We start from the raw sequence: 55,123 nt of genomic DNA, 5'->3' as shown, positions 1-55,123 counted from the left end.
TTGGCGGGTACCAGGGTCGGCACCATGTCGAGCGGCATGCACTGCTTGAGCCGTGCGGTCTGCAGCTTCAGGCCGGCCAGGTCGCGCAGGCGCCCGAAGACCCACGGGTAGACGTCGTCGGCATAGGTGCCCCAGGTCAGCCAGCACGCCGAGAGGAACAGCTCGCCCGGCGTCGCGTCCGGGTCCAGGCCGGACGAGCACAGCGCGAGGTCGAACCCGCGGTGCTTGGCCTCGTCCCAGATGCCCTCGCCGTGGATGCCCATCTCCCGGCCCCACACGACGATCTCCTCGCGCACCTGGTCCAGGTGCGGTGACAGGGTCAGCGTGAACGGGACGTCGAAGGACGGCAGCGTGTACGGCTCGACGACCTTCGGGGTGCTGGAGAACTGCCTGAGCCGCTGCGGCATGGTCTTGGCGTACGAGCCGAGGATCCCCAGCTGGGGCTTCGGGGCCTTGTTCATGTACCGCGACGACCGCAGGTGCCACTCGTGGCCGCCCGCCTGCCAGTCCTGCAGGCCCTTCACGTAGCCCAGGACGGCCGCGCGCCCGATGGGGTCGATGGCGTGCTCGTCGAGCAGGATCGGCAGCTCGGTGAGCGCGGTGTGCTCGAACTGGTGCAGCCGCGAGGTCAGCAGGTCGTTGACGGCCTCGGCGGCCTGCTGCGTGGGCAGGTCGAGGAACTTCTCGAACACCAGCACGCCGTTGGAGAGCTCGCCCTCGTCGAGCACCTCGCGTTCGTAGGAGAACAGGTCGTTGCGCAGGTGCACGGCGTCGCTGAACGTGTCCCTGAGGACCCCGATGGGCCGCGAGAGGGCGATGCGCGCGGGCACCTCGAGGCCGACGGCGTGCTCGACGAGGTTCGCGGACCACGGCGCGCCACCGACCTTGCGGCGCATCTCGATGTACTCGATCGGGTTGGACAGCCTGTGGGCGCTGATGTTGTGCAGCTCCCACATCGACTCGTCGAGCAGGTGCTGGGTGTTGGCGGCGAACCGTTCGCGCCAGTCGAGCGAGTGGGTGGGCACGGTGCGGCGCCAGAGGTCGGCGAGGCCCTTCTCCACCGGGTTCTCCGGCGTGGCCGTGATGGCACCGCTGACCGGCATGAACAGCGGCAACCGGTCGAGGTAGGCCTGTGCGCCTCCGATGTCCGGGTTCCGCTTGTAGAGCTCGACGAAGTGGTCGTCGAAGTAGAAGACCCACACGTACCAGTCGGTGATGAGGTCGAGCGCCTCACCGTCGCAGTCGGGGTGGGTGTACGCGCAGAGCAACGCGTAGTCGTGCGACTCCAGGTCCTCTTCGGTCCAGACGACGGTGCCGTGCTGCGGCACGTCGACCATGTCCATCTCGCGTGCCCAGGCGCGCGTGTGGACGCGGGCGCGTTCGAGGTTCGGGTTCAGCCTGGCCGGATGGGGCGTGTAGAACTCCGGCAGCTGGAACGGCTGCATGTGCGTTGGACCTCCGCGCGTTGGGCTGACGCGATGCACGCAACCAGCCCGCCGCACGGGAACGCCAGATGGTGAAACCGTGATCCACACGTGCGTGGATCACTGTCGCCCGTTCAGCCCAACCCGGCCCGCCCGGCGCACACTCAGCGCACCAGCGACTGGGCGCTGAGCTTCACCGCGAACGGGAATTGCAGCTCGATGATTTCTTCTCCCTCGGAACGGGCCTGCTCGACGTACACGCCGTTTTCGAGATGCAGGCACCGCAGCCACGGACTGTCGTAGTCGATCATCCAGTAGTTCTCGCAGCCGACTTCCTGGAACTTCGCCCGCTTGAGTTCGAGGTCCACGTGCCGCGTGCGGGGCGACAGAACCTCGACCGCCAGCACCGGCGGCCCGATGAGCGCCTGTTTCGAGAACTGCTCGCGCCGGCCCACCACCAGGTCGGGGATGAAGACCGTGTCGTCGGCGAGCACGACGTCGACCGGAGCCGGCAGGACCTCGAGCTCCGGTGGGCAGACAGCGGTCAGCGCCACCAGCAGGCGGGCGACCACCCGCTGGTGCACGGGGCGGGGTGAGGGGCTCATGACGAGCACCCCGTCGACGAGTTCGAAACGGTGCCCGTCATCAGGCATCGCCTCCAGGTCCGCCCACGTCAGTGGTCTGCCGTGGGGAAACGTAGGGACACCACCCATGGTGCGTTCCACCCCCGTGTCGTGGCCACTGCCCGCCGGACGGATCCCGGCGATGCCATTAGACAAGACTGGTCCGATTCTCACGACTCGCAAGCCCCTTTTGGCCGACCCCGCACCACTGCACGCACACGTCCTCGTCACCACCGTCCCGCAGGGTGAGCGGCTGTTGGTCCTGCCGTGGAAGGCACCACCCGGACGGAGCAGCGTGATGGTTTCAATCGAACAAGTGGCTAATTTCTGATCAATTTTCGGGCGATTTTTGATAACGCGCGCCGCCCTGCCAATTGCCCGCGAATGCGACCCTAACGGAATCTTACGGGCGAGCCAAGCACTCCGTTGGAGCAATACCTCACGAGTACCTCACACCGCGTTGATCAAAACACGCCGTTCGCATTCCCTTGAATCCGTGTGATCGCGGTGGGGACGACGTGGGGACGGCCTTCACGACCCTCGGTGGCGACACCACCGAGGGGAGCAGGGGATGCGCAGGACCGGGGACAAAGTGGCGCAGTGGATGGCCTTCGCCGTGCTGGCGGCAGCCGTGATCACGCTGGTGGCACTGGGGCTTTCGCTCTAGCGAGGGTCTGTTCCGCGAACGCGACGGCCCGCGGCTGGGGCGTGTTCCTGGCCGCGGCCACCGCCTCCCGCGCGTACCGCACGGCGGTGTCCCGGTCGCCCAGCGCCAGGTGCACGGCGGAGAGCTGCCCGAGCACGCGGTCCACGCTCCACCAGCTGCGTTCCCGCACGATCACCAGGCACCGGCGCAGGTGGCCGAGCGCCTCGACCGGCCTTCCGCCCAGCTGGGCGTCGAGTGACAGGGCCACGAGCAGCGCGGCCTGTCCGATGTGGTCGCGAACGTCCTCCATGGACGCCAGCACCGCGTGGTCGTCGGAGAGGTTGGTGTACGTCCGGCACAGTCGTGCCGCCTCACGCGCCAGTTCGCGCGCGACGGTGTGGTGGCCCATCTCGTAGCGCCAGTAGGCGTAGTCGGCCAGGGCGAGCGCTTCACCGCGCCGGTCGGCCGACTCGCGGTAGGCGATCAGCGAGCGTTCCGCGTAGGCCAGGCACTCCTCGTCGGCGAACGCGTCGAAGTGCACGTGAGCGATGTTGTGCAGCGTCATGGCCGCGGCCCGGACGTCGCCGTGCTCCTCCATCAACGCGACAGCCTCGCCCATGTACGCCAGGGCTTCCTCGGTCCGGCCGAGCTGGGCGTGGTTGATGCCGATGTTGTGCAGCGCGGCCGCCACCCCGGTCGGCGCGCCCGCCTGCCGCATCAGCACGACACCGCGTTCGAAGTGGTCCAGCGACCTGTCGTACTCGTGCCGTTCGCGCGCGATCATGCCGAGCAGCCCCATCACGGACGCCTCACCGCGCAGGTCGCCGATCTGCCGCATCAGGTCGAGCGCCTCGCGCAGGTCCCTCTCCGCCTTCGGGTCGCCGTCCTCCATGTACGCCGAACCCAGGCCCCGCAACGCTTCCGCGCGTGCCTTCAGGTCGCCGAGGTGGCGTGCGGCACCGAGGGCGACGTTCAGCACCTCGACCCGCTCCCTGCCGGACCCGCGCAACAACAGGAAGTGGGCGAACTGGTGCGGCAGCTGCCACGCGTGGTGGTAGAACCCCTCGTACGCCGCCAGGTAGACGGCGGCCCTGAGGTTCAGCCGCTCGGCCTCCTGCCACGCCAGTGCCTCGAACGGGGTGGGGAACCGCGGCGGATCGACCAGCTCGTGGGTGACGGCGGAGTCGAGCTCCGGGCGGCCGGGGGCGATCCTCCGCGCGGAGTCCTCCGCTCCGCGCAGGTAGTGGTCGAGGATTCGCGCGATCGCCTCGTTCCTCTCCCCCGGCTCGACCGACGCCTTGGCGTGGTCGGCCAGCAGGTCGTGGAGGCGGTAGCGGCCGTTCTCCTTCTGCTGCACCAGGTGTGCGTCCAGGAGCTCGTCGAGCAGCCGTTCGGCCTCTGCGCGGGTGGTGCCGATGACCGCCGCGGCCAGGTACGCGTCGAAGTCCTCGCCGGTGTGCAGGCCCAGCCGCCGGAACAGGCGCTGCTGGTCCGGCGTGAGTTGCTGGTAGGACAGGGCGAACGCGCCCGCGACGCTGCGCTCACCCGCGGTCAGCTCCGTCAGGCGCTGCTCGGTGAGGCGGCGGACGAGGTCCTTCGCGGACCACGCCGGGCGGGTGCGCCAGCGGGCACCGACGATGCGGACGGCCAGCGGCAGGTAGCCGCAGAGGCGGACGATCTCGCGCGCGGAACCGGTGTCCTGGCCGACCTTCGCGCGTCCGGCGATGCTCGCCAGCAGGTTCAGCGAGTCCTCTTCGGACAGCACGTCGAGGGAGATGGTGTGGGCGGCGTCCAGGTCGACCAGGCGGCGCCTGCTGGTGACCAGCACGAGGCCCGAGCCCGGCAGCAGCGGGCGGACCTGGGCGGCGCTGCCCGCGTTGTCGAGCACCACGAGTGCCTTGCGGTGCGCCAACTCCGCTCGCCACCGGGCGGCGCGGGCGTCCAGGCCGTCCGGGATGTCCTGCGCGGGCACGCCGAGCGCCGTCAGCAGCTCCAGCAGCGCGTCCGACGGCGTGCGCGGCGCGACGCCCGCGGTGTAGGAGTGCAGGTCGACGAACAGTTGTGCGTCCGGAAAGCGGGAAGCCAGGCGGTGTGCGGCGCGGACGGCGATGGTGGTCTTGCCGATGCCCGCCATGCCGTCGATCGCGGTGATCGCGACGCACCCGGACGGCACGGCGGCGAGGATCTCGTCCAGGTCGGAGGCACGGCCCGCGAAGTCGGCGATGTCGCCGGGCAGGTCGTTGCGCACGCGCGGCCGGTTGTCCGCCGTGAGCACCTGCTGGTGCGCCTTCTGCAGGTCCTTGCCGGGGTCGAGGCCCAGTTCCCCGGCGAGCCTGCCGCGGATGTCGTCGTAGGCCCGCAACGCCTCGGTCTGCCTGTCGCAGCGGTGCAGCGCCACGATCAGCTGCGCCCACATCCGTTCCCTGGTCGGGTGCTGACGGGTGAGCGACCGCAGTTCGGGCACCAGTCGCTCGTGCCCGCCGCGGGCGAGGTCGGCGTCGATCCGGGCTTCCAGCGTCGCCAGGTACTTCTCGGTCAGCGCGGGCACGTGGTCGCGCTCGAGCGCGTCGCTGCCGATGTCCGCGAACGGGCGGCCGCGCCAGAGCGCGAGCGCCTCCCGGGGTTCCAGGCGGTCGAACCGGTGGAGGTCGACCTCGTCGGGCGGCACGTCCAGCAGGTAGCCGCCGGGCTTGGTGCGCACGAGACCCGGCAGCACTTCGCGCAGGCGGCCGACCGCGGTCTGCAGGGCGTTGCGCGAGCCGCCGGCCAGCTCGACGAGTTCGTCGACACCGACCACCTGCCCCGGCCGCAGCAGCAGGGCGGCCAGCACCACGCGCCGCTTGCCGGGCGGGATGTGGACCTGGCGCCCGTCGAGCACCACCTCCAGCGGCCCGAGCAGGCCGAACGACCTCACCGCCACTGACCCCAGTGCACGACCTCGTCGAACGGGCGGCGCTTGCGCGTGCGCGGCGAAGCGCCCTCGGAGATGGCCTCGTCGGCGGAGTGCCCGATCGCGATCATGCCGATCGGCACGTACATGTCCGGCACGCCGAACGCCGCGCGCAGCTCAGGCCACTTGTCCTCGTCCATCCCGAAGAACACCGCGCCGAGGCCCTCGTCCACGGCGGTCTGCAGGATCAGCAGCGCGGCCATGCCGGTGTCGATGTCCCAGTAGGGCACCGGCCAGTGGTCCTCGCTGCGGTCGGTCCAGCCCTTGTCCTCCTGCGCGTACCGGTCCAGGTAGACGTCCTTGGCCGAGAACGGGATCACGACGACCGGCGCCGTCTTCGCGTCTTCCCCGCCCCACCACTCGAACATCTCGGTGAGCCGCCGCAGCGGCTCGCCCTGCAACACGAGAAAGCCCTGGCCCTGCGAGAACCCGGCCGACGGACCGCGCACGGCGTTGCGCATGATCCGCTGGATGCTCTCGTCGCTGACCGGCTCGTCGGTGAACTTGCGCACCATCCGCCGGCGGCGGACCACTTCCTGGAACTCCATCGCGACCCCCAGACAGTCGAGCCTCGACCGTATCAGCGGCCGGACTCGCCCACTCAGAGCCGGCGGAGCCCTGCCAGCACGCGTTCGAGCAGCATCCCGTCCGGCCTGTCGCCGCCGTAGGACGACGCTGTGCGGTGCACGTCGATCAGGCCGTGCCCGGCCATGTCGCCGAGCAGCACCTTCGTGACGCCCAGCGGCAGCCCGCGCAGGGAGGCGATCTCCGCCACCGAACGCGGCTGCATGCACAGGGCCAGCACGTCCTGGTGTTCCGGGCGCACGGCGGTGGACGAGAACTCGTTGACCGAGACCAGGGTCTCGATCTCCAGGTGCACGTCGGACGTGGTGCGACCGCCGGTCCACGCGTAGGCGCGCACGATCGACGACGACGAGTCGATGCCCGTCTCGACCGACGGCAGCGGTGGCACCGGCTCGAACGCCAGCGTCGCGTACGGGTCCGGCTCGCGGACGGGTTCGGCGGCGCGCTCGGGCTTCTTCTTCTTGTTCCGCTTGCGGATCCGCTCGCTGTCGAAGCTGAAACCGCTGATCAGATCGCCGAAGTTGACCTGTTCGTCGGGCTCTCTCATGCGAGCTCGGCCCGCAGTTCGGGCGTGAGCAGCTGGCCCACCTGCCGCACGACGACGGTCATCTCGTAGGCGATCTGCGCGACGTCGGCCGCGGACGTCGCCAGCACCGCGAGGACGGAGCCGTCGCTGATCGAGGACAGCAGCATCACGCCTCTGTCCATCTGCACGACCGTGCGGACCACCGCCTCGCCGGCGAAGCACTTCGACGCGGACTCGGCGAGGGAGACCACGCCGGCCACGATCGCCGCGAACTGCGGTGCGACGTGCGCCGGCAGCTTCGAGGACGAGATCAACACCAGGCCGTCCGCGGAGATCACCACGGCGTGCTCGATGCCGGGGGTGCGTTCGGCGAAGTTGGTGACCAGCCAGCCGAACTGGTCCACCTGCGTGCTCATCGACTCTCCTGGTTCTCGGGAAGGCCGCGTTGCACACCCCGCTGGAAGGCGTCGAGGAAGCCCCGGGCCGATTCCGGCGTCTGGCGTGCGGGCGCGGGGGGAGGCGGCGGTGCGGCGGCCTGCGTCGTCTGCTGGAACCACGACGCTCGCTGCCGTTCGATCGTCTCCCCTCGGAAAGACTCCCAGGACTCTTGCCGTCGTGGTGCCAGTTCGGCCGGAACCAACACGATCGCGCGAGTCCCGGAACCTTGCTTCGCATCCAGACGTACCACGATCTGGTGGCGTGCGGCGAGCCTTCCGACGACGAAAAGTCCCATTTCGCGGAAGACCTGCACGTCCACGCCCTCGCCCGCGGCCTCCAGCCGCCGGTTCACCCCCTCGAGCGCCTCGGGGTCGATGCCGATGCCGTGGTCGGCCACGTCGATCTGCACGATGCCGCCCGCCTCGATCGACGCGCTGATCGAGACCTGGGTGTGCGGCGGCGAGAACGCCGTGGCGTTGTCGAGGAGCTCGGCGAGCAGGCGGACCAGGTCGCTCGCCACGTAACCGACGACCTCGGCGTTGGGTGCGGTGTGCACCATCACCCGCTGGTACTGCTCGATCTCCGCGGCCGCGGCGCGCAGCACGTCGGTGAGCGGGATCGGCTTGTGGAACCGCCGCGCCACGTCGCCACCGGAGAGCACCATCAGGTTCTCGTTGTTGCGGCGCATGCGGGTGGCGAGGTGGTCGAGCTTGAAGAGGTTCGCGAGCTGGTCCGGGTCCTCCTCGTACTTCTCCAGCTCCTCCATCAGCTTGAGCTGGCGTTCGACGAGGCTTTGGCTGCGCCGCGAGAGGTTCACGAAGATGTTGCGCATGTTGGCGCGCATGCTGGCCTGCTCGATGACCGACTTCACGGCCTGCTGGTGCACCGCGTCGAACGCGCGCGCCACCTGGCCGAACTCCTCGGTCGTGTGCACCGGCACGGCCTCGATCTCGGTGCTGCCGCGTCCGGTCGCGACCATCTCGGGGAGCTTGTCCCAGGCCACGTCGAGCGCGGAGCGGCGCAGTGCGTTGAGCGAGCGCAGCAGGTAGCGGCCGACGACGAAACCGATGGTGGCGGCCAGGATCAGGCTGGCGAACAGGATCGCGGACGCCGCGCCGGCGGCGTCGCTGGACTCGTCGCGCAGGCGGTCGGCGGTGGCGCGCAGGTCGTCCTGCAACCCCGTCACCACGCTGCCCATCGACGCCACGACGGCGCCCGTCGCCCTGCTCCAGTCCGCGGCCGCGATCGGCAACGGCGGTTTGGGCCTGTTCGCGTTGGTGCCGGTGCTGGGCGCGTCCGAGGTCGGGTGCAGCACCGCCGTGGCCAGCATCGTGCGCTGAGCCTCGATGTCCGGGCCGCTGAAGTTCTTGCCGTAGACCTTCATCTGGTCGGGCGTCGCGAGGGCCGCGAACTCGTCCGCGATGTAGCCGAGCTTGACGTTCGACTCGACCAGCGCGCGGACCTCGGCGTTGGTGAGCTGGCCGCGGGTGAGCCCGGACAGCACGACGGCCTGCTGGTAGAGCACCTGGTCGCGGACGTGCACCACGTGGTGCAGACCCATCGCGGTGCGCAGCAGGGCGGCGTCGCCGAACTCGCTGGCCATCACCTCGTCGACGTCGAGCAGCGAGTCGGTGAGCTCGGTGTAGATCTTGATCACCGCGGGGATGTCGTTGCTGCTGCGGTCGCGCAACACCGTCAGGTCGCCGATGCGGTTCTGGACGTCGCTGAGGCGGGCGGTCACGACCTCGCTGAGCGAGGTCTTGCCGATCTGGTCGCGCAGTACCGCGCGGGCGTCGTCGGTGCGCTTGCTCTGCTCGGAGAGGATCTCCGGGCCGGCGCCCTCAGCGACGATGTGCCGTTCCGCCTGCACGCCCTCGATCACGGGGATCAGGGCGGCGCGGACCTTCACCAGTCGCTGGAGCGCCGCGTAGGTCTCGGCGCGGTCGATCTGCGAGTTGATCTGCAACACGCCGGAGCCCACCGCGATGGCGACCGGAACGATCAACACCGCGGCGAGCTTGACCGGCAGGCGCCAGTTGCGCCAGTTCACGAGCGCGTTGAACATCAGACGAAGAGCTTGGCCGCGTTCAGGAAGAGCCGGTACAGGCCGTAGGCGAGCGGCAGGCCCACCCACAGCCAGGCACCGACCAGCAGCACCGTGCTCGATCGGTTCTCTCGGGGTGAGCTCACTTCTTCACCACGCCTTCCGCTTCGTCCTTGTCCGCCGACTCGGCGGCTTCGGCGGCCTCGGCCTCGTTCCACTTGGCGACCGCGGCCTCGTCGTCCTGGGACGAGGGCTTGCCGGTCTCCCCGGCCGCGGGTTCGTGGAACTTCGGGTTGACCGGGCGGATCAACTCGTTCGCGACGAAACCGACGACCAGCAGCGAGATCATGATGTAGAACGACGTCGCGTACAAGTCCGGGCCGACGTGCCCGGCCTTCTTGCCCGCGTCCGCGATGGCGTTGACGATCAGCGGCCCGAGGACGCCGGCCACCGACCACGCGGTGAGCAGGCGGCCGTGGATCGCGCCGACCTGGTAGGTGCCGAACAGGTCGCGCAGGTACGCCGGGACGGTCGCGAAGCCCGCGCCGTAGAACGACAGGATCACCATCGCCGCGATCACGAACAGCGGGGTGCTGGTCGAGCCGACGGTCAGCAGCACCAGGTAGAGCAGCGCGCCGACACCGAGGTAGAGGCGGTAGATGTTCTTGCGGCCCACGATGTCCGAAGTGGACGACCAGATGAACCGTCCCGCCATGTTCGCGGCGGACAGCAGTGCCACGAAACCGGTGGCCGCGGTGGCGGCGACGGGCGTCGAGGACTCCTTGAAGAAGTCGACCAGCATCGGCGCGGCCTTCTCCAGGATGCCGATGCCCGCGGTGACGTTGAAGCACAGCACGACCCACAGCAGCCAGAACTGCGGCGTCTTGATCGCGTTGTTCGCGGAGACGTTGAAGCCGACGTTGGCCTTGGGCCTGTCCTTGAGCAACGCCTCCTTCTCCGCCGTGAACTCCTTGGAGGGCAGGCGGATCAGCAGGACGCCGACGCTCATGAAGACCGCGTAGGCGATGCCGTGCACGAGGAAGGCCTTGCCGATGCCCGACGTGGTGGCGCCGAACGCCGTCAGCATCGAGGTCGACCACGGTGACGCGATGAGCGCGCCGCCGCCGAAGCCCATGATCGCGATGCCGGTCGCCATGCCCGGCCGGTCGGGGAACCACTTGATCAGCGTCGAGACCGGCGAGATGTAGCCGATGCCGAGGCCGATGCCGCCGACGAGGCCGTAGCCGAGGACGACGACCCAGTATTGACCGGCCCACACGCCGACCGCCGAGATCAGCAGGCCGGAGCAGAAGGCGATCAGGGACATCAGCATGGCCCAGCGCGGGCCCCTGCGCTCGACCGTCGTCCCGAGCACGGCGGCGGAGAGCCCGAGCATCACGATGCCGAGCTGGAACGGCAGAGCGGACTGCGTTCCGGTGATGCCGAGAGATTTCTCCAGCGGCGTCTTGAAGACGCTCCAGGCGTAGGCCTGGCCAATGGAGAGATGAATCGCCAGAGCTGCGGGCGGAACGAGCCAGCGGTTCCATCCGGGAGGCGCGACTTGGCGTTCGCGCGCTAAGAACCCCACTTTATCCCCAACCGTCACCAATAACGCGGACCGGCCGATCCTAGGCCAGGTGCACACGTGCGACAACGGTCTTGACCAAGGCTTCAGGTGTTGCACCTGGTGCAACTCCGGACCGTCCACGTGATACAGACGTTGGTGCGAACCATTTGAGACGAATGGGAGTCCGGCTTTCAGTCCGGTTTCGGTCCGGTCGGCGTTCGGCATTGGTCCGGTTTCGTCCGTTTCCGGGGCCTCCGTCACGTTGACTGCACACGTGAGAGCGCTACAGTGGGCGCCGCACACGAGGGGCAGGGGTACATGACCAAGGCGATGCGGTCGCCTGGCGAAGCGCAGCACGAGTACCGGGAAAGCCGGGGTTTCGCGTCGTTCGACGACCCGGACACTTTGTCGTACGTCGATTCCGACGGCACCCCGAAGTTCGAGCTGATTCGGCAGACCGAAGAATTCCGCACTCTCCGTCGCCGGCTCACGACGTTCATCTTCCCGATGACCGCTCTTTTCCTCGCGTCCTACCTGACCTTCGTACTGCTGTCCGCGTACGCGAAAGACTTCGTCAGCACCAAGGTGATCGGCGTGATCAACCTCGGGATCCTGCTGGGCCTCGGACAGTTTGTGACTTCGATCATCATCACGCTCGGTTATGCCCGCTACGCAAAGCGACGGCTGGACCCGCAGCGGAAATTGCTCGCCGAGAAGACGGGCGTCGAGGAGTAAGTCATGCCCACCACCGGCAACCCGGTGCTGAACCTCAGCGTCTTCGCGGTGTTCGTCCTGATCACCCTCTACATCGTCTACCGCGTGAGCAGCCGCAACGTGACGGCGTCGGACTACTACGCCGCCGGCAGCTCGTTCACCGGCGCGCAGAACGGCGTGGCGCTGTCCGGCGACTTCCTGTCCGCCGCGTCGTTCCTCGGCATCTCCGGCGGCATCGCGGCGCACGGCTACGACGGGTTCCTCTACTCCGTCGGCTGGGTCGTCGCGTGGCTGGTCGGCCTGCTGCTGATCGCGGAGGGCCTGCGCAACACCGGCCGCTTCACCGTCGGCGACGTGCTGGCGTTCCGGATGAAGCAGCGCCCGGTCCGCGCGGCGGCGGCGAACGCGACGCTGGTGATCTCGTTCTTCTACATGATCGCGCAGATGGCGGGCGCCGGCGGGCTGATCGCGTTGCTGCTCAACGTGACCTCGAAGTGGGGCCAGGCGATCCTGATCGCGCTGGTCGGCATGGTCATGGTGCTCTACGTGCTGGTCGGCGGCATGAAGGGCACGACCTGGGTGCAGATCATCAAGGCCGTCCTGCTGCTGCTCTGCGTGACGCTGATGAGCGTCTTCCTGCTGGGCAAGTTCGGGTTCAGCCTGTCGGCGATCATGCAGCAGGCCACCGAGAACAACAAGCTCGGCGAGGCGGTGCTGGATCCGGGCGCGAAGTACGGCTTCAGCGCGATGTCCAAACTGGACTTCGTCTCGCTGGCGCTGTCGCTGGTGCTCGGCATCGCGTCGCTGCCGCACGTGCTGATGCGCTTCTACACCGTGCCGAACGCCTCCGAGGCGCGTCGTTCGGTCGTGTGGGCGACCTGGACGATGGTCATCTTCTACCTGTGCACGCTGGTGATCGGCTTCGGCGCGATGGCCCTGGTCGGCACCGACAAGATCGCCGCGGCACCGGGCGGCGAGAACTCCGCCGCGCCGCTGCTCGCGTTCGAGATCGGCGGCGCGGTGCTGCTCGGCGTCGTGTCCGCCGTCGCCTTCGCCACGATCCTCGCGGTCGTCGCCGGCCTGACGCTCGCGGCCTCCGCCTCGTTCGCGCACGACGTCTACGCGAACGTGATCAAGCGCGGCAACGCCGAACCCCGCAGGGAGATCCGGGTCGCGCGGCTGACGGCCGTGGTGGTCGGCATCCTGTCGATCATCGGAGGCATCGCGGCGAACGGGCAGAACGTCGCGTTCCTCGTGTCGCTGGCGCTGGCCCTGGCCGCCTCGGCGAACCTGTCGACGATCCTCTACACGATCTTCTGGCGGCGCTTCAACACCACCGGCACGCTGTGGAGCATCTACGGCGGGCTCGGATCGTGCCTGGTGCTGATCCTGTTCTCGCCGGTGATGTCGGGCGCGAAGACGTCGATCTTCCCGGACCTGGACTTCGCGTGGTTCCCGCTCGGCAACCCCGGCCTGGTGTCGATCCCGTTCTCGTTCCTGTGCGGGTTCCTCGCCACGATCTTCTCCCCGCGCGAACCGGAGATGGCCGCGAAGGCGGCGGAGATGGAAGTCCGGGCGATCTCGGGCATCGGCGCCCGCACCTAACCCGCGGGGATGATCCCCGACTCGTGGGCGATGATCGCGGCCTGCACGCGGTTGCGGACCCCGAGCTGCCGGAAGATCGTGCTGACGTAGACCTTCACGGTGCCCTCGACGACGTGGATGCGGGCGGCGATCTCGGCGTTGGACAGGCCGGCGCCGACCAGGCCGAGCACCTCGCGCTCGCGTGCCGTCAGGACCTCGATCCGTTGCGTCGCAAGCGGTCGCGGGTGTGCGCGGGAGAGCTGGTCCACGACCCGCTTCGCCACCATGGGTGACAGGAACGCGCCGCCGTTCGCGACGGCGCGGACCCCGGAGATGATCTCCTGCGGGTCGCCGGTCTTCAGCACGAACCCGGCCGCGCCCTCCCCCAGCGCCCGGCTGATGTACGCGTCGTCGGCGAACGTGGTCAGCACCAGCGTCCTGGTGCCGGGATGGCACTCGCGGATCACCTTGGCCGCGTCGAGGCCGTCGAACACGGGCATGCGGATGTCGAGCACGGCCACGTCGGGCCGGTGCCGGGCCACGAGGTCGATCGCCGCGCTCCCGTTCTCCGCCTCGGCGACCACCTCTACGTCCCCGGCGGTGGCGAGGACGGCCTTCACGCCGAACCTGACCACCGGTTCGTCGTCCGCCAGCACGACCCTGATCAACCGCTCCTCCTGGCGAGCCACTGCTTGGACACGAGCCGATCATCCCGGAAGCACAGCTGGTGCAGGTCGTGGCGGTCGCCGTCGAACGGGTTGGGGTGCGTGCTGTAGTAGCGGCACTCGGTGCCCGGCGGGGCGGTGACGCCGAGCGGGTTGTCGACGCGGGTGCGCAGCGGCAGGTCGAGGGCGTCCTCGTGTTGCCCGGGTTGTGCCCGTTCGAACTGCTGCGGTGTGAGAACGGACGTCACGGCGTCGAACACCATGTAGCCGGGCACTCCGATGGCGATCCCCGCGCACACGACCGTGGTGATCAGGACCGTGCGTCTGGCGCTCTTGCGAAGCTCCTCCTCCGTGCGTTCGCGGCGCACGTGCGTGGGCGTCGTGCGGGCGCGTGGGCGTTCCGGGAGCTTCGCCCTGACCTCGAACCCTCCGTCGTCGGAGGGCGCGGCCTCGAACCAGCCGCCGACGAGCGCGACGCGTTCGGCGAGGCCCACCAGCCCCTTGCCGCTGCCGACCGCCTGGGTCCTCGGCACCGGGCCGTTGGTGATGCGCAGTTCGAGGTTCGCGGACAGGCTCACGGTGACCTTCGCGCCGGGAGCGTGCTTGATCACGTTCGTCAGCGCCTCGGCCGTCACCCGGTGGACGGTCCGCGCGATGATGCCGTCGATCGCGGTCCTGCGGCCGTTGACGAGCTCGACGTCGAGTCCGCTCCTGGCAACGACCTCCTCGATCGTCGCGACGGGTTCGTCCTCGTCGGCGCGCAGCACCTGCATGACGTCGGCGAGCCGTTCCGCCGCGGCCGTGACGCTGGCACGGGCGGTTTTGGCCGCCTCGCGCTGTTCGGCGGTGAGCGACGGTTCCAGCTCCAGCGCGCCGGTCAGCAACGCGGCCCGCGCCAGCTCATGACCGACGAGGTCGTGCATCTCGCCCGCGAGCCGGGCGCGTTCGGCGTTGCGGGCGTTCTCGACGCTCCGCTCCAGCAACGAGGCGTGCTCCCAGCCGACCTCGCGCAGCTCCGCGTACCGGCGCCGGAACCGGCCGAAGGCCCAGGGCACGACACCGAGCACGCCGACGCCGGAGGTGACCGCGAGCGCGGTGTCGGAGCCACCGCGCTCGGTGAGAGCCACGACGACACCGGCGACCTCGGCGATCGTCAGCGCGATGGCGGTGGGCCGCGGATCCTCCGCGTTGCGTCCGGCGAGGAAGCTGACCAGTGCCAGTGCGGGAGCGAGCGCCATCACCCTGACGTCGAAGTCGACGGTGACGAGGTAGCAGACGAGCCAGGTCCCCAGTGCGGTTCCCAGCGCGACGGCGGGCCGGTCGCGCACGACGGCGAAAGCCGCGCCGAACAGGACCAGGTAGAGCAGAACCTCCCACACGGCGACCATCATCGCAGTCGCTGCAGCACCACGGTCGGAGCGTCCGCCACCTCAGCTCGCTGCCGCCTCCTGTCCAGCAGCACCGCGATCCCCCACGACACCAACGCTCCGAGCGCCAGCCCGGCCAGGACGTCGTGTACATAGTGGACACCCACGACCACCCGCGACGACGCCGCCGCGACCGCGCACACGGCCGCCACCCAGCCCCAGGTCCGGTGCAGCGCCCAGATCGCCATCGCGGACGCCCCGGCGATCACCGAGTGGTTGCTGGGGAACGACCAGTCGCCCGGCTCCGGGCACTCCGCGATCGACGGCGCCGTGCGGCAGGGCCGTTCCTCCCGCACGACCAGCTTGACGACCTCGCTGATCGCGTACGCCACCACCACACCGGCACCGGCGAGGAAAGCCCGCAGCCTGTGCTGGAACCACAACAACAAGAACATCAACGCGAACACACCGAGCACCGCGTCGGTGCCCACAGTCAGCCAAGTCACCCAGCCGAACCTACGAAGGCACCGGCACCGGCGCCCCTGCCCTTCGGAACCGGGTGCCCTTTACTTTCGACAAGGCCGGCCGTCCTGCGGCGACGGCCAGAGCGTGGAGAATGCGCGAGGTGTTGATCCAGCGAGCGGCCATCGCGCTCGTCCAGGTCCTCGGCCTGGCCGTGTGGTTCTCGATGTCCGCCGTCGTTCCCTCCCTGCGCGCCGAGTGGGGCATCAGCGCGGGTGCGGCGGTGTGGCTGACCGCGTCGGTGCAGCTCGGCTTCGTGACCGGCGCGGTGGGGGCCACGGTGCTGAACCTCGCCGACCGCGTCCGCCCGCACGTGCTGCTCGCCTGCTCCGCCGCCCTGGGCGCGGTGTTCACGCTGGTGCTCGGGTTGTCCGTGGACGGGCTGGGGGCCGCGATCCCGCTGCGGTTCCTGACCGGGGTGGCGCTCGCCGGTGTCTACCCGGTGGGCATGAAGCTGATGGCGTCCTGGTCGGAGCCCCGCAACCGCGGACGGGCGCTGGGCGTGCTGATCGGGGCGCTGACGCTGGGCTCGGCGCTCCCCCACGTGTTCGGGCGGCTGCCGTGGCGCGAGGTGCTCTTCGCGGCCGCCGCCCTCGCCCTGCTGGGCGCCCTGGTGGCGCTGCTGGTCGTGCGGCCGGGGCCGTTCCTGACCGCCACGACCGCGCAGCTCAACCCCCGGTACGCCGTGCAGATGTTCCGGGAGCGCGGGCCGCGGCTCGTGAACCTCGGCTACTTCGGGCACATGTGGGAGCTGTACGCGCTGTGGACGTGGCTGCCGACGTTCCTGCTGAGCTCGGGCGAACCCGTTGGTGTCACGGTGTTCCTGACGATGGGGGTGGCGGGGTTCGCCGGCTGCCTGGTGGGCGGCTGGGCGGCGGACAGGTTCGGGCGCGCGCCCGCCGCCGTGGGGGCGTTGACGGTGAGCGGGCTCTGCTGCCTGCTCTCGCCGCTCGCGTGGGGGACGTCGCTGCTCATCGCGTTCTGCGCGGTGTGGGGCGCCTCGGTGATCGCCGACTCCGGGGTGTTCTCGGCGTCGCTGAGCGAGGTCGCCGACCCGCGCTACGTCGGGACGGCGCTCACCGCGCTGACCGCCGTCGGGTTCGGGCTGACGGTGGTGAGCATCCAGCTCGTCCCGCTGCTCGCCGACGTCGTGACCTGGCGCTACGCGTTCCTGCTGCTCGTGCCCGGCCCGGTGGTCGGTGCGCTCGCCATGCTCAGGACCAGGTCGTAGTAGCCGTCGGGGTTGTCGGCGCCGGACCGGCCGTCGATCAGCTCGCGCACGACGTCGCAGTGCCCGGCGTGCTGCGCGGTCTCCGCCGTGACGCGGACGAGCAGGTGCCCGAACGTGGTCTGCCGCTCGTGCTCCGGCCACCAGGCCACCGAGGCCGGCGCGTCCAGCGGCAGGCTCGCGATCGACTCGTCGGTGTGCTTCCAGGCCTGGCGGTACAGGTCGACGAGGTACTCGCGGGACTCGGAAGGCTTGGCCCACATGTCGCCGTTCTCCCAGACCGATCCGTCCTCGTTCCACGGCAGGGTGACCGGCGCCGGACGGCCGGCGCTGTCGCCGAGGTAGCCGAACTCGATGCCGACCAGGTGCTTCACGAGGCCGAGCAGGTTGGTGCCGCTGGGCACGAGCGGGCGCCGGACGTCGTACTCGCCGAGTCCGTCCAAAGAGGACAGCACCGAGTCGCGCGAGTCCTGGAGGTAGCGCTGGAGGTCGTGGGCGATCATGCCGCCGACTCTAACGCCGTTGGGCGGCAACGTCCTTCGGTTTCGCCACGACCTCCTGCGGCGGCCGCAGCACGTCCGGCGCGGTTCCCCACTGGCTGTACACGGCGGTGAACCGCTCGGTCTGCTCGTCGACGGTCGGCGCGCTGCGCTCGACCCGGACCGGCCTGTTCTCGTCGTCCACCTCGACGACGAGCCGCACGTCGCCGTCCGTGAAGCCGCCCGAGTGCGGCACCCCTCCCGCGGCGAACACGTACCGGTCGCCGTCGTGCTCGACGAGCCGGACGGTCTTGCGGTCGATCTCGCTGAACGCGCCGCTGGGTGAGTACTCGCGCTGGGCCAGGGACAGCTCCACGGAGAGCGTGCCCACCCACAACGCGTCGTTGAGCTCCATGCTGGAGAACTCCTTGCCGGGCGGCAGGGTGAGATCGCTGTGGCTGAGGTACTCGTCGTCGTGCACTCTCATCGAGCGGTAGTCGGTGGTGCCGTACCTGTTCTCGACGTGCGCGGTCACGTCCCACTGCGGTGTGCCACCCATCCAGCTGAAGTGCAGCACACCGGCATAGGCCTCTGTGCGCGGATGCTTGCCGTCGACCTCGGTCCTGACGTCGAGCCGCACCGACTTCTGCTTCCGCATCACCTCCCGCCAGCCGTCGATCAGCGCCACGGGGTCGGCGGGCGCCGCCGAGCACGCGGTCAGCACGAGGAGCAGGGACAGGACGAGACGCATGCCTGGAGTCTGGCGCAACAGGGTGATCTCGACGCGTGGAACGAAGAGGTCCGGAACCGCTGACGTTTGCTAGTCCCGTTCGCCGGAAACCACGAGGGCATGACCGAGCACCAGCAGTTCACCACGCCCGAGGGCGGCGGCGAGCCCGTCGACGAGGAACCGGACGCGGTCGCGACCGAGGCGGGCGGCGGCGAGTTCGTCACCTCGCCCGAGGAGACGGCCATGCACATCGAGGAGACCGAGGAAGGCGGCGGCCGCGTCGACCGTCCGGGTGACGGTTACCTGGACGAATAGGCACGTTCGGCTGACTCACGGAGGGTGACGCCAGGTCAGCGCCGGATCGCTCGAACGCCGCTCAAGTTTCGCTTGAGCGGCCGTTCGTCTAGGACACAAGCTGACCTCAAGTGGTCCTAGAGTCCTTCATGTCGGGACAAACGAGCGAAGGACAGAAGCGATGACCACCACCGAGATCCTCACCGGCGAGCGCGCGGACCTCCTCGAGACCCTGCGGCAGCACCGCTGGTTCCTGACGTTCACCGCGCAGGGCCTGAGCGACGAGCAGGCGGCGTCGAGCCCGACCGCGAGCGCGCTGAGCATCGGCGGTCTGATCAAGCACGTCGCGTCGGTCGAGGAGAACTGGGTCAAGTTCATCGAGCACGGCACCTCGGCGATGGAGTCCGACCCCGAGTCGCAGGACTACGAGAACCACGAGGCGAACTTCCGGATGGAGCCGGGCGAGACGCTGGAGAGCATCATCGCCCGCTACAACGAGGTCGCGGCCCACACCGACAAGCTGGTCGAGACGGTCGACATGGACCTCTCGCACCCGCTGCCGGCCGCCCCGTGGTTCCCGGAGGGCAAGACGTGGTCGGCGCGGCGGGTGTTCGTGCACATCGTCGCGGAGACCTCGCAGCACGCGGGCCACGCGGACATCATCCGCGAGACGATCGACGGTCAGAAGACCATGGGCTGATCAGGCCTCGGGCGGCGAGAAGGCCGAGAGGAACTGGTCCCGGAAGTCGCTCATCCGCGACACCGGGGCCGACCCTCCCGGCTTGATCCCGTCGTCCCACTTCCAGGCCTCGACCTCCGCCATCACGGCCGGGTCCTTGGCGACGACGGTGATCGGCACGTCCCGCGACGCCCCCTCGCCGGTCACCATCTGCGCCGGCTGGTGGTCGCCGAGGAACACCATCACCAGGTTCTCGTCGCCGTACCGCTCCAGGTAGGAGACCACGGACTCCAGCGAGTACGAGATGGAGTGCGCGTAGTCGGCGCGCACGGCCGCCGGGTCGCGGCCGAAGATCGACTCCGGCGGGTCGTTCGAGGCGGGCATCGTCGAGTAGACCGAGCCGTCGCCGAGGTCCTCCCAGTCCACGGAGTCCGGGGTCGGCGACCACGGCGCGTGCGAGGACACCATCGGGATCGCCGCCATCACCGGGCCGTGGGCCTTCGCGCGCTCGTTGCGCTGGAACGACTCCAGCGTGAACTGGTCGGGCGTGGTCGCGTACCCGAACCGCGGGCCCTCGTAGCCGAGGTCCTGGGCGGCGTAGATCTTGTCGTAGTGGAAGAAGTCGCCTTCCGGCCACGCCTGCGTGATGCCGGGGACGACACCGACCGACCGCCACGACGACTCGCGGAACGCGCGCGGCAGCGTCAGCCGGTCGGAGGCCACGAGGTTGCGGTACCGCTGCTGGTTGTCGATCCACAGCCCGGACAGCAGCGTCGCCTGCGCCATCCAGCTGCCACCGCCGGCGGTGGGCGAGGTCAGGTACGCCGAGCGGGCCGAGTACCCGGCCTTCTTCAGCCGGTCGTCGCCCTGCGCCAGCTTCGCGGCGACGTCCGGCATGTCCAGCGCGGACTTGCCGTAGCTCTCCACGAACGTGAAGACGACGTCCTTGCCCTGCAACGAGGACAGCAGCCCGGGGCGACCGCGGAACGCGTCGACCGACGCCTCCGCCGCGAACACCTCCCGGTCGTTCAGCCCGGCCTGGACGCGCCGCGCGTGGTCGACCAGCGACGTCGCGGCGGCGTCGGAGTAGACCGGAACTCCTGGCACGGCAAGGGAAACGCACACCACGACCGCCGCGGCCACCGCCCGGATCGCGACGGGACGCCGTCCGGCGGCGACAGAACCGAGGCGCTGCACGGAGATCGCCGCGACGAACACGATCCCGGCGACCAGCGCGACCGCGAGGCCCACGGCGAGAACGGAGGCGAAGCGGCCGAACGTCACGTCCACGAAGTCGATGGCGGGCACCAGCAGCGGCCAGTCCAGCACGAGGTCGAACGGCCGGTACAGCACCACGTCGAAGCCGATGTCCATGATCTTGACGACCGCGAACAGGCCCAGCGCGACACCACCGATGATGGCGGCGGGCTTGCGGATCCGGTCGGGCAGCAGCACCAGCACCAGCACGCCGACGAGGCCTTCGAGCGGCACCCGCAGGAACGCCTCGAACGAGAACTTCTCCAGGTCGCTCGGTGCGATGAGCACGAACAACACGAACAGCCCCGCCAGGACCGTGACCGTCCGCCGCAGCAACATCCTCACCGAGAATCCCCTTTCCAGATCCTATGGGGTAAACGCGGCGCGGCACGCGACCGGTTCAACTGCTCTACGATCGGGTTCGTGACCCGCCCGCACGTTCTGCTCAGCGTCGCCGTCAGCCTCGACGGCCACATCGACGATCGCGGCACCGAGAGGTTTCCTCTTTCGAACGCCGAGGACTTCGACCACGTCGACCGGATGCGCGCGGAGTCGGACGCCATTCTGGCGGGAGCCGAGACGCTGCGCCGGGACAACGCGCGACTGCTCGTCTACAGCGAAGAGCGGCGCGCGCGCAGAACAGCCGAAGGCAAACCCGAGTTCCCGTTGCGCGTCACCGTCACCAGAAGCGGCGATCTGGACCCTGAGCTGCGGTTCTGGCACTGCGGCGGCGCCACCCTGGTGTACTCGCGCACGCCGGAGACCACGGTCGGTCATCTCACCGAGACGAAGACCTTCAGCGAATTCTCGGAGATTCTGGACGATCTCGGCTCGCGCGGGGTGAGAAAGCTCATGGTCGAAGGCGGCACGAGCATTCACACGGCGTTCCTCGAAGCCGGACTGGCCGACGAGATCCGGGTGGCGGTGGCACCGATGCTGATCGGACAGGCAACGGCCCCGCGTTTCGTGAATCCCGCCGAATTCCCCGGTGGACCGGCACGCCGATTCCACCTGGAGGACGTCACGAAAGTCGGGGACGTCGCGGTGCTCCGCTACTTCCCGAAAGTCACTTCCGGACGAGCCTGAGCGCACCGAAGATCTGTTCGCGGCGGTAGACCGCGATCACCAGCGCCCACACCATGAAGATCAGCGGCATCATCGCGTCGTCGAAGCCGCCGTTGGTGACGAGCAACAGCTCGGTCAGCGCCGCGCCGGCCATGATGCCCGCGAGCCCCAGCGCCGCGAGGCCGCAGATGGGCGGGATGAGCAGGCCGATAGCGGTGCCGATCTCCAGCACGCCGGTGAAGTAGCGGAACCACTGACCGAAGCCGATGTCGTCGAACTTGGCGACGAACGAGTCGGTGAACAGCGCGTAGCCGTTCATCACGAACTGCACGGCGAGCACGATCTGCAGGATCCAGACGACGATGTTGCCGATCTTCGCCGCGGTTGAGGTCTGCTCAGGCATGGCGGGATTCTCCCACCGGAACGGCCGCGTTGGTCCACAGCCAGAGCACATCGCGACCGAACGACCACACGAGCGATGCCAGCGCGAGACCGACGAGGACACCCGCGAACGGCAGCAGGCCGGACGCCGCCACCACGAGGAAGATCCCCTGGACCGCGGCCACGACCTTGCGGGCGTAGCTGGCGGGCAGCGGCGCGTTCATCCAGCGCAGACGCCAGGAGGCGGCGACGAACACGTACCGCATGAGCCCGATCGCGAGCACCCACGGACCCATGTGCACGGCCACGTAGGCGCTCAGCACCAGGATGAGGAAGGCGTCGACCTCCATGTCGAACCGGGCGCCCAGCGCGGTCGAGGTGCCCGTGCGGCGGGCGACCTGACCGTCGACCCAGTCGAGTGACAGCGCGACGGCCGCCAGCGTCACGACCAGCGCGACCGGCACGTCCTGCCCGGCGCGGTCCGCGACCAGGGCGGTCACCGCGCCGACCATGAGGCCGCGCGCGAGCGTGACGCGGTCGGCGGGGCCCAGTGAGCTGGTGCGATGGCGTTGCATGCCGTAGCCGAGGAACGCCCACGTGGCGAACCCGTAGGCGAGACCGGCGGCCCAGCCGAGCAGTCCCAGGCCGGTGGTGGCACCCACCACAGCCAGCAGGAGCACCTGGGCGGCGGCCCAGGCGGCAGGCTCCCGTACGACGACGGGTGTCCTGGTGTGCTGAAGTGTGATCATCAGGTGCCCCTAACGAACTTCGTGCGGCGGAGGTGTTGTGAGTGACACGTACGGCGAGTGCCTTTTGGCTCAATGAATCCGGAAATGGGGAAGTCCGGCAGGTCGCGCTGCCCGAACCCGGTCCGGGTGAGGTCGAGGTGCGCACGCTGTTCTCGGGCGTCAGCCGGGGCACGGAGACCCTCGTGTTCCGCGGTGGTGTGCCGGAGAACCAGTACGCGGTGATGAGGGCTCCCTTCCAGGAGGGCGACTTCCCGTGGCCGGTCAAGTACGGGTACCTCAACGTGGGCGTCGTCGAACACGGGGACCTGCGCGGGCGCACGGTGTTCTGCCTCTATCCACACCAGACCCGTTACGTGGTGCCGGAAACCTCGGTCACGCTCGTGCCCGACGCGGTGCCGGCTTCGCGGGCGGTACTGGCGGGCACGGTCGAGACCGCGGTCAACGCCGTGTGGGACGCGCGCCCGCTGATCGGCGACCGGATCGCGGTGGTCGGTGGCGGCATGGTCGGGTCGAGCATCGCGGCGGTGCTCGCCACGTTCCCCGGCGCCCGCGTCGAGCTCGTGGACGCCGATCCGGCTCGGGAGGAGGTCGCGCGGAAGCTCGGTGTCGGCTTCGCCCTGCCGGGCGACGCCCTCGACGGCTGCGACCTCGTCTTCCACGCCAGTGCGACCGAAGCGGGTCTCACCACGGCTCTCGACCTGCTCGCGCCGGAAGGCCGCGTGATCGAGCTGAGCTGGTACGGCGACAGGAAGATCTCCGTGCCGCTGGGCGAGTTCTTCCACTCGCGCCGGCTGACGATCCGCAGCAGCCAGGTCGGCGCGGTCGGCCGCCCGGACCGCACCTACGCCGAACGCATGGCGGTCGCGCTCGACCTGCTGGCCGACGACAGGTTCGACGCGCTGGTCACGGGCCACAGCGCGTTCGAGGAGCTCCCCGACGTCATGCCGAAGCTCGCGAACGGCGAGATTCCGGCGCTGTGCCACCGGATTGACTACGGTCAGGGTCATGTTCCCGAGTGACACCACGGTCGACGTCCGCGGCAGGAGCGTGGCCGTGCTCCCGGTCGGCAGCACCGAGCAGCACGGCCCGCACCTGCCGCTGGCCACGGACTCGGTGATCGCGTGGACGATCGCGTCGGAGATCGCCGCGAGGTACCCGGTCCGGCTGCTGCCGCCGATCCAGTTCTCGTGCTCGCAGGAGCACGCCGACTGGCCGGGGACCGTCAGCATCTCCGCCCGCACGCTGATCTCAGTGGTCACGGACATCGCGGAGTCCCTGCGGCGCAACGGAGTCACGAACGTGGTGCTGGTCAACGGCCACGGCGGCAACTACGTGCTGTCCAACATCGTGCAGGAGGGCGAGGGCCTGGCACTGTTCCCCGGCCGGGACGACTGGGCGTTCGCCCGGGAGAAGGCCGGCATCGAGACCTCGGCCTACAGCGACATGCACGCGGGCGAGCTGGAGACCTCGATCCTGCTGCACGCGCACCCCGATCTGATCCGTCCCGGCTACGAGACCTCTGACCACCTGGCGGAGGACCGGCGGCACATGCTCACCCTGGGTCTGGCGCCGTACACGTCCTCCGGCGTCATCGGGCGTCCGTCACTCGCGTCAGCGCGCAAGGGCGAGCTCCTGCTCGCGGGGCTGGCCGAGTCCTTCCGCCACTACCTCGACCTGTTCGGTCTTGGCACGGCGTGAGAGGAACAGCACGACCGCGCCGGGCAGCGCGGCGATGAGCGCGAGCACGCCGTAGACGATGCCCGTGGTGAAGCCCTGCGCGGCGCCCAGACCGGCGGCGCCGAACGCCACCGCGAGGAACGCCTCGCGCGGGCCGAACCCGCCGATGTTGACCGGGATCGCCATGATCAGCAGCGCCAGCACGACGACCGGCGCGAGCTGGGTGACCGTCGCGTCCGACCCGGCGGCGCGGGCCGCCACCAGGAACATCGCGACGTAGCCCGCGACCGTGGCGGCCGACAGCCCGATGACGGCCGGCCAGGTCCGCAGCGACAGCAGCCTGATGCCGTCCGCGAGGGTGTTGACCAGCGCCCGGCGCACCGGCCGGATGTTCCAGCCGGCGGCGGTCAGGACGGCCAGACCGGCGAGGACCAGCGCGGCGGTGGTGCCGTCCGGCGCCAGGTCGAGGCCGGGCGCGGGGTGCGTGAGCAGCACCGCGAGCCCGATCCCGATGAGCACGACCTGGCCGGCGAAGCGCTCGAAGAACACGGCGCGCACGCCCCGTCCGACGTCGCCCGACTCACGGCCGTGGTTCACCGCGCGGTGCACGTCGCCGAGCACGCCCGCGGGCAGCACGGCGTTGACGAGCTGGGCGCGGTAGTAGTCGCTGACCGCGGTGCGCAGGGTCAGCGGCAGGCCGAGGCGGCGCGCGACGAGGACCCAGCGACCCGCGCTGAGCACCGTCGTCACGAGCCCGATCGCCAGTGCGGCGGCCACGGAGAACGCGTCGATCGCGCGCAGTCCGTCGACGAACGCCCCGGTGCCCAGGCGCACGCCCAGAGCGACCAGGATGCCCAACGCCAGCACCAGGCGGAGCCACGGCCAGAACTTCTTCATCACACAGCTCCCGGTAGTGCCAGCAGGTCGACGTGGTGGACCGCCACGGAGGCCGTTGACCTGCGGCGCAGGTACTCGGAGGCCTCAGGGGCGAGTGAGGGTTCCTGCTCCACCGCGGCGCCGACCCAGCCCTTCAGCCATTCCCGCTGGAGGTCGTCGGCATTCATGCGCCAGGGGCTCTGAGCCGTTCGAACCGAAGCTCCGGCCGCCACGAACGCCTCTTCGGCGGCGGCGGGTGCGTCAGGTCCGAGCAGACGACGCCCGTCCACGACGCGACGCTGGTGGGCGTTGAACGCGTCCTGGAAGGCGGCGTCGAGCGGCTCGGCCGGATCGATGTCGATCCGGCCTGCCACCGAGAGCGTGAACAGTGCGGGCACATGAGCTTCTACGCAGGCCAGTGCCAGAGCGTTCATCTCTTCGGCGGTGAGCAGGTCGAGCAGGGCGGAGCAGGTGACGAGGTCGGCGCCCGCGAGGTCGGCGGCCTTCAGGGCCGTGAGGTCGCCCTCACGCGTCTCGGCGGTGACGTTCTCCAGCGCGCTCACGCTGGCCTCCGCCAGCCCGAGCAGCCGGGGGTCGCGGTCGTGCAGCACCCAGTGCTGCACGCCGCCGAGCCTCCCGGCGAGCCATCGTCCCATCGATCCCGTGCCACAACCGAGGTCACGGATCGTCAGGGGGTTTCGGTTCACCAGAGTTTCGCGGACCACGTCCACGAGCTCGGTCGAGCGCGCGGTCGCGTCGGCGTTCTCACGCAGTGCCAGCCATTCCGGGGCGAAGGTCATGGCCGGAGCGTAGCCAGCACCCTCCGCAGGTCCTCTGTGGATTCGTCCCAAGTGGACAGAACGGCTCGCCGCGCGAGCGCCTTCGCACGCAGTTCCGCCCGAAAGTCTTGATCTTCGAACCAGCGTGTCAGTGCAGCTTCCACCGCGTTTTCGTCCCCGGCGGGAACGAGCAGGCCGCCGTCGCCGAGGGCGTCGGGGACCGCGCTCGCGATGACCGGCAGACCGCGGGCGAGCGCCTCGGTGACGACCATGCCGTAGGTCTCGGCGCGGGAGGCCAGCACGAAGAGGTCGGCACTGGCGTACGCGCTGGTCAGCGCCTCGCCGGCGAGCGGTCCGGGAAAGCTGACCCGGTCGTCTCGCGGAAGCTCGCGCAGGAACGGCCGGTGCGGGCCCGCGCACGTCAGCCGCCAGTCGCGTTCGATCCTCCGCAACGCCCTGAGCAGCAGGTCGTGGCCTTTGCGGGGTGTGATGGACGCGACGCAGAGCAGGTGGTGGATGCCGTCCGTGCCGTGCGCCAGCGGTGCCGGGTCGGTGCCGGGGACGACGACGTGGACGTGGTCGAGCCCGTGCCTGCGCTCGATCTCGCGCGCGGCCGTCGGGCTCGTCGCGATGACGGCCTTCGCGGCCCTCAGGACCTGCCCTTCGCGCGCGTCGAGGTCGCGTGCGGTGCCGGCGTCCAGACCCGTCTCGTCGGCGAGCGGCAGGTGCACCAGGACAGCGATGTTCAATCTTCGTGTGTGAGGAACGACGATTTGGGGTAAGCCGCAACTCACGAGGCCGTCGAGGAGCACGACGTCTCCGTGCGGGATCGCCGCAAGCGTTTGCTCCAACGCGGTGGCGTCGCTCGGAATCGGCCAGTCGCCAGCGACGAGCAGACGGTTCAGGCCGGCGCTCACGCGCAGGTCGTAGACGTTGCCGCCACTGGGACTGCCCGGATCTCCGACGTCAGCCGGAAGGACGAAGTGCACGTTCGTAGCCCGCCCACGCCACATGCGACTCGTGAAGTGTGACGGCGATCGCATCGATCCCGTGAGCGCCCTCACCCAGAGCGCCCTCGGAGATCTTGTCCGCGAGCTGGTCCGCGATGTGTTTCGCGAGCCACTCCGTGGAGGTGTTGATGCCCGCGAACTGGGGTTCTTCGTCCAGGTTGCGGTAGTTGAAAGCGGCCAGGACCTTGTTCAGCTCCTGGGTGGCGAGTCCGATGTCGACGACGATGTTGTCCGAATCGAGCTCAGCCCGTTTGAACGTTGCGTCCACCACGAACGTTGCTCCATGGAGACGTTGTGCTGGACCGAAGACCTCGCCGCGGAAACTGTGGGCGATCATCACGTGATCGCGAACGGTGATGCTGAACAGGATGACCTCCGCTGTGCGGTCGGGTTACGGTGCGACCTCCATCCGAGCGTAGCTGCACGTTCGGAAGGCGCCTGGCGACAAGGGGACCGGAGATGTTCGAACAGGCCTTCAACGACGAAGACGTGGCGGAGTCCGATCTGGTGACACGGCGTGGCACCTTCCGCGCAGTCGCGTTCCGCGCGGACGGCCACGAGCACATGGCCCTGGTGTACGGCAAGACGAAGCTGCGCGAGAACGTCCTCGTGCGCATCCACTCCGAGTGCATGACCGGCGACATCTTCGCCGCCATGCGCTGCGAGTGCGGTGAACAGCTCGACGCCGCGCTGAACACGATCGTGCGCGAAGGCAGCGGCATCCTCGTCTACCTGCGCGGACACGAGGGGCGTGGAATCGGCCTGGTGTCGAAGATCCGCACCCACGTGCTGCAGGACGAGGGACTGGACACGTTGGACTCGGCCACGTCGCTCGGCCTGCCCGTGGACATCCGCGACTACTCCCCCGCGGCTCGCGTGCTCAAGCACCTGCGCGTGCAGTCCGTGCGGCTGATGTCCAACAACCCGGACAAGATCGCGGCGCTGGAGTCGCACGGGATCTCGGTGACCGCGCGCGTGCCGTCGCTGATGACCCCCAACGCGCACAACATCGCGTACCTGACGGCGAAGCGGGACCGGCTCGGTCACGACCTGCCCCAGGTCGAGGAGTTCACGACGCTGCCGCATGCCCGCTGACCATTGCTTTCCCACCATGTGGCGCTCAGACTGGGCCGATGCTGGCGCTGCGGGCAGGGCGTGCGTTCGACGGTGAGAGGTCCGTTCCGGGCCCCGTCACGGTCCTCGTCGAGGCCGGGAAGATCAAGGCCGTCGAGCAGGGGCGTCCCGAGGTCGCCGGTGCCGAGGTGGTCGACCTCGGCACCGCCACCGTCCTGCCCGGACTGATCGACACCCACGTCCACCTGTGCGCGGACAGCGAGAACGGCGCGCTGGACCGCCTGCCCGGCTTCACACCCGAGCACCTCGACGAGGTGATCAGGGACAGCCTCGACCGCCACCTCAGGGCAGGCGTGACCACGGTCCGCGACCTGGGTGACCGCGAGTGGTCCGTTGTGGAGCAGCGCTCGAAGCACCGGCAACGCGTTCTCGCCTCCGGGCCGCCCATCACCAGCCCGCGCGGTCACTGCTGGTCGATGGGCGGTGAAGCGTCCGGTGACGACGCGCTCCGCCAGGCCGTGCGCGCCAGAGCCGAGCGCAACGTCGACGTCGTCAAGATCATGGCCAGCGGCGGGTTCGCCACCCCCGGCACGATCGTCGACGACTGCCAGTTCACCGAGCACGACCTGCGCGTGGTGGTCGAGGAGGCCCACTCGCTGGGCCTCCCGGTGACCGCGCACGCCCACAGCCTCCGGGCCGTCCAGCACGCCGTGGCCGCCGGTGTGGACGGCATCGAGCACTGCACGTGCCTGTCCGGCGGTGCCATGGTCGTCCCCGCCGATCTGGTGGACGCGCTGGCGGAGGCCGGCATCGCCGTCTGCCACACGCTCGGCGCCACGATGGAACCGCCTCCTCACATCAAGGAGGCGTTCGACCGCATGGGGATGTCCATGGCCGCGAAGATCGCCGTCGCCGGACGCATGTACGACCACGGCGTGCGCACGGTGTCCGGCACGGACGGTGGTATCGGCGCGGGCAAACCACACGGGATCATTGCCCACGCGATGCAGGACCTCGTCAAGGCGGGCATCCCGAACATCGCCGTGCTGGCGAGCGCGACCAGCCAGGCCGCCAGGGCGTGCGGCGTGAGCAAGGGCGTGCTGAAGCCCGGCTGGGATGCGGACGTCATCGCCGTGCAGGGGGATCCCGTGCGGGACATCACGGCGTTGCACCACGTGACGACCGTGGTGATCGGAGGTCAGATCGTGACGACCGTCTTGCCGGCGGACCGCCGCGAGTAGACGTGGTCCACCGCACCGAGCGCTTCGGACAGCGGGAAGACCTCGCCCACGGCGGCTTTCACCGAGCCCGCCTCGGCGAGCACGCGCAGCTCGTCGAAGACGTCGGCGCGTTCGGTGGACATCAGCGGGACGAACTTCTTGGACGAGAACGGGTTCAGCAAGAGCGAGCCCAGCGACTTGTGGAAACCGCCCGTGATCGAGCCCCCGGTCTCCGCGCCGACCAGGACGATCCTGCCGCGTTCGTTGGTGGCTCGGCGCAACCTGGACAACGGCCTGGCGCCGCCGCAGTCCAGGATCAGGTCGTAGGTGCCGGTGAAGTCCGCGACGGTGTAGTCGAAGACCTCGTCGGCGCCCAGTGAGCGCACCAGGTCGACCTTGCTCGTGCTGCACACACCGGTCACGTGTGCGCCGAGGGCTTTCGCGATCTGGACCCCGAACGACCCGACGCCCCCACCCGCGCCGAGCACCAGGACCCGTTGCCCCGGTTGAACTCCGCGCAGGCCCTGCAGCGCCGTCCCGCCCGAGATCGGCATCGCGGCCGCCTCCGTGAACGAGGTCCCCTCCGGCCTGCGCGCCAGCCGTGCGACCGGGGCGACGGCGTACTCGGCGAACGACCCCTCGCAGGTGCCGAACACCTCGTCGCCGACCGCGAACGCGGTCACGCCGGGCCCGATCTCCCTCACCACACCGGCGACGTCCCGTCCGGGCACCGGTGACTTCGGCCCGCGGACCCCGAAACCGAGGAACCGCAGCAGGTACGGCTTGCCGGTGAGCAGGTGCCAGACGCCCATGTCGACGCCCGCCGCCCGCACCTCCAGCAGAACCTCGCCCTGCCCAGGCACAGGCACATCGAGGTCACCGAACACCGCCGATCCGTATCTTCGTTGCACGACAGCCTTCACAGCTCTTCCTCCTCCGGGTACTGGAACACCTCTTCGAGCGACACCCCGAACGCGCGGGCGATCTTGAACGCCACCTCCAGCGAGGGCGAGTACTTGCCCTGCTCGATGGCGATCAGCGTCTGCCGCGTCACGCCGATGGCCGCGGCGAGGTCGGCCTGCTTCATCTCGCCGTGCGCGAACCGCAGCGCACGGATGGAGTTCGTGACTTTGGTCGGCTTCACGGCATTCCCCGCCGGTAGAACGCGATCTTCGCCGCGGACCCGAGCACCGCGGACAGCACGAAGCACAGGTAGAGCACGTTGGCGATCCAGAAGTACGGCGCCTCGAACATCGCCAGCGCCATCGCGGACACACCGCCGATGGCGATGAACGACTGGCCGATGTGGTCACCGAACCGGCCGATCTCCTGGTCCCGCTCGTCGGCCTGCAGCCCGTCGTTGCGCGCGGCGACGCCGAACCAGATCCCGGACACGATGCCGGCGACGATCCCGAACAGGATCGTCCACAGCAACGCGCCCACGTACGGCGCCTCGGCCAGCGGACGTCCCGCCGCCCCGTTCAGGACGAGCACGACGTACACGGCATAACCAACTATGGCGATGACCGCCAATGCCCACGCCCGCTTCTCCTCGAACGCCATGTCCCGCTCCTGATGTCAAAGAAACCTGACATCACCAAGGTAAAGCGAACCGGACACCGTGTCAAATATCTTTGACTTAACCTTTTCGTGACCAACGCGTCCGTATGGCGGTCGACTCCGTCTGATCGGAGCCGTTAGCGTGCGGCGCATGCTCCGTCCGATCCTTGTTGCGTGCGCGCTTGCCCTCACGGCGTGCGGCCACGCAGTGACGGCGGAGCCCCCCGCCGCCGCGCGCACGCAGCCCCAGTCGCACACCCCCGCGGCAGCGCCCCTCGTGGCGACGCCCGAGGTCTGCCCGCTGCCCGACAGCGGGTTCGAGTGCGGCTTCCAAAAGCGGATCAAGGCGGCCCAGGACTACGCCGAGACCAGGCCGGGAACCACGGGCTTCGTGCTGCGCGACCGCGAGTCCGGCGCGATCTGGCGCAACGACCACTCCGGCGACATGACGTGGACCGCGTCGACGATCAAGCTCGCGATGGTCGTGAACCTGCTGGAACGCCACCGCGCCGGCAAGATCAGGCTCAGCGCCGAGGACCGCTGGCTGATGAACGCGATGCTGCACACGTCCGACGACGACGCGGCCGACACGCTGTGGAAGCGCTACACGGGCGCGACGTTCAACGCGGCGTTCGGCAGGTACGGGATGACCGACCTGGTGCCGCAGAAGGGTTATTCGGCCGCGTTCCCCTACTGGGGCTTCGAGAAGTGCACCGCGAACGACCTCGACCGCCTGATGAACTACGTCCTCGACTCCGTGCCGCAGGACGACCGCGCGTACATCCTCGGACAGATGCGCGAGGTCGGGCCCGTGCAGCAGTGGGGTGTCTGGGGCCCGGACTCCGGCGTCAAGAACGGCTGGTCGGAGGAGGAGGGCGGCTGGGTGATGAACTCGGTCGGGTTCGTCGGCGCTGACGAGCGGTACACGCTCGCGATCATGAACAACCTCAAGGGCGAGGGCGCCTACGACGAGGGCCGCGCGACCGACACCGAGATCACGCGCATCCTCTTCCGCTAGGCCGTCAGCCCTGGATCGACTCCCACAGGCAGAGCACTGTGCCCTCGCTGTCCTTTACGTACTGCGAGAACCCGTAGTCGCCCACGCGTTCCTTGGCGTTGAGCACCGTGCCGCCGGCCTCCTCGACCCTGCGCGCCACGTCGTCGACGTCCGGCACCTCGATGATCAGCACCGGCCCCTGCACGAACTCGGTCCGCGGCGAGATCCCGCCGTCCGAGTCGGCCACGTCGACCGGCTCCCCGTCCGTGTCGACGAGCACGTAGTCGAACGGCAGCCGCTGCGCCGACCACCCGAAGACGTCGCGGTAGAACGCCGTCGCACGGCCGAGATCGTCCGCGGGCAGCTCGAACTTGACCCTGCTCATCGCGCGAGGTCCGGCACCTGGGCGACGAGCTCCTCCGGCGCGGACAGCCGCCAGGCCTCGAACACCAGCTCCTTCATCTCGTCGGCCTCGATGCCTTCGAGGTGCACCACGACCCAGCCGAAGCCGCCGGACGTGAACTGCTCCTCGAACACCTCGGGCCGTTCGGCCACGAGAGCCTGCTGCTCGGACAGCGTCTGCTTCAGCCCGACCGTCTGCGTGCGCGGCCAGTAGTAGCCGAACACCTTGCCGCGCACGCGGAACGTGTCGTACTGCTGACCCGACGACCGCCGCGCCTCGGCGAGCCCGTCCACGATCTTGAAGAGCTGCTTGTTCGATGTCGCCACTGCCGACCCCCAAAGCCGAAGGCGGAAAGTATAAAACCGGCTTTCAGGACGCGGGCGCGGTGAGCCTCCCCAGGTGGTCGACGATCAGCGCGGCGTGGGACAGCGGGGTGCTCAGGTCCTCGACGTCGCCGTTGGTCGTGTAGTCGAGCAGCACGACGTCGGCGGACCCGGCCAGCTCGTGCAAGCGCTCGACCTCGGCCCGCAGGCAGTGCTCCAGAACCCAGCGGTAGGCGGGTAAGTAGATCTCCTGCCGGGCCGTGCGGTAGTCGAGCAGCCGCTCTCCCGCGAGCCCCGCCCGGTGCCCCTGGACCGGCCCGAAGCGCCGGACCGTGCGCTTCAGGCCCTTCATCGACGTCACCGCGAGCTTCGACGGATCGACGTCGGCCCCCTCGAACACCTTCAGCGCCTGCCAAAGGCCCTCGACGGACTCGCTCGTCACTCCGGGCGACAACGGCACAGGGATCCGGCCGTGCGGGAAGAACGGGCTGAAGCGCACCCACGGCTCAGGGCCGCGCGACGTCACGTCGACGACCACCGCGTCCGGGCGCTTCACCTTGCGACGCTTGCTCGCGACTTCGATCGGCATGGCCCGAGCATGGCAGGGGGGTCTGACAATTTCCGTCGGCGCGCACCGCCCCGTTCAGAACCTGGTCAGCTCGTAGAGCTTCGCGCCGTTGGAGCCGTAGACGACAGCGTGGTCCGCCTTGTCGAAGGCGATCTTGAACGTGGCCTGGTTGGTTCCCTGCTTCACGATCAGCGAATAGCGGTTCTCGCCGTCCGGAGCGGAGGACAGCGTGCAGCTCATCGGACCACCGATGTCGAGCGGCTTGCCCTGGTGGTAGTAGAAGCCGTCGCACTGCGCGCCATTGCCGCCGAACGTCTTCGTGCCGGTGCCGTCCGACGCGGTCCAGGTGCCGACCGCCGTCTGCGCCACGTCGGCGCTCGCCGGTGGATCGCCGTCGCCGGTCAGGTCGACCACCACGGCCCGTCCCACGAAGAAGAGCGCGACGATCGCCACCGCGGCCACCAGGATTCCACCGAAGTTGAACTTCTTGTTGCGGTTGTGGGTGGTGTTGTTGCTGCCGGTGACGTCGCGGCCCGCGATGATGCCGTTGTCGCTCGCACTGATGGAGCCGCCTGCCGAAATCGTCGAGCGGTTCTGCTCGTCGCGCGGCGGCGTTCCCGGCTGTGGCTGCACGTTCGTCCTCCTCGGCTCTGCAGTTCCCGCACTCCACCACCGGGGACGGGGACCTGACGGCCGTTGTGCGTCACGTGCGGCACAGACACCGCGTTTCGTTATGCCACGGCACCACGTCCAATGCGCGGGCGCATGTCCACTTTCTTTCCTTGCCGGGCAAAGCCGCATGAACATCGTTCCCGCCGGCAGGAACGCAACGGAAAACCGCGCGCATTCATACGTCAGGAGCAATTCGGTCACATCTCGCACGATCCGAGCGATGACGGGGATTGCCCTGTCCCCGGAACGTCAGGACGGAACATGACAAACACCCAGGTCGTCGCCTCGGTGACCCGCGAACACCGCCGTGGCAGCTTCTGGCGCCGCCTCACCGAGATCGAAAGAACGGCGTTCGCGACGAACGCGCAGATCCGCTGCTTCGCCAGGGGGTCGGAGCTGATCTCCGCCGACGACCGGAACCGCTGGGCCGCCATCATCTACAGCGGACGGGTCAGAATCATCGGTGAAGGCCGGAAGGTCGTCGCGACGCGGTGGGCCGGCGACATCGTCGGTGAGCAGGCGGTGATCGACGCGGGCGCACGGCCCGGCGCCGTCGTGGCGGACACGAAGGTCAAGGCCATCCTGCTCAGCAAACAGGACCTGGACGGCCTCTTCGCGAAGTTCCCGCACGTGGTGCTGACGTTGTGCGCTGTGGTGTCCGAGCGGCTGCGGGAGGCCGACCAGCTGCTCGACAGCCAGGCCGACGACGCGTTCACCCGCGTCGTCGACTCGCTGGTGCGGCTGGCGGAGGACTTCCGGGGCGACGAGCACGGACGGTTGCGGATCCCGATCGGTTCGCAGTCGGCGCTGGCCGAACAGCTGAGGCTCTCCAGGGAATCGGTGGTGCGGGCGTTGCGCACGCTGCGCGCACAACGTCTCATCTCGACAGATCGACGTGGCGTCGTCGTGGTGCACGACCTGGCGGCTCTCCGTGCGACATAACAGTTCGTGGCCGCTGTGCCGCACGTGACGCAGTAGGCGCGAAACGCGCCGCGCGCGGTGCTGCACTGGCCGGCATGGATCCCTTGCCCGGCTTGGTACTCGTGGTCGAAGTCCGGTCCTTCAGCGACCTGAGCAACCCGGACATGCTGTCCGTGCGGGAACTGCTGCACGAGCTGGTGGCCGAGTCGTTCGACGCGGCCGGCGTGTGCTGGGACGACTGCTCGCACGAGGACCGCGGTGCCGCAGTCCTCGTCGTCGTACCGGCGACGGTGCCGAAGACCGCCGTGCTGGGACCCGTCCTCACCGAACTGATGCGCCGCGTCGCCGAGGCGCCCGCCAACCCCGACGGGACGGCGATGCAGGTGCGCATCGCCGCCCACGGCGGCGAGATCCACCGCGACGTCAAGGGTTTCGCCGGCTCGGACGTGATCCTGCCGTTCCGGCTGCTCGGCTCGCGGGTGCTGCGCGAGGCGCTGACCGGGTCGGCCGCGCGCTGCGCCGTGGTGGTGTCGGACTCGCTGTACGAGAGCACCGTGCGGCACGACTACCCCGGAATGGCCGGCCGCGTGTTCCACCCCGTCGAAGTGCGGGCGGAGGAGACGACCGTGCGGGCCTGGCTGCACGTGCCGGGAGGCGTCGTCCCCCCACCCGCGCCACCCGCTCAGGAACCACCCGCACCGGCCCCACCCGCGCCGCACCACAACGGTGCCCACATCAGCGCCGGCGGCGACATCCGGGTCGAGAACGGCGTCCTGGCCGGTCGGGACGTGACCACCGCAGAGCACCGCCACAGCCCGTGGTGGCGCCGGAGGAAGGACAACTGATGAGAAGACTGCTGGCGCTGGGTTTCGTCATCGCCCTGACCGCGTCCGGCTGCGGCCTGCTGGACAGCAAGCACAAGGTCGGCGAGTGCGTGCGCACGCGCGTGTCGCTGGGCGGCACCGACATCACCGCGGCCGACTGCCCCACGACGAAGGGCTTCGACGCGAAGTCCATCACGGATCCGGTGTACAAGATCACGGCCGTGCTCGAGTACGAGAAGTCCTGCCCGAACGGCAGCACGTTCGGCGGCATCCAGCTCAAGCACGAACCCGACGACGCCGTCTACTGCCTCTCCCCGGCCACGGGCTCGTGAGGAAGGCAGCGACGACGGCCGTCGACCTGGTGCGGCGCCTGGAGCTCAGGCAGCTGCACCGGCCCGACGAGGTGCACCGCGCGCAGGCCCTGCAGACCCTCTTCGAGAGGTACGACCTCGCTGACCTGGACCCGCAGGCCCTCATCAGCGAGGTCACCCGGCTGCTGGAGGACGACCGGGCTTTTCGCCGGTCCGTCACCGCGCAGCTGCCGGCCGTCCAGGGCAACACGATCTCCGCCGGCGGCTCGATCACCGCGACCGGAGGTGTCATCGCCGGCGGCGACGTCAGCGGCAGCAACAACACCGACAACAGCAAGAAGAAGACCAGCTTCGGCGGCATCCTCGTGACCGTGGTGGCCGTGGCGGGGCTGCTCCTGGCCGGCAGGGCGGTGATCAACAACTTGACCACGGGTGACCCTGGCGACCCGGCCGGCGGGAGCATCCCCGCTCTCACGGGCTCCCACACCTGCCGCGACTTCCTCGCCGCCGACCAGCCCACCCAGCTCGCGACGCTGAAACGCGTCTACCTCGAGGCGGGCGACGCGGAGAGGGCCGGCGACCCGTTCATCCTGCAGAACGGCCAGTACACGTGCGGGCAGGCACCGAACATGAAGCTCGAGAAGCTGGCCCGCCGCTAGCGTGCGAGTTCGGGCGTGTTCAGAGGCGTACTGCCGTGGGGCACGCGGCTGCGTTGGGTCAGCACGACGCAGACGAGCACGACGGCCGCGGTGGCGAGAGCCGGCCAGCCGACCTGTTCGCCCAGCACGAGCGCCGACCACAGCAGCGTCAGCACCGGCTGGGCCAGCTGGATCTGGCCGATCTTGGCCACGCCGCCCGCGGCCAGGCCCGCGTACCAGGCGAAGAAGCCCAAGAACATCGAAATCACCGACACGTAAGCGAAACTGAGCCACACGATTGTGCCGGCGCGTGAGAAGTCGGCCGTGTACAAGGAGATCGGGATCGTCACCGGCAACGAGACGACCAGCGCCCAGCAGACGGTCCTGGCGCCGCCCAACTCGCGGGAGAGCGCGCCTCCCTCGGCGTAGCCCAGGCCGCACAGCACCACGGCGACCAGCAGGTAGCCGTCGGCCAGGCTCAGCGAGCCGGAGAAGCCGCCGCCGGTGGCCACGAACGCCAGCACCGCGAGCAGACCGGCGCCGCTGGAGAGCCAGAACTTGAGGGGTGGGCGTTCGGCGGCGCGCAGGACCGCCCAGATCGCCGTGGACATGGGCAGCACGGCGATCACGACGGCGCCGTGGGCCGAGGTCTGCGTGGTGAGGGCCAGGGACGTGAGCAGCGGGAAGCCGACCACGATGCCGAGGGCGACGACGAGCAGGCGGCGGACCTGCGTCACCGACGGGAGGGGCGCTCGCGATAACGCGAGGTAGGCGATCGCCAGGAGCCCGGCGACGACGGCGCGTCCGAACGCGACGAACCACGCGTCCATTCCCGCCACTGCCAGGCGGGTCGCCGGCAGGGAGAAGCTGAAACCCAGGACGCCGAGCGCGCCGAGTGTTACCCCCGCTGGCACGATAACGTTACTCTTGGCTCTCATGGATGAGGATAACGCAGCTGCCCGCGTTATCGAGCACCTGAGAGCAGCGGCACGGTCCGGCCACGTCGGCGACCGCATGCCCTCGGTGCGCGAACTGATGGCGCGGCACCGGGCGTCACCCGCGACGGTCCAGCAGGCGATCCAGCGAGTAGCAGCCGAAGGACTGGTCGAGGTGCGCCCCGGCCGGGGCAGCTACGTCGCCCCTCGGACGTCGGCAGTGAGCCACGACCTGTCGTGGCAGGCCGTCGCGCTCGGCGAGGGCAGGCCCGGCGAGGACCTGGTGGCGAGCCTCCTCGCGGTGCCGAAACCCGAGGCGATCCCGCTGACCAGCGGCTACCTCGACCCCGCTCTGCAGCCCGTGGACGCGCTCGGCGCCGCGCTCAGCCGCGCCGCACGCCGCCCCGCCTCGTGGGGACGCGTCCCGGTGGAGGGCCGGGAGGAGCTTCGCGCGTGGTTCGCGAAGGAGGCCGGCGGTGAGCTCAGGGCCGGCGACATCACGGTGTGCGCGGGCGCCCAGGAGGCACTCGCGACGGTGTTCCGCGGGCTCGGCGACCGCGGTGACGCCGTGCTGGTCGAGTCCCCCACCTACCTCGGCGCGATCGCGGCGGCGCGCGACGCCGGGCTCAAGGTCGTCCCGGTGCCGGCGGACCAGGACGGGGTGCGGCCGGACCTGCTCCAGGCCGCCTTCGAACGCACCGGCGCGAAGATCTTCTACTGCCAGCCGCTGCACGCGAACCCGCACGGCGCGGTGCTGTCCGACGAGCGGCGCGCGGAGGTCATGCGGATCGTCCGCGCCGTGGGCGCGTTCCTGGTCGAGGACGACTGGGCGCGCGGCTTCACCGTCGACGGCACCGCGCCGCCGACACTGGTCTCGCAGGACACCGACGGCCACGTCGTCTACGTCCGCTCGCTCACCAAGGTCGCCGCGCCGGGCCTGCGCGTCGCCGCGATCGGGGCCCGCGGCCCGGCGGGCATCCGCTTGAAGAACACCCGTTCCCGGCAGGACCTGTACGTCGCGGGGCCGTTGCAGGAGGCGGCGATCGACTTCGTGACGTCCCCCGTCTGGCGCCGGCACCTGCGCACGCTCCAGCAGGCCTTGAGGTCCCGGCGTGATGCTCTGAGACGCGCGCTCGGCGAGCACCTGCCCGAACTGGACGTCGCGAGGTCGTCCGGCGGGCTGCACCTGTGGGCACAGCTCCCCGACGACGTCGACGACCTGGAGCTCACGACGGCCGCCGCCGCACGGGACGTCGTGGTGTTCCCGGGCCGCCCGTGGTTCGCCGCTGAACCACCGGGCAGTTTTCTCCGTTTGACCTATGGCGGCGCCCCCGAGCACGTGCTCGCCGAGGGCGTCCGGCGGCTGGCCGACGCCCTGTCCACCCTGCGGCGATGACCGCTTCGGGTGAATTGCACCATTCATTAACTTGACTCATTCCAGAAAAGGCGGCAGGGTGGGGTCGTGCCCACGGCTTCCGATTTCGAGCGCCTGCTGCGTGGAGCGTCGCTTCGGGTGACGGCCCCGCGGATAGCAGTGCTGTCCGCAGTGCACTCCCACCCGCACGCCGACACGGACTCGATCATCGGCGTCGTGCGTCAGAACCTCGGCGCGGTCTCCCACCAGGCCGTGTACGACGTGCTCCGAGCGCTGACCGGAGCCGGCCTGCTGCGGAAGATCGAACCCCAGGGCTCGGTCGCCCGCTACGAGGCGCGCGTCGGGGACAACCACCACCACGTCGTCTGCAGATCCTGCGGTGCCATCGCCGACGTCGACTGCGCAGTCGGCCACGCGCCATGCCTGGACGCATCCGACGACCACGGTTTCGCCATCGACGAGGCCGAGGTCATCTACTGGGGCTCCTGCCCCGAGTGCACGACCGCCGCGAAAAGTTCCTGAACACCCGGAAGGATTCCCGTGTCCGACAGCACTGACGCCAAGCTGAGCGAGCTGAACGTGGAGGAGGCCGGCGGCTGCCCGGTCGCCCACGGCCGCCGCAGCCATCCCAGCGAGGGCGGCGGCAACCGAGACTGGTGGCCCAACCAGCTCAACCTCCGGATCCTCCGCAAGCACCCCGTCCAGGCCGACCCGTTCGGTGGTGAGCTCGACTACGGCAAGGAGTTCCTGACCGTCGACCTCGACGAGCTGGCGCGCGACGTCGACGCCGTGCTGACCGAGTCGAAGGACTGGTGGCCCGCGGACTTCGGGCACTACGGCCCGTTCATGATCCGCATGGCGTGGCACAGCGCGGGCACCTACCGCACCCACGACGGCCGCGGTGGTGCCGGCGCGGGCATGCAGCGCTTCGCCCCGCTCAACAGCTGGCCGGACAACGGCAACCTGGACAAGGCCCGCCGTCTGCTGTGGCCGGTCAAGAAGAAGTGGGGCAAGAAGGTCTCCTGGGCCGACCTCATGATCTTCACGGGCAACCGCGCGCTGGAGACCATGGGCTTCAAGACCTTCGGCTTCGCCGGCGGCCGCAACGACGTGTGGGAGCCGGACGAGGACGTCTACTGGGGCCCGGAGACCGAGTGGCTCGGCGGCGACTCCCGCTACAGCGGTGAGCGCGACCTCGAGTCCCCGCTCGCGGCCGTCCAGATGGGTCTGATCTACGTCAACCCCGAGGGCCCGAACGGCAACCCGGACCCGCTGGCCTCCGCCCGCGACATCCGCGAGACGTTCGGCCGCATGGGCATGAACGACGAGGAGACCGTCGCGCTCATCGCCGGCGGCCACACCTTCGGCAAGGCGCACGGCGCGGGTGACCCGTCGCTGGTCGGCGCCGAGCCCGAGGGCTCCCTGATGGACGCGCAGGGCTTCGGCTGGATCAGCACGCACGGCACCGGCAAGGGCCGCGACGCCATCACCTCCGGCCTGGAGGTGACCTGGACGCAGAAGCCCACCGAGTGGACGAACCTGTTCTTCAAGAACCTCTTCCAGTTCGAGTGGGAGCTCACCAAGTCTCCCGCCGGCGCGCACCAGTGGAAGCCGAAGGACGGCGCGGGCGCCAACACGGTGCCGGACCCCGAGGACGGCACGCTCAACCGCACGCCGATGATGCTGACCACGGACCTCGCGCTGCGCTTCGACCCGATCTACGAGCCGATCTCGCGCAAGTTCGCGGAGAGCCACGAGGCGTTCACCGAGGCCTTCTCCCGTGCGTGGTTCAAGCTGACCCACCGCGACATGGGCCCGATCCAGCGCTACCTCGGCCCGCTGGTGCCGCAGGAGGAGCTGATCTGGCAGGACCGCCTGCCCGTGCGCGACTACGAGCTGATCTCCGCCGAGGACGTCGCGGCGCTCAAGGCCAAGATCCTGGAGACCGGCCTCTCGATCTCGCAGCTGGTCAAGACCGCGTGGGCCTCGGCCTCGTCGTTCCGCCAGAGCGACAAGCGCGGCGGCGCCAACGGTGCCCGCATCCGCCTCGAGCCGCAGCGCGGCTGGGAGGTCAACGAGCCCGACCAGCTCGCCCAGGTCCTGCGCACGCTGGAAGGCGTGCAGGAGGCGTTCAACAGCTCCGCGACCGGCGGCAAGAAGGTCTCGCTGGCCGACCTGATCGTCCTCGGCGGTGCCGCGGCGATCGAGCAGGCCGCCAAGGCCGCGGGCCACGACGTCGAGGTGCCGTTCCTCGCGGGCCGCGTGGACGCCACCCAGGAGCAGACCGACGCCGAGTCGTTCGCCGTCCTGGAGCCGACGATCGACGGCTTCCGCAACTACCGCGGCAAGGGCCACCCGCTGCCGTCGGAGTACCTCCTCATCGACAAGGCGAACCTCCTCGGCGTCTCGGCGCCGGAGATGACCGTGCTGATCGGCGGCCTGCGCGTGCTGGGCGCCAACCACGGCGGTTCGCAGGCGGGCGTGCTCACGGCCAAGCCGGAGACGCTGACCAACGACTTCTTCGTCAACCTCCTCGACATGGAGACGGAGTGGAAGTCGGTCACCGAGGACGAGGAGAACTTCGAGGGCCGCGACCGCGCCAGCGGTGCCGTCCGCTGGACCGCCACCCGCAACGACCTGGTGTTCGGCTCGAACTCCGAGCTGCGCGCCGTCGCCGAGGTCTACGCGAGTGACGACGCCGGCACGAAGTTCGTGCAGGACTTCGTCGTCGCGTGGAACAAGGTCATGAACGCGGACCGCTACGACGTCTGATCCAGCTCTGCCCAGGTGCCCCCAGGCCACTCCCCCGGCCTGGGGGCACCTTCGTGTCCGAACCACGTTGTGCGGCAACGTCATCGCCTGACGCGCGGTAGACCTGCGTCGCCTCCGGGTCGCCCTTCGAGCGCTGGCGCAGGCGGGTGACGACGAAGAGGACGACGGCCGCGGCCACGGTGAGGAGCACCAGCTTCTGGAAGACACCGGCGTAGGACTCGACCCGGTGCCAGTTCTCGCCGAGCAGGTAGCCCGCGCCCACGAAGATGGTGTTCCAGATCAGACTGCCCGCGGTGGTGAGCACGAGGAACTTCGGGAAGTTCATGCGTTCCACTCCCGCGGGCAGGGAGATGAAACTGCGGAACAGCGGCACCATTCGGCCGAAGAAGACGGCTTTCGTGCCGTGCCGGGTGAACCAGGCTTCCGTCCTGTCGAAGTCGGTCACGCGGACCAGCGGTATCCGGGCCACCAGATCGCGGGTTCTCCTGCGGCCCAGGAGCATTCCCGCGAAGTAGACGACCACGGCTCCCGCCACCGAGCCCGCAGTGGTCCAGAACAGCGCCGCGGGCAGGCTGAACACGCCCTTGCTCGCGGAGAAGCCGGCCAGGGGCAGCACCAGCTCGCTCGGGATCGGCGGGAACAGGTTGTCGAGGCCCACGACCACGGCCGCGCCCACCCCTCCCAGTGACTCCATCAACGAGACGGCCCATTCAGCCAGCATTTGTTTCCCCTCGCAGGACTGTGAAATCGGTCGAGGTCCACGTTAGGAATGGGCAAGGGGCGGGACCATGAGGTCATCCGTCGGGAATCGTGGGGAAAACCGCAGCGCGATACTGCGGTAAACCGCAATGCCGGAGGGCGGGGACGTCAGTACGGTGGCGAACGTGCATCAGGGGGAGAGGCTCAGCGCGGGTTCGTTGGTGCGCGGCTGGTTCCGGATGCTCGTGGGTCTCACGATCGGGTCGCTGACGGGGGTGGCCGGTCTGGCCGCCGCGGCCACCGGCGTGGGCGTGGTGGGGCTGACCGGGTACGAGCTCGGCAGGATCGCGCGGTTCGACCAGGCCGTGCACACGAATCCGCTGACACGTCAGGGATGCCGGCGTTACCTCGCGGCGCGGTGGCTGGTCGGCGCGCTCGGCGCCGGCGTGATCTGTCTGCTGGTGTCCTGGTACGCCGTCGGGATCTCGATGGTGACGGCGTGGCTGTTCGACGGCGACTGGGCGCTCATCGAGGACGCGGACCGGGTGTCCCTCGGGCTGATCGCGCTGGTGGCGATCCCGGGTGCGCTGGTCGTCTTCGTGACGACGGCCGGCGTGGTCGGCGTCGCGGTGCTGGACCGGTGGCTCGCCACCTCGATGCTCGGGACGAGCCAGCAGGCGTTGCTGCGCCAGCGGGTCGCGGAACTGACCAGCACGCGGGCCGAGGTGATCGAGGCGATCGACGACGAACGGCGGCGCATCGAGCGCGACCTGCACGACGGCGTCCAGCAGCGGCTCGTGGCGCTGGGCATGCTGATCGGCCGGGCGAAGCGGGCCAGGGGCGAGGAGCAGCTGCAGGAGTTGTTGCGGCAGGCGCACGACACGGCGGGCGAGGCCATCGACGAGCTGCGCGAGGTCGCGACGCGCGTCTACCCGGCCGTGCTGGACGACTCGGGGCTGGACACGGCGCTCGAGGTGCTGGCGGAACGGTCGAGCGTGCGCGTCGAGATCGACAACAGGCTGCGGTCCTCGCCCGGCACCGCGCTGGAGGCGGTGATCTACTTCGTGACGTCCGAGGCCGTCACCAACGCGGCCAAGCACGCGAACCCGTCGCTGGTCGAGGTGCACGTGCGCGCGGACGGCAGGGGCGGCATCGTGGTCGTGGTGCGCGACGACGGCGTGGGCGGTGCCGACCCCGCCGGTACCGGGCTGTCCGGGCTCGCGAGGAGGGTCAAGGCGGTGGACGGGGACTTCGAGGTGACCAGTCCGCCGGGCGGTCCCACCACGATCCGCGCGAGGGTGCCGTGCGGGTGATCCTGGCCGAGGACTCGACGCTGCTGCGCGAGGGCCTGATCCGGTTGCTCGCCGAGGAGGGGCACGACGTCGTGGCCGCCGTCGGCACCGCGCCGGAGCTGCTGAAGGCGACCGGGGAGCTCCGGCCGGACATCGTGGTGACGGACGTCCGGATGCCGCCGGACCACAAGGACGACGGCATGCGCGCCGCACTGGAGATCCGGGAGCGGTGGCCGGAGGTCGGCGTGCTCGTGCTCTCGCAGTACGTGGAGAACCGCTACGCGACCGAGCTCATCACCAGCACGGGAGGCAAGGTCGGCTACCTGCTCAAGGACCGGGTGGCGCAGGTGGACGAGTTCCTGGAGGCGCTGGACAGGGTGGCGGCGGGCGGCGCGGCGTTCGACCCGGAGGTCGTGCGCAGGCTGCTGACCAGGACGACGCACGTCGACCCGATCGACACGCTGACCGCGAGGGAGAAGGAGGTTCTCGAGCTGATGGCCCAGGGCCTCACCAACGCCCGCATCTCCACGCAGCTGCACATCTCGCAGAGCGCCGCGGAGAAGCACATCAACGCGATCTTCGACAAGCTCGGCCTGTCCGGCTCGTCCGGCCTGAGCCGCCGGGTGATGGCCGTCGTCCACTACCTGGGCAGCTGATGGGCATCGAGGAACTGCTCACCACACCGGGCGCGAAGCTCGAGCGCGGCACGTTCAACGACGCCGTCGTGGTGAAGGGGAAGTGGGTGGCTCGGTTCCCCCGCCAGGACCTGCCCGACGCACGACGCCGCGCGCGGGCGCTCAGGCGAATCTCGCGGCTCGGCCTGCCGTTCGCCGTGCCGGACGTGATCGAGGACAGGCTGGACCTGCCGCTGGGCCAGGCCCACGTCGTCATCTCGTACCTGCCCGGCAAACCGGCGCGGACCGCGAGCGACGAGGCGGTCCGCGAGGTGCTCGACGCGCTCGCGGACGTCGAGCCGGACGAAGAACTCCGTGCCCTGCTCGACGAACCGCTGCACCACGCGGGCGGCCCGCACGTGGCGGAGAAGATCGCGGAACTGGTGTTCCCGCTGCTCGGCGCCGACGAACGCGCCCAGGCCGCGGAAGTCCTGCGACGGTTCGCCGACCTGCCGCCGGCCACGGGCTTCGTGCACGGAGACCTGGCACCGGTGAACCTGCGCTGGCACAACGGAAGGGTCAGCGGGGTCATCGACTGGGACTTCGCCTGCGCGGGCGACCCCGCCCTCGACGCGGCCGCGTTCGCGAACTACGGCTGGCCCCTCGTCGAGCGGGTCAGGCCGGAGCTGTACGACCGGGCTCGCACGCACGCCGCGATGTTCCCGCTGACCGGCGCGGTGTCGGCGATCCTCCAGCACGGCGATCCGGCGAGGTTCCTCGCCTGGTTCCGCCGCCGCTGCGCGGTCCGCGAACACCCACCCGTCGGCTGAAGGACGCGAACAGCACCGACGCGTGTGCCCACCATCACAGGCGCTTCGACCCGGGGATTCGGTGCCCCTGAGCAGCGGAACCGCGCTGCCGAGAGCCACCAGCTGGCGGACTTCACCCGGACGGAGGACTTGATCACTATGATGGGTGAGTGCCCCTGAGTCGTCGACCTCTCGCGTCACTCGCTGCGCTCGCGCTGGTCAGTGCGGTCACGGCGTGCACCAACGCCGCGGTGGGCGACCCGGTCGGAGCACCGGTCGAGCAGCAGAAGGCCACGTCGACGAAGAAGGCACCGGCCGCGGCGCCGCCCAGGGACAGGATCAAGCTCAGCGTCGAGAACGGCCGCCAGAGCGCCGGCACGGTGATCGCCGGGGCCGGGGACGCGCCGTACAACTACGCCCCCGCCGTGATGGTCGACAACGGCAAGGTGCGCGCGTGGTGGTGCAGCCAGCTGAGCGCGGCACCGCCCGGCGGTGACGACATCCTCTACAGCGAGGGTCCGACGGTGGGCGGGCCGTTCTCGACGGCGGTCCCGGTGTTCTCGGGCAGCGGCGGCAGCTTCGACGCGATGCACACGTGCGACCCGTCGCTGATCAAGATCGGCAGCGTCTACTACATGTATTACACGGGCGCCTCGCGGGACAACCACGCGAACGGCAGCTCGGTCGGCGTCGCCTCCAGCAAGGACGGCATCACCTGGACGCGCGAGGCGGGCGGCCAGTCGATCGTCGCCCCCGCCGGTGACAACATCCGCGAGAACACCTACGGCGCGGGCCAGCAGTCGGCGATCTACCTCGACGGCTGGGTGTACCTGATGTTCACCGACACCACCGGCCTCGCCTCGCACCAGAACGGCGCCGGCCAGTACGTGCTGCGCTCGAAGGACCCGACGTTCACCAAGGGCGTCGAGGCGCTGGGCAAGCAGGGCTTCAAGGCGGTCACGTCGAACAACGGCCCGCGCACGCGGTCGGTGGTCGAGGCCTTCAGCGCGGACTGGATGTGGATCGAGGCGGCGTCGTCGTTCGCCATCGCCCACGAGACCGACGAGGGCACCACCATCACGTTCTGGAACAGGGACTTCACCCGCCACCCGTTCGAGACGGTGCTGATCCCCGGCGCCTGGGAGGAAGGTCCCGGCCTGCTGCGCACGCCGGAGGGCCACGCGCCGGCCGACACCAGGGACCCGTGCGGACGGGTGGGGCTCGACGTGCTGCGCGGCACCGTCGAGGGCCCGGCGGGACCGACGAACATCTCCCACTTCGGCCTCGACGCGGTCGGGATCAAGGGCTGCGCCACCGCGACCGAGGTGAAGGCGCTCAACGGCTTCGCGGTGCCCTCACCGGAACGCACGCTCGACGTCGTCGTGGGCGGCAACGTGATGCGGTTCGAGCGCCGTTCGGTGGCGGAGAAGTTCGCGCGCGGAGTGCTCGGCACCCGGCCGCAGGGCGTCGACGCGCTGAAGCTCGCGTTCACCGTCCCGGCGGGCGCGCCCGCGGTGACCAACCCCTCGGGCCAGGTCGGGCTGCTGCTCGACGGCAAGCTGTGGGTGGTCGGGTCCGCCGAGATCGCGACGCTGAACTCGTCCACGATCACCCCGGTGTCCGCTGAACAGTGGGCCCGGTACGAGCGCCTGCCGGATCTCGTCCGGCGCTGACCGGATACGTTCTCCCCGGGGTTGGCATCGGACATGGGGGACCGACTGGTGGCTGTCACGACGCAACGACCCGGCGAGCTGGCGGACAGCCTGGTGCCGCTGCCGGACGAACCGCGGCACGAACTCGCGTGGCTGGGCCTGCTGTCGGCGTTCGTCGCCTCGGTGGCGTTCCTGCTGGTCATCCCCGCGGGTTGGTCGCGGCTCGACCACCTGTGGGCCGAGGACGGCGCCCGGTTCATGGTCGACGCGGTGCGCTCGCCGGTGCTGGAGAACCTGGCCGACCCCTACGGCGGCTACCTGCACGCGCTGCCCCGCCTGGTCGCCCAACTGGTCGCGTTGCTGCCCTGGGAGTGGACGGCCGCGGGGTTCGCGGTCTGCGCCGCGGTGCTGCGGGCGCTGGTCGCGTTGATCACGTTCTCGGCCTCCAAGGCGTACCTGAGGTCGACGCCGATGCGGTTCGCGCTGTCGGCCCTGGTCATCGTCCTGCCCGCGGGCAACTCCGAGACCTTGAACAACATGGCGAACCTGCACTGGTTCCTGCTCTACGGCGCCTTCTGGGCGTTGTTGTGGCGCAACGCCCCGCGCGTGCCGGTCGCGTTGTTCGTGGTCCTCGCCGCCCTGTCCAGCCCGCTGGTGTTCGTCCTGGCACCGATCGCGCTCCTGCGGCTCCTGCAGCCGCGCAAGGAGGTGCCGATCGCGTTCCTCGCCGCCCTGGTCGTGCAGGGCCTGACGATGCTGTTCGCCTCCCGCACGCCGTACTCGCACGACGAGGTCGACCCGGTGCAGGTGCTGCTGGCGAGCCTGCTGCGGGTGCCGGTGGTCGCGTTCACCGGGTCGGAGCGGGTCAGCGAGTTCTACCCGGCGCACGGCAACCTGCTGATCCTCGGCGCGCTGCTGGCCGCCGCCGTGCCGATCGCCGCGGGGCTGTGGTTCGGCGACCGGGCCTCGCGGGCGCTCGCGCTGGCCGCCGGCGCCTGCAGCGTGATCGTCATCGTCGCCTGCCTGGTGCTGAACTGGACGCACGTCCTGCAGGTGCAGGCGCCGGAGGTCGTGATGACCAGCCAGCGCTACAGCATCGCGCCGTGCCTGTTCCTGTTCACGGCGATCTTCGTGGGCCTCGACGCGACGACGGCGAAGACCTGGCAGCGCCTGGTCGTGGGCGGGAGCCGCTACCTGGTCGGGATCCTCGTGGTGGTCAGCATCATCACCCAGTTCCGGGAACCGAAGACCGTGCTGACCGGCATTCCGTGGGACGAGAGCCTGGCGCGCGCCCAGGCGGAATGCGCCGCGGGAGCGACCGAAGCCCGCCTGGAGCACGAGCCGCAGGACTGGTTCTTCGTCGTGCCGTGCGCATCGGTGCGCTGACGCGCGCTACGCGGTGGACGCGCGCCTCATGAAGTCCCGGAACGACGTCGCGGGCCTGCCCGTCACGTCCTGGACGGTCGTGGTGACCCGGTCCTCCGCTCCCTCGCGGATGTCCTCGTCGAGCCCGGCGAGGAGAGCGGCGAAGTCGCGGGGCAGCACTTCGGCGATCCGTTCGGCCATCTCGGCGGTGCTGATCGATCGGTGCCGCACGGGCTTCCCGGTGACCTCGGTGATGATCGCGGCCGCGTCGGCGTAGCTCAGCGCCTCGGGACCGGTGATGACGTGGTCGGTGTTGTGCGGCACGGCGTCCGTCAACGCGCGCGCGGCCACCGCGGCGATGTCGCCGGCGTCGACGAAACCGACCCGGCCGGCACCGGTGGCCGTGACGATCTCGCCCGCCCGGACCCCCGCCGCGAGCGGGTGGTCGCCGGTGAAGTTCTGCATGAACCAGGACGGCCGCAGCACCGCCCATTCGGGCAGGGTGCGGACGAGTGCGGGGAGAGCGCCCATCCCCGTGGCGCTCTCCGGCACCGCGGACGAGCTCAGCAGTACCACCCGCCGCACGAGCCGCGCTCGAGCGAGCAGCGGCTCGACCACCGGAACGGGGTCGACGACTCCGACCGGGGGGATCAGGTAAAGACGATCTATCCCGTCCAGGGCGGCGTCAAACGTCGCCGGCACGTCCCAGTCGAACCGGACGTGGTCCGGGAGCACCGGTTTCCTGGTGGCGACGCGGGCGCCCGGCAGCAGGGCGGCGAGGCGGCTGCCGGTCGTGCCGGTGCCTCCGATGACCAGCGTGTTCACGCCGACAGCTCCTGTGCGAGAAGCGGGTTCCAGTAGTCGCGGTAGTGCACGATCTCGCCGTCGCGGGTCGTCACGACCACGATGTACGAGGCCCGGTACGGCTTGCCTGTCGCGACCACCACGCCCTCGGCCTCGAACTCGGCGATGACGACGTCCGGGTCGGTGCTCTGGTGCACGACCTGCCTCGGAATGCTCCGGATGTCGAGCATCTCCGGGTAGTCGCGCACGTAGTCCTCGACCGCCGCGCGGCCTTCCAGCCTGGCCGGCCAGCCGGGCGGGGCGAACGGGAACTCCGCCACGCCGTCCTCGGCCCACAGGCCGGCGAAGCCGATCATGTCCTTGTCCAGCAGCAGTTGCAGTGCCCTCGGGATGAGGTCCACGGAAGCTCCTCCGAAAGAAATGGACGGGACGGTACCGTCCCATCCACCACAGTAGGCGGGACGGGACCGTCTCGTCCAGTCCTATGATGTGCGCCATGACCAAGCGCACCCCGACCGGCGCCGCCGTCCTGCAGCCGCACGTGACCCGGGCGATCACCGACGCCGTGTTCGACGAGCTGGCCCTGCACGGCTACGGCCGGCTGTCGATGGAGGCGGTGGCCAAGCGGGCGGAGGTCGGCAAGAGCGCGCTCTACCGGCGCTGGCCGTCCAAACAGGACATGGTGGTCGCGGCGCTGTCGGAGTTCTCCGTGCCGCTGGCCGAGGTTCCGGACACCGGTTCGTTGCGCGGCGACCTGCTGGCCACGGTCACGGCGGTGCACGACTGGCTGACGCACCCGAGGTTCGCGACGATCCTGCCCGACCTCACCGCCGAGGCCGTCCGCAATCCGGCGCTGTCCGAGGCGATCGCGGCGACGATCGGCGAGCCCCGGCGCGCGCTCGGCGCCGTGACGCTGCGGCGGGCGGTCGACCGGGGCGAGCTACCGGCCGACCTGGACGTCGAGATCGCCCTGGACCTGGTCGCGGCACCGGTCTACTGGCGGCTGTCCGTGCGGCGCGCCGAGATCGGGCCCGACTACCTCGAACGGCTCGTGGACCACCTGCTGCGCGCTCTTCAGTGCTGATAGGCGGGGTAGTCGACGTATCCCTGCGGGGTCTGGAACCACGTCTCCTGGTCCGCGCCGGCGAGCGGCAGACCCAGCCGGAACCGCTCGACCAGGTCGGGGTTGCCGATGTAGGCGCGGCCGTAGCTGATCAGGTCGGCGCCGTTCGCGAGCCAGCGCTCCCCCTGCTCGCGCGTGCTCTGCTCCGGACCGATCTGGCCGCCGGGGTTGAGGATGAACGCACTCGGCCACGCCTTGCGCAACCCCATCAGCACCTCGTCGTCCGCGGTCGCGAGCAGGTGGACGTAAGCCATGTCCGGCAACGCTTTCAGCAGCTCGCCGTAGAGCACGGGCACGTTCTCCTCGACGATGCCCTGGATCTCGCCGCCGGGCGAGAGCCGGATGCCGACGCGGTCCGGCCCGATGGCGTCCACGGCCGCTTCGGCCGCCTCGACGGCGAACCGGATGCGACCGGTGATCGAGCCGCCGTAGCCGTCGGTGCGCTCGTTCGCGCTGGAGGACAGGAACTGCTGGATCAGGTAGCCGTTCGCACCGTGCAGCTCGACGCCGTCGAACCCGGCGTCGACGGCCCTGCGGGCCGCGTCGGCGAACGCCTGGACGTGGTCGGCGACCTCCGCCGTGGGCAACGCCCGCGGCACCGGCGCGGGCTTCATCCCGGCCGGGGTGAACACGTCGGTGCCGGCCGCGATCGCCGACGGGCCGACGGGGTGGTGCCCGGCGACCTCTGCGTGCCCGATGCGGCCGCCGTGCATGAGCTGGGCGAAGATCCGCCCGCCGTTGGCGTGCACGGCGTCCGTGACGACCCGCCAGGCCTCGACCTGGCCGTCGGTGTGCAGGCCGGGCATGAACGGACCGGCCTGGCCGACCGCGTTCGGGTGCACGCCTTCGGTGACGATGAGTCCGGCGGTGGCGCGCTGGGCGTAGTAGGTGGCCGTGGTCTCGGTCGGCTTGCCGTCGACGGCTCGTGCGCGGGTCATCGGCGCCATCACGAGGCGGTTCGGCAGGATCAGGTTTCCGAGGCGGTAGCTGGTGAGGAGCATGAGAGCTAGGCTAGAAACCTGACATTGACGTCAGAGGTAGCTTTTGTGGCGGAGGTCTCATGCGCATCGGTGAGCTGGCGGAACGCACGGGAGTGAGCGTGCGCGCGTTGCGCTACTACGAGGAGCAGGGCCTTCTCGCGTCCGAACGCAGCCAGAGCGGTCAACGGCGTTATGCCGAGAACGCCGTTGACCGGGTGCGGCTGATCCAGCAGCTCTACGCCGCCGGGATCTCCAGCGCGTCGATCCTGGAGATGCTGCCGTGCGTGGTGACGGGGGTGGCGGCGCCGGAGGTCCTGGCCAAGCTGCGCGGGCACCGGTCGTCGGTCGTGAAGCAGATCGAAGAGCTGCAGGAGACCCTCCTGCAGCTCGACACGGTGATCGCGGGCGCCACGAAGACGTACGCGACCGGGGTGCCGTGCCCACCCGCCTGAGCGGGCACGGCACGGACGTCAGATCGTGGCGGTGTCGATCACGAAGCGGTACCGCACGTCGCTCGCCTGCACCCGCTCGTAGGCGGTGTTGATCTCCTCAGCGCCGATCAGCTCGATCTCCGAGCCCAGGCCGTGCTCGGCGCAGAAGTCCAGCATCTCCTGGGTCTCGGCGATGCCGCCGATCATCGAGCCGGCCAGCGTCTTGCGGCCGCCGAGCAGCCCGAACAGGTTCAGCGAGATCGGCTCCTCCGGCGCGCCCACGTTCACGATCGCGCCGTCGGTCTTGAGCAGCCCGAGGTAGGCGCCGAAGTCGAGCGGCGCGGACACCGTGGACAGGATCACGTCGAACGTGCCCGCGAGCTCGGTGAACGTCGCCGGGTCGCTGGTGGCGCGGTAGTCCTGGGCGCCGAGCTTGAGCCCGTCGTCCTTCTTGCGCAGCGACTGCGACAGCACGGTGACCTCGGCGCCAAGCGCTGCGGCGATCTTGACGCCCATGTGGCCGAGCCCGCCCAGGCCGACGACGGCGACCTTCTTGCCCGGCGCGACACCCCAGTGCTTGAGCGGCGAGTAGACGGTGATGCCCGCGCACAGCAGCGGCGCGGCCACGTCCAGCGGGAGCCCCTCGGGGATCCGCACCACGAAGTTCTCGTCGACGACGATCTGCTTCGAGTAGCCGCCGTAGGTGACGTCGCCGTGGCGGTCGACACCGTTGTAGGTCATGGTGTTGCCGCCCGTGCAGTACTGCTCCAGGCCGCGCAGGCAGTTCTCGCACTCGCGGCACGAGTCGACCATGCAGCCGACGCCGACGCGGTCACCGACGGCGTGGCGGGTGACCTCGGAGCCGACCTCGACGACCACGCCGGCGATCTCGTGGCCTGGGACCATCGGGAAGATGCCCTGGCCCCAGCCCTCGTTGACCTGGTGGATGTCCGAGTGGCAGATGCCCGCGAACTTGATGTCGATCAGGACGTCGTGCGCGCCGACCGCGCGACGTTCGATGGTCGTGCGCTCCAGCGGTGCCTTGGGTGCGGGAGCGGCGTAGGCAGCGACGGTGCTCATCAGGTTTCTCCTCGTTGTCGTGTCGTCCACGACACTGCTCCGCTCCGAGGCGGCTACCCAGACACCTGCTCTTCGTACGACTGGCGTGCCTACCACTGGCAGTAGCAGGCACGGCTCGCCTCGTCCGGGGATACTCGGACGCATGACCGTCGACCCGCGCACCGAGCTGAGCGAGTTCCTGCGCAGCCGCCGCGCGCGGCTGACCCCCGACGACGTCGGGCTGCCCCGCTACGGCCGCACCCGCCGCGTGCCGGGCCTGCGCCGCGAGGAGCTGGCGCAGCTCGCGGGCGTCTCAGTCGCGTACTACACGCGTCTCGAGCAGGGCAACGGCCGCAACGTCTCGGACGAGGTGCTGGACTCGATCGCCCGCGCGCTGCGGCTCAGCGACGCCGAGCAGACGCACCTGCGCAACCTGACCGCCTGCCCGTACGACGACAAGAAGAAGAAAAAGACCTCACGCGGGGTCCGGCCGGCCCTGAAGCACCTGCTCGACAACGTCGGCGTGCCCGCCTACATCGGCGGGCGCCGCTCGGACGTCCTCGCGTGGAACCCGATGGCCGCCGCCCTGTTCGGCGACTGGGCCGAGCTGCAGCCGCGCGACCGGAACTGGGCGCGCTTCATCTTCCTCCAGCCCTCCTACCAGGAGCTCTTCGTCAACTGGGAGAGCAAGGCCGCCGACGTCGTGGGGTTCCTGCGGATGGACGCCGGCTGCTACCCGAACGACCCCGAGCTCACCGCCCTGGTCGGGGAGCTGTCGATGAAGAGCGAGCTGTTCCGGCAGCTCTGGGCCAAGCACGACGTCAAGGAGAAGTCCTTCGGCACGAAGGTGCTCCGCCACCCGCTCGTGGGCGAGATGACGCTGGCGTACGAGTCGCTGCGGATGCCGAGCGAGCCGGACCTGTTCTTCACCACCTACCACGCGGAGCCCGGCACACCGTCCGCCGAGGCGCTGCAGCTGCTGGCCAGCTGGGGCAGGGACGCGACGCGCTCCGGACAGTCCGTCAGGACGCAGACGTGAGGACACCGCGTCTGGAGATCGAGTACTGCACGCAGTGCCGCTGGCTGCTGCGCGCGGGCTGGACCGCGCAGGAGCTGCTGACGACGTTCACCGCCGAACTCGGTGAGGTCGCGCTGATCCCCGGCACCGGCGGCGTGTTCGACGTGCGGCTCGACGGCGAGACCCTGTGGTCGCGCAAGGAGCAGGAGGGCTTCCCGGACCTCGGCGTGCTCAAGCAGCTCGTGCGCGACCGGGTGGCGCCGGAGCGTTCCCTCGGCCACACGGACCGCAAGAACTCCGCCGACGCCTGACGCGCGCCGGAAAACGCTTGCCGCGGTGGGCTTTCGCCACCGCACCACCATCTCAGCCAGTGGATTTCCACTGGCGCTCAAGGCTTTTCCGGTAGACCTCTGCGGCTGTCCACCAAGCCGATCGCTCCAGCGGGTTTCGAGCCGTCACTCATACGTTCTTCAACTAACCAAGAACGTGCTCGCAACGACTCGCGCCTGCTGACCGCTTGGGGGATTTCTGAGATGTCGCACGAAGCTGAAGTGGACGGCGGCTGCCTTCCCGACCTGCTGCGCAAGCAGGTCGAGGAACACCCTGATCGCACGGCCGTCGTCTTCGGTGAACAGAGCATCACCTACGGCGAACTCTTCGAGCAGAGCTCCGCGCTGGCCACGCACCTGCGGCGGCTCGGCATCAGCGAGGACGACTGCGTCGGCATGTTCGTCGAGCCCTCACTGGACCTCGTGGTCGGGGCGTGGGGAATCCTCTGCGCCGGTGGCGCCTACCTGCCGCTGAGCCCGGAGTACCCCGAGGAGCGGCTCCGGTACATGATCGAGGACTCGCGCACGAAGGTCGTCGTGACGCAGCCCGCGCTGAAGCAGCGCCTGGCCGAACTGGCGCCCGCCACCACGAGGATCGTCACGCTCGACGACTGCGACGAGGCGTTCGACGACGGCTTCTCCCCCGCCCACGACAGCCTCGCGTACATCATCTACACCTCCGGCAGCACCGGCCGGCCCAAGGGCGTGATGATCGAGCACCGCAGCATCGTCAACCAGATGCTGTGGTTGCACGACGCGCACGCCATCGACGGCACGAAGCGCGTGGTGCAGAAGACCCCGATGAGCTTCGACGCCGCGCAGTGGGAGATCCTCGCCCCCGCGGTCGGCAGCACCGTGGTGATGGGCCGTCCCGGCATCTACCGCGACCCCGAGATGCTGATCGAGACCATGCGCGAGCAGGGGGTCACCACGCTGCAGTGCGTGCCTACGCTGCTCCAGGCGCTGATCGACACCGAGGAGTTCCACACCGTCACCTCGCTGAGGCAGGTCTTCAGCGGCGGCGAGGCGTTGTCCCGCACGCTGGCCCAGGCGTTCTTCGCGGACATGCCGAACGTGAGCCTCATCAACCTCTACGGGCCGACGGAGACGACGATCAACTCGTCGTCGTTCGTGGTCGACCCCGCCGGGCTCGCCGAGGCCCCGAAGTCCATCTCGATCGGCCTGCCCGTCGCGAACACGACGTACCTGGTGCTCGACGACAACCGCGACATGGTCACGCCCGGCGAGATCGGCGAGCTCCACATCGGCGGCATCCAGGTCGCCCGCGGCTACCTGCACCAGCCGGAGCTGACCGCGGAACGGTTCGTGGACGGCATGTTCCGCACCGGCGACCTCGTGACGCAGAACCTCGACGGCACGGTGCAGTTCGCCGGTCGCGCGGACAGCCAGGTCAAGCTGCGCGGCTACCGGGTCGAACTGGACGAGATCCGGCTCGCGATCGAGACGCACGACTGGGTGCGCAACGCGGCCGTGAT

61 protein-coding genes and 1 pseudogene (2 of these 62 running past the window's edge) are annotated in these 55,123 nt (G+C 69.8%); 28 read left to right on the top strand and 34 right to left on the bottom strand.

The window, feature by feature from the left end; all coding sequences use genetic code 11:
- From ORI60_RS21770 to ORI60_RS21730, 9 genes and pseudogenes are all read right to left on the bottom strand, one after another.
- Positions 1 to 1,445, bottom strand: partial view of a terpene synthase family protein gene (locus tag ORI60_RS21770; protein ID WP_266039623.1) — the 5' portion only. 709 nt of this gene lie to the left of the window's left edge; only the first 1,445 of its 2,154 coding nucleotides appear in the window; its start codon is at positions 1,443 to 1,445; its stop codon lies beyond the left edge, outside the window.
- Between the two features lie 143 nt (positions 1,446 to 1,588).
- The gene (locus ORI60_RS21765; protein WP_266039622.1) at positions 1,589 to 2,137 is read right to left on the bottom strand and encodes a Uma2 family endonuclease; all 549 of its coding nucleotides are present in this window, start codon (positions 2,135 to 2,137) and stop codon (positions 1,589 to 1,591) included.
- Positions 2,138 to 2,682: 545 nt separating this feature from the next.
- The gene (locus tag ORI60_RS21760) at positions 2,683 to 5,607 is read right to left on the bottom strand and encodes an AfsR/SARP family transcriptional regulator (RefSeq protein ID WP_266039621.1); all 2,925 of its coding nucleotides are present in this window, start codon (positions 5,605 to 5,607) and stop codon (positions 2,683 to 2,685) included.
- The gene (locus ORI60_RS21755; protein WP_266039620.1) at positions 5,604 to 6,191 is read right to left on the bottom strand and encodes a nitroreductase family protein; all 588 of its coding nucleotides are present in this window, start codon (positions 6,189 to 6,191) and stop codon (positions 5,604 to 5,606) included. The genes ORI60_RS21760 and ORI60_RS21755 overlap by 4 nt, the downstream gene beginning before the upstream one ends.
- A gap of 53 nt (positions 6,192 to 6,244) precedes the next feature.
- A complete protein-coding gene (locus ORI60_RS21750; RefSeq protein WP_266039619.1) occupies positions 6,245 to 6,775 on the bottom strand; it encodes a DUF742 domain-containing protein in 531 nt (176 codons plus the stop codon).
- On the bottom strand, positions 6,772 to 7,170 hold the full coding sequence (locus ORI60_RS21745; protein ID WP_266039617.1) for a roadblock/LC7 domain-containing protein: 399 nt from the start codon (positions 7,168 to 7,170) through the stop codon (positions 6,772 to 6,774). The genes ORI60_RS21750 and ORI60_RS21745 overlap by 4 nt, the downstream gene beginning before the upstream one ends.
- The gene (locus tag ORI60_RS21740) at positions 7,167 to 9,257 is read right to left on the bottom strand and encodes a nitrate- and nitrite sensing domain-containing protein (RefSeq protein ID WP_266039616.1); all 2,091 of its coding nucleotides are present in this window, start codon (positions 9,255 to 9,257) and stop codon (positions 7,167 to 7,169) included. Before ORI60_RS21740 ends, ORI60_RS21745 begins: the two co-directional genes overlap by 4 nt.
- Positions 9,257 to 9,382 carry an MFS transporter small subunit gene (locus ORI60_RS21735; protein ID WP_266039615.1) on the bottom strand — a complete coding sequence of 42 codons (126 nt, stop codon included), beginning with the start codon at positions 9,380 to 9,382 and terminating at the stop codon, positions 9,257 to 9,259. The genes ORI60_RS21740 and ORI60_RS21735 overlap by 1 nt, the downstream gene beginning before the upstream one ends.
- Before the next feature lie 98 nt (positions 9,383 to 9,480).
- A pseudogene (locus tag ORI60_RS21730) lies at positions 9,481 to 10,824 on the bottom strand (OFA family MFS transporter); the annotation flags it as partial.
- 297 nt (positions 10,825 to 11,121) lie between these two features.
- Between ORI60_RS21730 and ORI60_RS21725 the strand changes: the two are divergent.
- Positions 11,122 to 11,538 (top strand): DUF485 domain-containing protein, encoded by a 417-nt coding sequence (locus tag ORI60_RS21725; protein ID WP_266039613.1) that lies wholly within the window; start codon positions 11,122 to 11,124, stop codon positions 11,536 to 11,538.
- Between the two features lie 3 nt (positions 11,539 to 11,541).
- Positions 11,542 to 13,122, top strand: coding sequence for a cation acetate symporter (locus ORI60_RS21720; RefSeq protein WP_266039611.1), 1,581 nt, complete (start codon positions 11,542 to 11,544; stop codon positions 13,120 to 13,122).
- Here ORI60_RS21720 and ORI60_RS21715 read toward each other — a convergent pair.
- The 3 genes from ORI60_RS21715 to ORI60_RS21705 are packed head-to-tail and all read right to left on the bottom strand — an operon-like array spanning position 13,119 to position 15,639.
- Entirely contained in the window at positions 13,119 to 13,769 is a 651-nt protein-coding gene (locus ORI60_RS21715) for a response regulator (RefSeq protein WP_266039610.1), read from the bottom strand. The two genes, ORI60_RS21720 and ORI60_RS21715, sit on opposite strands and share 4 nt — an antisense overlap.
- Positions 13,766 to 15,145: a sensor histidine kinase gene (locus tag ORI60_RS21710; RefSeq protein WP_266039609.1), complete on the bottom strand. Its 1,380-nt coding sequence runs from the start codon at positions 15,143 to 15,145 to the stop codon at positions 13,766 to 13,768. The genes ORI60_RS21715 and ORI60_RS21710 overlap by 4 nt, the downstream gene beginning before the upstream one ends.
- An 8-nt stretch (positions 15,146 to 15,153) precedes the next feature.
- Positions 15,154 to 15,639, bottom strand: coding sequence for a phosphatase PAP2 family protein (locus ORI60_RS21705; RefSeq protein ID WP_266039608.1), 486 nt, complete (start codon positions 15,637 to 15,639; stop codon positions 15,154 to 15,156).
- A gap of 119 nt (positions 15,640 to 15,758) precedes the next feature.
- Here ORI60_RS21705 and ORI60_RS21700 point away from each other — a divergent pair, with 119 nt between their 5' ends.
- Positions 15,759 to 16,886, top strand: a complete 1,128-nt coding sequence (locus ORI60_RS21700; protein ID WP_266039607.1) for an MFS transporter — start codon at positions 15,759 to 15,761, stop codon at positions 16,884 to 16,886.
- On the opposite strand, the gene ORI60_RS21695 is transcribed toward ORI60_RS21700, so the two are convergent.
- Positions 16,817 to 17,386 carry a DinB family protein gene (locus ORI60_RS21695; protein WP_266039606.1) on the bottom strand — a complete coding sequence of 190 codons (570 nt, stop codon included), beginning with the start codon at positions 17,384 to 17,386 and terminating at the stop codon, positions 16,817 to 16,819. The two genes, ORI60_RS21700 and ORI60_RS21695, sit on opposite strands and share 70 nt — an antisense overlap.
- A gap of 10 nt (positions 17,387 to 17,396) precedes the next feature.
- Positions 17,397 to 18,113 carry a hypothetical protein gene (locus ORI60_RS21690; RefSeq protein ID WP_266039605.1) on the bottom strand — a complete coding sequence of 239 codons (717 nt, stop codon included), beginning with the start codon at positions 18,111 to 18,113 and terminating at the stop codon, positions 17,397 to 17,399.
- Between the two features lie 99 nt (positions 18,114 to 18,212).
- Here ORI60_RS21690 and ORI60_RS21685 point away from each other — a divergent pair, with 99 nt between their 5' ends.
- Positions 18,213 to 18,407, top strand: a complete 195-nt coding sequence (locus ORI60_RS21685; protein ID WP_266039604.1) for a hypothetical protein — start codon at positions 18,213 to 18,215, stop codon at positions 18,405 to 18,407.
- 160 nt (positions 18,408 to 18,567) lie between these two features.
- The gene (locus ORI60_RS21680; protein WP_266039603.1) at positions 18,568 to 19,086 is read left to right on the top strand and encodes a DinB family protein; all 519 of its coding nucleotides are present in this window, start codon (positions 18,568 to 18,570) and stop codon (positions 19,084 to 19,086) included.
- Here the strand turns inward: ORI60_RS21680 and ORI60_RS21675 are convergent, their stop codons facing one another.
- A complete protein-coding gene (locus tag ORI60_RS21675) occupies positions 19,087 to 20,661 on the bottom strand; it encodes a sulfatase (RefSeq protein WP_266039789.1) in 1,575 nt (524 codons plus the stop codon).
- A gap of 84 nt (positions 20,662 to 20,745) precedes the next feature.
- Between ORI60_RS21675 and ORI60_RS21670 the strand changes: the two genes are divergently transcribed.
- Positions 20,746 to 21,408: a RibD family protein gene (locus tag ORI60_RS21670; RefSeq protein WP_266039602.1), complete on the top strand. Its 663-nt coding sequence runs from the start codon at positions 20,746 to 20,748 to the stop codon at positions 21,406 to 21,408.
- Here the strand turns inward: ORI60_RS21670 and ORI60_RS21665 are convergent.
- The gene (locus tag ORI60_RS21665) at positions 21,389 to 21,790 is read right to left on the bottom strand and encodes a DoxX family protein (RefSeq protein WP_266039601.1); all 402 of its coding nucleotides are present in this window, start codon (positions 21,788 to 21,790) and stop codon (positions 21,389 to 21,391) included. The two genes, ORI60_RS21670 and ORI60_RS21665, sit on opposite strands and share 20 nt — an antisense overlap.
- Positions 21,783 to 22,517 (bottom strand): CDP-alcohol phosphatidyltransferase family protein, encoded by a 735-nt coding sequence (locus ORI60_RS21660; protein ID WP_266039600.1) that lies wholly within the window; start codon positions 22,515 to 22,517, stop codon positions 21,783 to 21,785. Before ORI60_RS21660 ends, ORI60_RS21665 begins: the two co-directional genes overlap by 8 nt.
- A 41-nt stretch (positions 22,518 to 22,558) precedes the next feature.
- Here ORI60_RS21660 and ORI60_RS21655 point away from each other — a divergent pair, with 41 nt between their 5' ends.
- Positions 22,559 to 23,536 carry a zinc-dependent alcohol dehydrogenase gene (locus tag ORI60_RS21655; RefSeq protein WP_266039599.1) on the top strand — a complete coding sequence of 326 codons (978 nt, stop codon included), beginning with the start codon at positions 22,559 to 22,561 and terminating at the stop codon, positions 23,534 to 23,536.
- Positions 23,523 to 24,215, top strand: a complete 693-nt coding sequence (locus ORI60_RS21650) for a creatininase family protein (protein ID WP_266039598.1) — start codon at positions 23,523 to 23,525, stop codon at positions 24,213 to 24,215. The genes ORI60_RS21655 and ORI60_RS21650 overlap by 14 nt, the downstream gene beginning before the upstream one ends.
- Here the strand turns inward: ORI60_RS21650 and ORI60_RS21645 are convergent.
- The 4 genes from ORI60_RS21645 to ORI60_RS21630 form a co-directional block, all read right to left on the bottom strand.
- On the bottom strand, positions 24,129 to 25,091 hold the full coding sequence (locus tag ORI60_RS21645) for a lysylphosphatidylglycerol synthase transmembrane domain-containing protein (protein WP_266039597.1): 963 nt from the start codon (positions 25,089 to 25,091) through the stop codon (positions 24,129 to 24,131). The two genes, ORI60_RS21650 and ORI60_RS21645, sit on opposite strands and share 87 nt — an antisense overlap.
- Entirely contained in the window at positions 25,091 to 25,870 is a 780-nt protein-coding gene (locus ORI60_RS21640) for a class I SAM-dependent methyltransferase (protein WP_266039596.1), read from the bottom strand. The genes ORI60_RS21645 and ORI60_RS21640 overlap by 1 nt, the downstream gene beginning before the upstream one ends.
- On the bottom strand, positions 25,867 to 26,598 hold the full coding sequence (locus tag ORI60_RS21635) for a glycosyltransferase family 4 protein (RefSeq protein ID WP_323055928.1): 732 nt from the start codon (positions 26,596 to 26,598) through the stop codon (positions 25,867 to 25,869). Before ORI60_RS21635 ends, ORI60_RS21640 begins: the two co-directional genes overlap by 4 nt.
- Positions 26,599 to 26,815: 217 nt before the next feature.
- Positions 26,816 to 27,226: a 6-pyruvoyl trahydropterin synthase family protein gene (locus ORI60_RS21630; protein WP_090068229.1), complete on the bottom strand. Its 411-nt coding sequence runs from the start codon at positions 27,224 to 27,226 to the stop codon at positions 26,816 to 26,818.
- A gap of 92 nt (positions 27,227 to 27,318) precedes the next feature.
- On the opposite strand from ORI60_RS21630, the gene ribA reads away from it, so the two are divergent.
- Positions 27,319 to 27,954 (top strand): GTP cyclohydrolase II, encoded by a 636-nt coding sequence (gene ribA, locus ORI60_RS21625; RefSeq protein ID WP_266039594.1) that lies wholly within the window; start codon positions 27,319 to 27,321, stop codon positions 27,952 to 27,954.
- A gap of 38 nt (positions 27,955 to 27,992) precedes the next feature.
- Positions 27,993 to 29,174: an amidohydrolase family protein gene (locus ORI60_RS21620; protein WP_266039593.1), complete on the top strand. Its 1,182-nt coding sequence runs from the start codon at positions 27,993 to 27,995 to the stop codon at positions 29,172 to 29,174.
- Here the strand turns inward: ORI60_RS21620 and ORI60_RS21615 are convergent.
- From ORI60_RS21615 to ORI60_RS21605, 3 genes are read right to left on the bottom strand one after another with little or no spacing between them, the layout of a single operon-like run.
- The gene (locus ORI60_RS21615) at positions 29,132 to 30,064 is read right to left on the bottom strand and encodes an NAD(P)-dependent alcohol dehydrogenase (protein WP_266039591.1); all 933 of its coding nucleotides are present in this window, start codon (positions 30,062 to 30,064) and stop codon (positions 29,132 to 29,134) included. The two genes, ORI60_RS21620 and ORI60_RS21615, sit on opposite strands and share 43 nt — an antisense overlap.
- Positions 30,065 to 30,072: 8 nt before the next feature.
- Entirely contained in the window at positions 30,073 to 30,240 is a 168-nt protein-coding gene (locus ORI60_RS21610; RefSeq protein WP_416234485.1) for a helix-turn-helix transcriptional regulator, read from the bottom strand.
- A 53-nt stretch (positions 30,241 to 30,293) separates the two neighbouring features.
- Positions 30,294 to 30,716, bottom strand: coding sequence for a hypothetical protein (locus ORI60_RS21605; protein ID WP_266039589.1), 423 nt, complete (start codon positions 30,714 to 30,716; stop codon positions 30,294 to 30,296).
- A gap of 148 nt (positions 30,717 to 30,864) precedes the next feature.
- Here ORI60_RS21605 and ORI60_RS21600 point away from each other — a divergent pair, with 148 nt between their 5' ends.
- Positions 30,865 to 31,731, top strand: coding sequence for a tat pathway signal sequence (locus tag ORI60_RS21600; RefSeq protein WP_266039587.1), 867 nt, complete (start codon positions 30,865 to 30,867; stop codon positions 31,729 to 31,731).
- 4 nt (positions 31,732 to 31,735) lie between these two features.
- Here ORI60_RS21600 and ORI60_RS21595 read toward each other — a convergent pair whose 3' ends face one another.
- The 4 genes from ORI60_RS21595 to ORI60_RS21580 are packed head-to-tail and all read right to left on the bottom strand — an operon-like array spanning position 31,736 to position 33,637.
- Positions 31,736 to 32,095: a VOC family protein gene (locus ORI60_RS21595; RefSeq protein ID WP_266039585.1), complete on the bottom strand. Its 360-nt coding sequence runs from the start codon at positions 32,093 to 32,095 to the stop codon at positions 31,736 to 31,738.
- A complete protein-coding gene (locus ORI60_RS21590; RefSeq protein WP_266039583.1) occupies positions 32,092 to 32,439 on the bottom strand; it encodes an MmcQ/YjbR family DNA-binding protein in 348 nt (115 codons plus the stop codon). The genes ORI60_RS21595 and ORI60_RS21590 overlap by 4 nt, the downstream gene beginning before the upstream one ends.
- 43 nt (positions 32,440 to 32,482) lie before the next feature.
- Positions 32,483 to 33,025 (bottom strand): DUF6939 family protein, encoded by a 543-nt coding sequence (locus ORI60_RS21585; protein WP_266039581.1) that lies wholly within the window; start codon positions 33,023 to 33,025, stop codon positions 32,483 to 32,485.
- A gap of 54 nt (positions 33,026 to 33,079) precedes the next feature.
- Complete coding sequence (locus tag ORI60_RS21580) at positions 33,080 to 33,637, bottom strand: hypothetical protein (RefSeq protein WP_266039580.1); 558 nt, start codon at positions 33,635 to 33,637, stop codon at positions 33,080 to 33,082.
- Between the two features lie 300 nt (positions 33,638 to 33,937).
- Here ORI60_RS21580 and ORI60_RS21575 point away from each other — a divergent pair, with 300 nt between their 5' ends.
- The 4 genes from ORI60_RS21575 (at position 33,938) to ORI60_RS21560 (ending at position 36,391) form a co-directional block, all read left to right on the top strand.
- Complete coding sequence (locus tag ORI60_RS21575) at positions 33,938 to 34,618, top strand: Crp/Fnr family transcriptional regulator (RefSeq protein WP_266039579.1); 681 nt, start codon at positions 33,938 to 33,940, stop codon at positions 34,616 to 34,618.
- A 74-nt stretch (positions 34,619 to 34,692) separates the two neighbouring features.
- Positions 34,693 to 35,442 carry a hypothetical protein gene (locus tag ORI60_RS21570; protein ID WP_266039578.1) on the top strand — a complete coding sequence of 250 codons (750 nt, stop codon included), beginning with the start codon at positions 34,693 to 34,695 and terminating at the stop codon, positions 35,440 to 35,442.
- Entirely contained in the window at positions 35,442 to 35,753 is a 312-nt protein-coding gene (locus ORI60_RS21565; protein WP_266039577.1) for a hypothetical protein, read from the top strand. The genes ORI60_RS21570 and ORI60_RS21565 overlap by 1 nt, the downstream gene beginning before the upstream one ends.
- Entirely contained in the window at positions 35,750 to 36,391 is a 642-nt protein-coding gene (locus ORI60_RS21560) for a hypothetical protein (RefSeq protein WP_266039576.1), read from the top strand. The genes ORI60_RS21565 and ORI60_RS21560 overlap by 4 nt, the downstream gene beginning before the upstream one ends.
- Here the strand turns inward: ORI60_RS21560 and ORI60_RS21555 are convergent.
- On the bottom strand, positions 36,388 to 37,284 hold the full coding sequence (locus ORI60_RS21555) for a DMT family transporter (protein WP_266039574.1): 897 nt from the start codon (positions 37,282 to 37,284) through the stop codon (positions 36,388 to 36,390). The two genes, ORI60_RS21560 and ORI60_RS21555, sit on opposite strands and share 4 nt — an antisense overlap.
- Before the next feature lie 22 nt (positions 37,285 to 37,306).
- Here ORI60_RS21555 and ORI60_RS21550 point away from each other — a divergent pair, with 22 nt between their 5' ends.
- From ORI60_RS21550 to katG, 3 genes are all read left to right on the top strand, one after another.
- Entirely contained in the window at positions 37,307 to 38,701 is a 1,395-nt protein-coding gene (locus ORI60_RS21550) for a PLP-dependent aminotransferase family protein (protein ID WP_266039573.1), read from the top strand.
- Positions 38,702 to 38,767: 66 nt separating this feature from the next.
- Entirely contained in the window at positions 38,768 to 39,202 is a 435-nt protein-coding gene (locus tag ORI60_RS21545; RefSeq protein ID WP_030481444.1) for a Fur family transcriptional regulator, read from the top strand.
- Positions 39,203 to 39,220: 18 nt separating this feature from the next.
- Positions 39,221 to 41,452 (top strand): catalase/peroxidase HPI, encoded by a 2,232-nt coding sequence (gene katG / locus ORI60_RS21540; RefSeq protein ID WP_266039571.1) that lies wholly within the window; start codon positions 39,221 to 39,223, stop codon positions 41,450 to 41,452.
- Here katG and ORI60_RS21535 read toward each other — a convergent pair.
- Positions 41,424 to 42,173, bottom strand: coding sequence for a DedA family protein (locus ORI60_RS21535; protein ID WP_266039569.1), 750 nt, complete (start codon positions 42,171 to 42,173; stop codon positions 41,424 to 41,426). The two genes, katG and ORI60_RS21535, sit on opposite strands and share 29 nt — an antisense overlap.
- A 163-nt stretch (positions 42,174 to 42,336) precedes the next feature.
- On the opposite strand from ORI60_RS21535, the gene ORI60_RS21530 reads away from it, so the two are divergent.
- From ORI60_RS21530 to ORI60_RS21510, 5 genes are all read left to right on the top strand, one after another.
- A complete protein-coding gene (locus tag ORI60_RS21530; RefSeq protein WP_266039568.1) occupies positions 42,337 to 43,464 on the top strand; it encodes a sensor histidine kinase in 1,128 nt (375 codons plus the stop codon).
- Entirely contained in the window at positions 43,455 to 44,099 is a 645-nt protein-coding gene (locus ORI60_RS21525) for a response regulator transcription factor (protein WP_266039567.1), read from the top strand. The genes ORI60_RS21530 and ORI60_RS21525 overlap by 10 nt, the downstream gene beginning before the upstream one ends.
- Positions 44,099 to 44,887: a phosphotransferase gene (locus ORI60_RS21520; RefSeq protein ID WP_266039566.1), complete on the top strand. Its 789-nt coding sequence runs from the start codon at positions 44,099 to 44,101 to the stop codon at positions 44,885 to 44,887. Before ORI60_RS21525 ends, ORI60_RS21520 begins: the two co-directional genes overlap by 1 nt.
- Before the next feature lie 149 nt (positions 44,888 to 45,036).
- Entirely contained in the window at positions 45,037 to 46,539 is a 1,503-nt protein-coding gene (locus tag ORI60_RS21515) for a beta-xylosidase (RefSeq protein ID WP_266039565.1), read from the top strand.
- 48 nt (positions 46,540 to 46,587) lie between these two features.
- Complete coding sequence (locus tag ORI60_RS21510; protein WP_266039564.1) at positions 46,588 to 47,904, top strand: hypothetical protein; 1,317 nt, start codon at positions 46,588 to 46,590, stop codon at positions 47,902 to 47,904.
- A 6-nt stretch (positions 47,905 to 47,910) separates the two neighbouring features.
- Here ORI60_RS21510 and ORI60_RS21505 read toward each other — a convergent pair whose 3' ends face one another.
- Together ORI60_RS21505 and ORI60_RS21500 are read right to left on the bottom strand one after the other, a co-directional pair.
- On the bottom strand, positions 47,911 to 48,708 hold the full coding sequence (locus tag ORI60_RS21505) for an ergot alkaloid biosynthesis protein (RefSeq protein ID WP_266039563.1): 798 nt from the start codon (positions 48,706 to 48,708) through the stop codon (positions 47,911 to 47,913).
- A complete protein-coding gene (locus tag ORI60_RS21500; RefSeq protein WP_266039562.1) occupies positions 48,705 to 49,088 on the bottom strand; it encodes a nuclear transport factor 2 family protein in 384 nt (127 codons plus the stop codon). Before ORI60_RS21500 ends, ORI60_RS21505 begins: the two co-directional genes overlap by 4 nt.
- A 95-nt stretch (positions 49,089 to 49,183) precedes the next feature.
- On the opposite strand from ORI60_RS21500, the gene ORI60_RS21495 reads away from it, so the two are divergent.
- Positions 49,184 to 49,771 carry a TetR/AcrR family transcriptional regulator gene (locus tag ORI60_RS21495; protein WP_266039561.1) on the top strand — a complete coding sequence of 196 codons (588 nt, stop codon included), beginning with the start codon at positions 49,184 to 49,186 and terminating at the stop codon, positions 49,769 to 49,771.
- Here ORI60_RS21495 and ORI60_RS21490 read toward each other — a convergent pair.
- Positions 49,762 to 50,811: an alkene reductase gene (locus tag ORI60_RS21490; protein WP_266039560.1), complete on the bottom strand. Its 1,050-nt coding sequence runs from the start codon at positions 50,809 to 50,811 to the stop codon at positions 49,762 to 49,764. The genes ORI60_RS21495 and ORI60_RS21490 overlap by 10 nt on opposite strands.
- Positions 50,812 to 50,870: 59 nt before the next feature.
- Between ORI60_RS21490 and ORI60_RS21485 the strand changes: the two genes are divergently transcribed.
- Positions 50,871 to 51,242 (top strand): MerR family transcriptional regulator, encoded by a 372-nt coding sequence (locus ORI60_RS21485; RefSeq protein ID WP_266039559.1) that lies wholly within the window; start codon positions 50,871 to 50,873, stop codon positions 51,240 to 51,242.
- An 18-nt stretch (positions 51,243 to 51,260) separates the two neighbouring features.
- Here the strand turns inward: ORI60_RS21485 and ORI60_RS21480 are convergent, their stop codons facing one another.
- Complete coding sequence (locus ORI60_RS21480) at positions 51,261 to 52,301, bottom strand: NAD(P)-dependent alcohol dehydrogenase (protein WP_266039558.1); 1,041 nt, start codon at positions 52,299 to 52,301, stop codon at positions 51,261 to 51,263.
- 142 nt (positions 52,302 to 52,443) lie between these two features.
- On the opposite strand from ORI60_RS21480, the gene ORI60_RS21475 reads away from it, so the two are divergent.
- The 3 genes from ORI60_RS21475 to ORI60_RS21465 form a co-directional block, all read left to right on the top strand.
- Positions 52,444 to 53,319 carry a helix-turn-helix domain-containing protein gene (locus ORI60_RS21475; protein ID WP_266039557.1) on the top strand — a complete coding sequence of 292 codons (876 nt, stop codon included), beginning with the start codon at positions 52,444 to 52,446 and terminating at the stop codon, positions 53,317 to 53,319.
- Complete coding sequence (locus tag ORI60_RS21470) at positions 53,316 to 53,609, top strand: SelT/SelW/SelH family protein (protein WP_266039555.1); 294 nt, start codon at positions 53,316 to 53,318, stop codon at positions 53,607 to 53,609. Before ORI60_RS21475 ends, ORI60_RS21470 begins: the two co-directional genes overlap by 4 nt.
- 222 nt (positions 53,610 to 53,831) lie before the next feature.
- Positions 53,832 to 55,123: the start of an amino acid adenylation domain-containing protein gene (locus ORI60_RS21465; protein ID WP_266039554.1), read on the top strand. It continues 2,572 nt past the right edge of the window; the window shows 1,292 of its 3,864 coding nt (coding positions 1-1,292); the start codon lies at positions 53,832 to 53,834; the stop codon falls past the right edge of the window.

The organism is Lentzea sp. NEAU-D7 (assembly GCF_026242055.1).
Lineage (GTDB): Bacteria > Actinomycetota > Actinomycetes > Mycobacteriales > Pseudonocardiaceae > Lentzea.
The sequence above is the reverse complement of the archived record's forward strand: the minus strand, read 5'-3'. Positions and strand labels throughout refer to the sequence as shown.

Coding starts and splice junctions, on each gene's coding strand:
- ORI60_RS21480 (WP_266039558.1), bottom strand. CDS start 52,301: ATGAGCACCGTCGCTGCCTACGCCGCTCCCGCACCCAAGGCACCGCTG.
- ORI60_RS21490 (WP_266039560.1), bottom strand. CDS start 50,811: ATGCTCCTCACCAGCTACCGCCTCGGAAACCTGATCCTGCCGAACCGC.
- ORI60_RS21575 (WP_266039579.1), top strand. CDS start 33,938: ATGACAAACACCCAGGTCGTCGCCTCGGTGACCCGCGAACACCGCCGT.
- ORI60_RS21485 (WP_266039559.1), top strand. CDS start 50,871: ATGCGCATCGGTGAGCTGGCGGAACGCACGGGAGTGAGCGTGCGCGCG.
- ORI60_RS21720 (WP_266039611.1), top strand. CDS start 11,542: ATGCCCACCACCGGCAACCCGGTGCTGAACCTCAGCGTCTTCGCGGTG.
- ORI60_RS21690 (WP_266039605.1), bottom strand. CDS start 18,113: ATGCGTCTCGTCCTGTCCCTGCTCCTCGTGCTGACCGCGTGCTCGGCG.
- ORI60_RS21520 (WP_266039566.1), top strand. CDS start 44,099: ATGGGCATCGAGGAACTGCTCACCACACCGGGCGCGAAGCTCGAGCGC.
- ORI60_RS21600 (WP_266039587.1), top strand. CDS start 30,865: ATGCTCCGTCCGATCCTTGTTGCGTGCGCGCTTGCCCTCACGGCGTGC.
- ORI60_RS21645 (WP_266039597.1), bottom strand. CDS start 25,091: ATGAAGAAGTTCTGGCCGTGGCTCCGCCTGGTGCTGGCGTTGGGCATC.
- ORI60_RS21640 (WP_266039596.1), bottom strand. CDS start 25,870: ATGACCTTCGCCCCGGAATGGCTGGCACTGCGTGAGAACGCCGACGCG.
- ORI60_RS21765 (WP_266039622.1), bottom strand. CDS start 2,137: ATGGGTGGTGTCCCTACGTTTCCCCACGGCAGACCACTGACGTGGGCG.
- ribA (WP_266039594.1), top strand. CDS start 27,319: ATGTTCGAACAGGCCTTCAACGACGAAGACGTGGCGGAGTCCGATCTG.
- ORI60_RS21755 (WP_266039620.1), bottom strand. CDS start 6,191: ATGGAGTTCCAGGAAGTGGTCCGCCGCCGGCGGATGGTGCGCAAGTTC.
- ORI60_RS21685 (WP_266039604.1), top strand. CDS start 18,213: ATGACCGAGCACCAGCAGTTCACCACGCCCGAGGGCGGCGGCGAGCCC.
- ORI60_RS21620 (WP_266039593.1), top strand. CDS start 27,993: ATGCTGGCGCTGCGGGCAGGGCGTGCGTTCGACGGTGAGAGGTCCGTT.
- ORI60_RS21495 (WP_266039561.1), top strand. CDS start 49,184: ATGACCAAGCGCACCCCGACCGGCGCCGCCGTCCTGCAGCCGCACGTG.
- ORI60_RS21695 (WP_266039606.1), bottom strand. CDS start 17,386: ATGATCGCCCACGACCTCCAGCGCTACCTCCAGGACTCGCGCGACTCG.
- ORI60_RS21550 (WP_266039573.1), top strand. CDS start 37,307: ATGGATGAGGATAACGCAGCTGCCCGCGTTATCGAGCACCTGAGAGCA.
- ORI60_RS21565 (WP_266039577.1), top strand. CDS start 35,442: ATGAGAAGACTGCTGGCGCTGGGTTTCGTCATCGCCCTGACCGCGTCC.
- ORI60_RS21680 (WP_266039603.1), top strand. CDS start 18,568: ATGACCACCACCGAGATCCTCACCGGCGAGCGCGCGGACCTCCTCGAG.
- ORI60_RS21740 (WP_266039616.1), bottom strand. CDS start 9,257: ATGTTCAACGCGCTCGTGAACTGGCGCAACTGGCGCCTGCCGGTCAAG.
- ORI60_RS21595 (WP_266039585.1), bottom strand. CDS start 32,095: ATGAGCAGGGTCAAGTTCGAGCTGCCCGCGGACGATCTCGGCCGTGCG.
- ORI60_RS21665 (WP_266039601.1), bottom strand. CDS start 21,790: ATGCCTGAGCAGACCTCAACCGCGGCGAAGATCGGCAACATCGTCGTC.
- ORI60_RS21570 (WP_266039578.1), top strand. CDS start 34,693: ATGGATCCCTTGCCCGGCTTGGTACTCGTGGTCGAAGTCCGGTCCTTC.
- ORI60_RS21610 (WP_416234485.1), bottom strand. CDS start 30,240: ATGAAGCAGGCCGACCTCGCCGCGGCCATCGGCGTGACGCGGCAGACG.
- ORI60_RS21605 (WP_266039589.1), bottom strand. CDS start 30,716: ATGGCGTTCGAGGAGAAGCGGGCGTGGGCATTGGCGGTCATCGCCATA.
- ORI60_RS21585 (WP_266039581.1), bottom strand. CDS start 33,025: ATGCCGATCGAAGTCGCGAGCAAGCGTCGCAAGGTGAAGCGCCCGGAC.
- ORI60_RS21750 (WP_266039619.1), bottom strand. CDS start 6,775: ATGAGAGAGCCCGACGAACAGGTCAACTTCGGCGATCTGATCAGCGGT.
- ORI60_RS21475 (WP_266039557.1), top strand. CDS start 52,444: ATGACCGTCGACCCGCGCACCGAGCTGAGCGAGTTCCTGCGCAGCCGC.
- ORI60_RS21535 (WP_266039569.1), bottom strand. CDS start 42,173: ATGCTGGCTGAATGGGCCGTCTCGTTGATGGAGTCACTGGGAGGGGTG.
- ORI60_RS21725 (WP_266039613.1), top strand. CDS start 11,122: ATGACCAAGGCGATGCGGTCGCCTGGCGAAGCGCAGCACGAGTACCGG.
- ORI60_RS21650 (WP_266039598.1), top strand. CDS start 23,523: ATGTTCCCGAGTGACACCACGGTCGACGTCCGCGGCAGGAGCGTGGCC.
- ORI60_RS21745 (WP_266039617.1), bottom strand. CDS start 7,170: ATGAGCACGCAGGTGGACCAGTTCGGCTGGCTGGTCACCAACTTCGCC.
- ORI60_RS21675 (WP_266039789.1), bottom strand. CDS start 20,661: ATGTTGCTGCGGCGGACGGTCACGGTCCTGGCGGGGCTGTTCGTGTTG.
- ORI60_RS21660 (WP_266039600.1), bottom strand. CDS start 22,517: ATGATCACACTTCAGCACACCAGGACACCCGTCGTCGTACGGGAGCCT.